The sequence below is a fragment of the Micromonospora sp. AMSO12t genome, from assembly GCF_008806585.1.
GTDB classification, from domain to species: domain Bacteria; phylum Actinomycetota; class Actinomycetes; order Mycobacteriales; family Micromonosporaceae; genus Micromonospora; species Micromonospora reichwaldensis.
Genome location: NZ_WAAS01000027.1, coordinates 1 through 43,890, shown reverse-complemented (window position 1 = coordinate 43,890; position 43,890 = coordinate 1). Strand labels below are relative to the sequence as shown.

General features: G+C 70.8%; 40 protein-coding genes. 14 read left to right on the top strand and 26 right to left on the bottom strand.

What is annotated here, in order from left to right:
- Nucleotides 1-7 precede the first annotated feature (7 nt).
- From F6X68_RS06835 to tmk, 6 genes are all read right to left on the bottom strand, one after another.
- Complete coding sequence (locus F6X68_RS06835) at nucleotides 8-847, bottom strand: regulatory iron-sulfur-containing complex subunit RicT (protein WP_151453437.1); 840 nt, start codon at nucleotides 845-847, stop codon at nucleotides 8-10.
- A gap of 81 nt (nucleotides 848-928) precedes the next feature.
- Nucleotides 929-1,615 carry a hypothetical protein gene (locus F6X68_RS06830; protein ID WP_151453436.1) on the bottom strand — a complete coding sequence of 229 codons (687 nt, stop codon included), beginning with the start codon at nucleotides 1,613-1,615 and terminating at the stop codon, nucleotides 929-931.
- Nucleotides 1,615-1,920 carry a hypothetical protein gene (locus tag F6X68_RS06825; RefSeq protein ID WP_132232038.1) on the bottom strand — a complete coding sequence of 102 codons (306 nt, stop codon included), beginning with the start codon at nucleotides 1,918-1,920 and terminating at the stop codon, nucleotides 1,615-1,617. Before F6X68_RS06825 ends, F6X68_RS06830 begins: the two co-directional genes overlap by 1 nt.
- Before the next feature lies 1 nt (nucleotide 1,921).
- On the bottom strand, nucleotides 1,922-2,251 hold the full coding sequence (locus F6X68_RS06820) for a YbaB/EbfC family nucleoid-associated protein (RefSeq protein ID WP_121397041.1): 330 nt from the start codon (nucleotides 2,249-2,251) through the stop codon (nucleotides 1,922-1,924).
- Between the two features lie 181 nt (nucleotides 2,252-2,432).
- Nucleotides 2,433-3,704, bottom strand: a complete 1,272-nt coding sequence (locus tag F6X68_RS06815) for a DNA polymerase III subunit delta' (RefSeq protein ID WP_151453435.1) — start codon at nucleotides 3,702-3,704, stop codon at nucleotides 2,433-2,435.
- Nucleotides 3,704-5,767: a dTMP kinase gene (tmk, locus tag F6X68_RS06810; RefSeq protein ID WP_370518917.1), complete on the bottom strand. Its 2,064-nt coding sequence runs from the start codon at nucleotides 5,765-5,767 to the stop codon at nucleotides 3,704-3,706. Before tmk ends, F6X68_RS06815 begins: the two co-directional genes overlap by 1 nt.
- 334 nt (nucleotides 5,768-6,101) lie before the next feature.
- On the opposite strand from tmk, the gene F6X68_RS06805 reads away from it, so the two are divergent.
- A complete protein-coding gene (locus F6X68_RS06805) occupies nucleotides 6,102-7,310 on the top strand; it encodes an amino acid deaminase/aldolase (protein ID WP_151453434.1) in 1,209 nt (402 codons plus the stop codon).
- A gap of 145 nt (nucleotides 7,311-7,455) precedes the next feature.
- On the opposite strand, the gene F6X68_RS06800 is transcribed toward F6X68_RS06805, so the two are convergent.
- Nucleotides 7,456-8,028 (bottom strand): TetR/AcrR family transcriptional regulator, encoded by a 573-nt coding sequence (locus F6X68_RS06800; RefSeq protein WP_151453433.1) that lies wholly within the window; start codon nucleotides 8,026-8,028, stop codon nucleotides 7,456-7,458.
- A gap of 222 nt (nucleotides 8,029-8,250) precedes the next feature.
- Here F6X68_RS06800 and F6X68_RS06795 point away from each other — a divergent pair, with 222 nt between their 5' ends.
- Both F6X68_RS06795 and F6X68_RS06790 read left to right on the top strand, forming a co-directional pair.
- A complete protein-coding gene (locus F6X68_RS06795) occupies nucleotides 8,251-9,567 on the top strand; it encodes a D-arabinono-1,4-lactone oxidase (protein ID WP_151453432.1) in 1,317 nt (438 codons plus the stop codon).
- 207 nt (nucleotides 9,568-9,774) lie between these two features.
- A complete protein-coding gene (locus F6X68_RS06790) occupies nucleotides 9,775-10,701 on the top strand; it encodes a DUF559 domain-containing protein (protein ID WP_151453431.1) in 927 nt (308 codons plus the stop codon).
- A 182-nt stretch (nucleotides 10,702-10,883) separates the two neighbouring features.
- Here the strand turns inward: F6X68_RS06790 and topA are convergent, their stop codons facing one another.
- The 6 genes from topA to F6X68_RS06760 form a co-directional block, all read right to left on the bottom strand.
- A complete protein-coding gene (gene topA, locus F6X68_RS06785) occupies nucleotides 10,884-13,715 on the bottom strand; it encodes a type I DNA topoisomerase (protein ID WP_151453430.1) in 2,832 nt (943 codons plus the stop codon).
- A gap of 343 nt (nucleotides 13,716-14,058) precedes the next feature.
- Nucleotides 14,059-14,769, bottom strand: coding sequence for a hypothetical protein (locus tag F6X68_RS06780; RefSeq protein WP_370518914.1), 711 nt, complete (start codon nucleotides 14,767-14,769; stop codon nucleotides 14,059-14,061).
- Nucleotides 14,760-15,302: a hypothetical protein gene (locus tag F6X68_RS06775; protein WP_151453429.1), complete on the bottom strand. Its 543-nt coding sequence runs from the start codon at nucleotides 15,300-15,302 to the stop codon at nucleotides 14,760-14,762. Before F6X68_RS06775 ends, F6X68_RS06780 begins: the two co-directional genes overlap by 10 nt.
- A 114-nt stretch (nucleotides 15,303-15,416) precedes the next feature.
- Complete coding sequence (locus F6X68_RS06770; RefSeq protein WP_151453428.1) at nucleotides 15,417-17,771, bottom strand: sodium-translocating pyrophosphatase; 2,355 nt, start codon at nucleotides 17,769-17,771, stop codon at nucleotides 15,417-15,419.
- A gap of 345 nt (nucleotides 17,772-18,116) precedes the next feature.
- Nucleotides 18,117-18,551, bottom strand: a complete 435-nt coding sequence (locus F6X68_RS06765; RefSeq protein ID WP_151453427.1) for an ATP-binding protein — start codon at nucleotides 18,549-18,551, stop codon at nucleotides 18,117-18,119.
- Nucleotides 18,551-18,907 carry an STAS domain-containing protein gene (locus tag F6X68_RS06760; protein ID WP_151453426.1) on the bottom strand — a complete coding sequence of 119 codons (357 nt, stop codon included), beginning with the start codon at nucleotides 18,905-18,907 and terminating at the stop codon, nucleotides 18,551-18,553. The genes F6X68_RS06765 and F6X68_RS06760 overlap by 1 nt, the downstream gene beginning before the upstream one ends.
- A gap of 189 nt (nucleotides 18,908-19,096) precedes the next feature.
- On the opposite strand from F6X68_RS06760, the gene F6X68_RS06755 reads away from it, so the two are divergent.
- From F6X68_RS06755 to F6X68_RS06740, 4 genes are all read left to right on the top strand, one after another.
- Nucleotides 19,097-21,607 carry a DEAD/DEAH box helicase gene (locus F6X68_RS06755; RefSeq protein WP_370518916.1) on the top strand — a complete coding sequence of 837 codons (2,511 nt, stop codon included), beginning with the start codon at nucleotides 19,097-19,099 and terminating at the stop codon, nucleotides 21,605-21,607.
- Between the two features lie 90 nt (nucleotides 21,608-21,697).
- Entirely contained in the window at nucleotides 21,698-21,904 is a 207-nt protein-coding gene (locus F6X68_RS06750; RefSeq protein WP_151453425.1) for a hypothetical protein, read from the top strand.
- A gap of 242 nt (nucleotides 21,905-22,146) precedes the next feature.
- The gene (locus F6X68_RS06745; RefSeq protein WP_151453424.1) at nucleotides 22,147-22,725 is read left to right on the top strand and encodes a hypothetical protein; all 579 of its coding nucleotides are present in this window, start codon (nucleotides 22,147-22,149) and stop codon (nucleotides 22,723-22,725) included.
- Nucleotides 22,726-22,812: 87 nt separating this feature from the next.
- Nucleotides 22,813-23,367 (top strand): hypothetical protein, encoded by a 555-nt coding sequence (locus F6X68_RS06740; protein WP_151453423.1) that lies wholly within the window; start codon nucleotides 22,813-22,815, stop codon nucleotides 23,365-23,367.
- Nucleotides 23,368-23,404: 37 nt separating this feature from the next.
- On the opposite strand, the gene F6X68_RS06735 is transcribed toward F6X68_RS06740, so the two are convergent.
- From F6X68_RS06735 to ssd, 8 genes are all read right to left on the bottom strand, one after another.
- Nucleotides 23,405-23,860, bottom strand: coding sequence for a DivIVA domain-containing protein (locus F6X68_RS06735; RefSeq protein WP_151453422.1), 456 nt, complete (start codon nucleotides 23,858-23,860; stop codon nucleotides 23,405-23,407).
- 324 nt (nucleotides 23,861-24,184) lie between these two features.
- Nucleotides 24,185-24,583, bottom strand: a complete 399-nt coding sequence (locus F6X68_RS06730; RefSeq protein ID WP_151453421.1) for an Rv3654c family TadE-like protein — start codon at nucleotides 24,581-24,583, stop codon at nucleotides 24,185-24,187.
- Nucleotides 24,580-24,978, bottom strand: coding sequence for a TadE family type IV pilus minor pilin (locus tag F6X68_RS06725; RefSeq protein WP_151453420.1), 399 nt, complete (start codon nucleotides 24,976-24,978; stop codon nucleotides 24,580-24,582). Before F6X68_RS06725 ends, F6X68_RS06730 begins: the two co-directional genes overlap by 4 nt.
- Nucleotides 24,975-25,103: a DUF4244 domain-containing protein gene (locus F6X68_RS06720; protein WP_208418639.1), complete on the bottom strand. Its 129-nt coding sequence runs from the start codon at nucleotides 25,101-25,103 to the stop codon at nucleotides 24,975-24,977. Before F6X68_RS06720 ends, F6X68_RS06725 begins: the two co-directional genes overlap by 4 nt.
- Before the next feature lie 63 nt (nucleotides 25,104-25,166).
- On the bottom strand, nucleotides 25,167-25,913 hold the full coding sequence (locus F6X68_RS06715; protein WP_151453443.1) for a type II secretion system F family protein: 747 nt from the start codon (nucleotides 25,911-25,913) through the stop codon (nucleotides 25,167-25,169).
- 56 nt (nucleotides 25,914-25,969) lie between these two features.
- A complete protein-coding gene (locus tag F6X68_RS06710; protein ID WP_370518915.1) occupies nucleotides 25,970-26,935 on the bottom strand; it encodes a hypothetical protein in 966 nt (321 codons plus the stop codon).
- A 431-nt stretch (nucleotides 26,936-27,366) separates the two neighbouring features.
- A complete protein-coding gene (locus F6X68_RS06705; protein ID WP_151453419.1) occupies nucleotides 27,367-28,578 on the bottom strand; it encodes a TadA family conjugal transfer-associated ATPase in 1,212 nt (403 codons plus the stop codon).
- Complete coding sequence (ssd, locus tag F6X68_RS06700) at nucleotides 28,575-29,678, bottom strand: septum site-determining protein Ssd (protein WP_151453418.1); 1,104 nt, start codon at nucleotides 29,676-29,678, stop codon at nucleotides 28,575-28,577. Before ssd ends, F6X68_RS06705 begins: the two co-directional genes overlap by 4 nt.
- A gap of 528 nt (nucleotides 29,679-30,206) precedes the next feature.
- Here ssd and F6X68_RS06695 point away from each other — a divergent pair.
- Entirely contained in the window at nucleotides 30,207-31,505 is a 1,299-nt protein-coding gene (locus tag F6X68_RS06695) for an MFS transporter (protein WP_225852024.1), read from the top strand.
- Between the two features lie 103 nt (nucleotides 31,506-31,608).
- Here F6X68_RS06695 and F6X68_RS06690 read toward each other — a convergent pair whose 3' ends face one another.
- The gene (locus F6X68_RS06690; RefSeq protein ID WP_225852023.1) at nucleotides 31,609-31,866 is read right to left on the bottom strand and encodes a hypothetical protein; all 258 of its coding nucleotides are present in this window, start codon (nucleotides 31,864-31,866) and stop codon (nucleotides 31,609-31,611) included.
- A 148-nt stretch (nucleotides 31,867-32,014) separates the two neighbouring features.
- Between F6X68_RS06690 and F6X68_RS06685 the strand changes: the two genes are divergently transcribed.
- The 5 genes from F6X68_RS06685 (at nucleotide 32,015) to F6X68_RS06665 (ending at nucleotide 35,506) form a co-directional block, all read left to right on the top strand.
- Nucleotides 32,015-32,587 carry a hypothetical protein gene (locus F6X68_RS06685; protein ID WP_151453417.1) on the top strand — a complete coding sequence of 191 codons (573 nt, stop codon included), beginning with the start codon at nucleotides 32,015-32,017 and terminating at the stop codon, nucleotides 32,585-32,587.
- Nucleotides 32,588-32,929: 342 nt separating this feature from the next.
- Nucleotides 32,930-33,334, top strand: coding sequence for a hypothetical protein (locus F6X68_RS06680; RefSeq protein ID WP_192581303.1), 405 nt, complete (start codon nucleotides 32,930-32,932; stop codon nucleotides 33,332-33,334).
- A gap of 41 nt (nucleotides 33,335-33,375) precedes the next feature.
- Nucleotides 33,376-33,603 (top strand): hypothetical protein, encoded by a 228-nt coding sequence (locus F6X68_RS06675; RefSeq protein ID WP_370518913.1) that lies wholly within the window; start codon nucleotides 33,376-33,378, stop codon nucleotides 33,601-33,603.
- A 590-nt stretch (nucleotides 33,604-34,193) separates the two neighbouring features.
- A complete protein-coding gene (locus F6X68_RS06670; protein ID WP_225852022.1) occupies nucleotides 34,194-34,961 on the top strand; it encodes a DUF6338 family protein in 768 nt (255 codons plus the stop codon).
- A gap of 2 nt (nucleotides 34,962-34,963) precedes the next feature.
- Nucleotides 34,964-35,506 (top strand): hypothetical protein, encoded by a 543-nt coding sequence (locus F6X68_RS06665; protein ID WP_151453415.1) that lies wholly within the window; start codon nucleotides 34,964-34,966, stop codon nucleotides 35,504-35,506.
- Nucleotides 35,507-35,958: 452 nt separating this feature from the next.
- On the opposite strand, the gene F6X68_RS06660 is transcribed toward F6X68_RS06665, so the two are convergent.
- Together F6X68_RS06660 and F6X68_RS06655 are read right to left on the bottom strand one after the other, a co-directional pair.
- A complete protein-coding gene (locus F6X68_RS06660; protein ID WP_151453414.1) occupies nucleotides 35,959-36,357 on the bottom strand; it encodes a DUF3883 domain-containing protein in 399 nt (132 codons plus the stop codon).
- 3 nt (nucleotides 36,358-36,360) lie between these two features.
- Nucleotides 36,361-37,437 (bottom strand): hypothetical protein, encoded by a 1,077-nt coding sequence (locus F6X68_RS06655; protein WP_151453413.1) that lies wholly within the window; start codon nucleotides 37,435-37,437, stop codon nucleotides 36,361-36,363.
- 415 nt (nucleotides 37,438-37,852) lie between these two features.
- On the opposite strand from F6X68_RS06655, the gene F6X68_RS06650 reads away from it, so the two are divergent.
- Complete coding sequence (locus F6X68_RS06650; protein ID WP_151453412.1) at nucleotides 37,853-38,671, top strand: hypothetical protein; 819 nt, start codon at nucleotides 37,853-37,855, stop codon at nucleotides 38,669-38,671.
- Nucleotides 38,672-38,902: 231 nt separating this feature from the next.
- On the opposite strand, the gene F6X68_RS06645 is transcribed toward F6X68_RS06650, so the two are convergent.
- Both F6X68_RS06645 and F6X68_RS06640 read right to left on the bottom strand, forming a co-directional pair.
- Nucleotides 38,903-41,506 carry a DEAD/DEAH box helicase gene (locus F6X68_RS06645; RefSeq protein ID WP_151453411.1) on the bottom strand — a complete coding sequence of 868 codons (2,604 nt, stop codon included), beginning with the start codon at nucleotides 41,504-41,506 and terminating at the stop codon, nucleotides 38,903-38,905.
- Between the two features lie 8 nt (nucleotides 41,507-41,514).
- Nucleotides 41,515-43,545, bottom strand: a complete 2,031-nt coding sequence (locus F6X68_RS06640; RefSeq protein ID WP_225852021.1) for a site-specific DNA-methyltransferase — start codon at nucleotides 43,543-43,545, stop codon at nucleotides 41,515-41,517.
- Nucleotides 43,546-43,890 lie beyond the last annotated feature (345 nt).

Genomic DNA, 43,890 nt, shown 5'->3' with positions numbered 1-43,890 from the left:
GGGTGGGCTAGGAGGTGTAGTGCTGGTCGTGGGCCTGGCGGGGGCCGCAGACCGAGGCGCGGGAGCAGGAACAGCGGGAGCCGTCAGCGTCGAGACGTACCGTGACGGAGTCCCGGGGAACGCTGTGGCCGACGACCCGGCCGTCGCCCTCCGGCGTCGACACGCGCGTGCCGATCGCCGGGGCCGACTCCTGGAACCGTTGGTAGAGCGGGTGCTCGTACTTGAGGCAGCACATGAGCCGGCCGCACGCGCCGGAGATGCGCAGCGGGTTGAGCGGCAGGTCCTGGTCCTTCGCCATCCGGATGGTGACCGGCTCGAAGTCGTTGAGGAAGGTGGCGCAGCAGAGGTCCCGGCCGCAGGAGCCGATGCCGCCCTGCACCCGCGCCGAGTCCCGGGCGGAGAGCTGCCGCAGCTCGACCCGGCAGTGCAGGGTGGCGCCGAGGTCCCGGACCAGCGCGCGGAAGTCCACCCGGTGCGGGGCCGTGAAGTAGATGGTGCTCCGCTCGCCACCACCCTCGGCGGCGCCCAGCACGTGGTCGATCGCCACCACCTTCATCGGCAGAGCGTGCTCCCGGATCAGCCGCTTCGCCGCGACCTTGGCCTCGGCCTTGCGGCGGCGCACCGTCTCGTCGCGACGCAGGTCCTCCTCGCCGGCCAGGCCGGCCAGCCGGGGGAAGCCCTCGGTCTCCTCGGTGACCCACTGCGCCGCCCAGACGCACTCGGCCACCTCGGGCCCGTCGTCGGTGGGCACCAGCACCTTGTCGCCGACCTGGGGACGCAGCTCGCCCGGGTCCAGATAGTAGAGGCGCCCGTACCGCTGGAAGCTGACCGCGCAGAGCATGCCCATGCCTCACACCCTACGACGCGCGGGCCGGGGCGGCCGGGCCGGCAGTCGCCATCCGGCTACCGCGCGTGCACCCGGGGTCCGTCACCAGCCGACGCGGGTGGGGGTGTCGTAGCGGGGGCGGTCGACCACGGGCGCCCGCCAGCGGGACTCGGCGAGGCTCGGCGCCCACTGGCGCAGCAGGGTCTCGGCCCCGTCGTACGCGACGCAGAGCACCGCCAGCACCCGCGCGGCGATCTCGGCGGCCTCGGTCGCGCCCGGACCCGCGGCTGCCCGGTGCCCCGGTGCGCCGCCCGGCGTCGACGTCGCGGCGACCACGGTCACCGCCTCGGCACACCGGAGGACGTCGGCGAGCGCCCGGGCCAGTGCGAGCCGGCTGCCCTCCACCCAGTCGGCGAGCGCGTCGGCGTAGCCGGCCGTCGACTCCAGCCGGCCGACCAGGCTCTCCGGCCCCTCGTCGAGGTGGCGCAGCAGGGCCGCCCGGGCCTGCCCGTAGGACGACGCGGCCGGGCCGGACCAGAGCACCGGGTCGGTCAGCGCGGCGCAGGCGTCGTCGTAGCCCCGCATCAGGCGGCGCGCGGTGTGGCCGGCGGCGGCCAGCGGTGCCGGATGCAGGTCGAGGAAGTTGCGGACGGCCTCGCCGGGGAGCACCTGCATCCGGCGCAGCAGCGGCCACACGCGATGCCCCTCGGGGGCCCCCGCGGCGAGCAGCGTGTCGACCCGGCGGAGCAGGTCGAGGCCGGGCTCGGCGAGCCGGTCCAGCGCGTCCATCACGCCTCCCCGGTCAGCCGGTGGCGAGCGGCGCGGTCGACGTCCGCGTAGTGGTCGGCGGCGGCCCGCACCGCCGCTGCGGCGGCGGCCAGCCGCTGGGCGGCGACGTGCGCCTCCCGGGCCCGGTCGCCGGTGGCGGCGGTCCACTGCCGGTGCAGGGCCCGCCCGATCTCCCCGGGCCGGCCGGGGGCGTCGACGCCGAACGCGGCCTGCGCCGGGTCGCCGGCGGTGACCGTGCGGGACACGGCGGTCATGGTCTCGCTCGCCTCGTCGAGCCGGGCGGCGAGGGCGCGCAGGCTCTCCATCTCAGGCTCCCGCCAGCGGCCGGTAGGCGGCGAAGGTCTCGTTGTGCAGCTTCTCCCGGGCCCACTGGGCGGCGTCGGCCGCCGCGGTGACCGCCGCCTGCACCGAGCCGGCGACGTCGCGGGGGTTGCGGGTGTGCAGCGGGCCCAGGAAGCGCACGTCGGTGATCCGCCCGCCGGCGGTGACCACCACCTCGACCAGCCCGTCGGGCGACCGCACGGTGACCTCGACGGTCGACACCGCCTGGTCGAACTCGGTCTGGAGGGACTCGATCCGGCGGTAGCGCCGCACCGCCTCCTCGATCCAGGCCTCGTCGATCTCCCCCCGCGGCATCGGCGGACCCCTCCCGGAACAGGAAAATCACTGTGCGTGCCGCCACCGTCACGGCGGCACACCGGACCGTACCGCACAGCAATTGCGCCTGTCGATGCCTGTGGACAACCGGTCCGGCCGCCGGGACTCCGGGGGCGGGTCGGCCGCTGAAGCCCCGGCTCGGGCGGTCCGGTCGGCGGGCTCAGCCCTTCCAGAGCGAGAGCATCATCGCCTCGACGGCGATCCGGGGCTTGACGTTCGCCTCGATCGCCGCCCGGCACTCCAGCACCGCTTCCAGGCGGCGCAGCGCCCCCTCGGCGTCCCATTTCTGCGCGCCCGCCCCGGCCAGCGCGGCGGTGTCGGTGTGCACCGGCGCGACGGGGGCGCGCAGCGCCATGGTGAGCGCGTCGCGGTAGAAGCCGGCCAGGTCGACCAGCGCCCGGTCCAGCGCGTCCCGCTGGGCCCGGGTGGCCCGGGACTTCTGCCGCTTCTCCAGGTCCTTCAGTTGCCCGGCGGCGCCCCGGATGGCGCCGGCCGCGCCCCGCCCGGTGCCACCGGCGCCGAGCGCGGTCTCCAGCGCCGCCCGCTCGGCCGCGGCGGTCTCCGCAACGGATGCCTCGGCCTCCGCCTCGGCCGCCTCGATCAGCGCCGACGCCGCGTCGAAGGCGGCACCCACGCCGGTCAGCCGGCGCGGTACCGCGAGCACCGCCTCCCGGCGCGTGCGCGCCTCCGGGTCGCGGGCCAGCCGGCGGGCCCGTCCCACGTGCCCCTGCGCCGCCGCCGCGGCCCAGCGCGCCACGTCGGGCGCGACGCCGTCCCGGCGGGCCAGCACCTCGGCCACCGCCTCCGGCGCGGGCTGCACCAGCGGTACGACCCGGCAGCGCGACCGGATGGTCACCGAGATGTCGTCCGGGTGGGTCGACGGGGCGCAGAGCAGGAAGACCGTCCGCGGCGGCGGCTCCTCGATGGCCTTGAGCAGCGCGTTGCCGGCCGCCTCGGTGAGCCGGTCCGCGTCCTCGATGACCACCACCTGCCAGCGCCCGCCGGACGGGGTGCTGGCGGCGCGCAGCACCAGCGCCCGCATCTCGTTGACGCCGATGGAGAGCCCCTCCGGCACCACCATCCGGACGTCGGCGTGGGTGCCGGTCATCGTGGTGTGGCAGCCGGGGCACCCGCCGCAGCCGGTGCCGTACGCGCACTGGAGGGCGGCGGCGAAGGCCCGCGCCGCCACCGACCGGCCCGACCCGGGCGGCCCGGTGAAGATCCAGGCGTGCGTCATCCCCGCCCCCGCGTCGACGGCGGGCGCCGGCTGGCCGCCGTCGGCCTCGTCGGCGAGCGCGTCGAACTCGTCCCCGGCGGCGTCGGTCGTGGGCGGGGCGGCGGCGCGCAGCACGGCGGACGCCGCGGCGGCGGCCCGGCGCAGCGTGTCGACCGCCTCGTCCTGCCCGACCAGGTCGGCGAAGACGTCGGGCATCAGGTCCGGCGCTCCATCGGTACCAGCTCCGATTCGGATAACTCCGGCTGCACCGAGGTGTCCGGTCCCTGCGCGGGGCGCGGGTGCACGATGCCGCCGGGGCTGCCGAACATCTCCTCGACCCGCCGGGCCACCTGCCCGGTGATCTCCTCGACCGGGCGGGACGCGTCGAGCACCAGGTAGCGCTTCGGGTCGGCGGCGGCGAGGTCGAGGAAGGCATAGCGGACCCGCTCGTGGAAGGCGACGGACTCGGCCTCCAGGTGGTCGGCCGCCTCGGCACGCGCCGCCACCCGGGCCAGGCCGGTGTGCGGTTCGACGTCCAGCAGCACCACCAGGTCGGGCTTGAGCCCGCCGGTGGCCCACGACGAGAGCCAGGAGACCTCGTCGACGGGGAGCGTCCGCCCCGCCCCCTGGTACGCCAGGGACGAGTCGACGTACCGGTCGCTGATCACGACCGCGCCCCGGACGAGCGCCGGCCGGACGACGGTGGCCACGTGGTGCGCCCGGTCGGCGGCGTAGAGCAGCGCCTCGGCGCGCGGCGACGGCACGTCGGAGCCGGGCGCGCCGAGCAGCAGCGACCGGATCCGCTCGCCGACGGCGGTGGCCCCCGGCTCGCGGGTCACCACCACGTCGCGCCCCTGCCCACGCAGCCGCTCGGCGAGCGCGGCGAGCTGCGTGGACTTGCCGGCGCCCTCGCCGCCCTCGAAGACCACGAAGAGGCCGGCGGAGACGAACGGCTCGGCCGGCATCAGCGGGCGTCCCCGGATCGAGCCCCAGAGGTCGGCCAGGACGGGAACGCCCTTCTTGTCGTCCATCTGCCCGAACGCGCTGATCCCGGCGAAGATGCCGGCGGCGCCGGCGGCGAGCAGCAGCAGTCGGGTGGACGAGATCGACACGCCCAGGTCGGCCAGTTCCAGCCGGCGCGAGCCGCCGACGCCGGCGAGCAGGCTGCTGAGGCCGATCGCGAGGATCAGCACCAGCCGGGTGCCGATCTGCACCACCGCGAAGACCCGGCCGCGCACCTCGTCGGCGATCTCGCCGCCGAGCAGGGTGGTGCCGGAGAGGAAGGCCATGCCGGCGCCCGCGCCGACCAGGACCGCGCCGACCATCGCCATGGAGAGGTGGATGGCGAACGCCAGGGCCATCACCGATGCGCTGGCCAGCACGATGCTCATGCCGAACCAGCGCCGCCGGGACATCTCCTTGACGATCATCGGGCCGAGCCCGATGCCGAGCGCGAGGCCGACGAAGATGGCGCCGAAGAGCAGGTAGAAGGCGGCGTCACCGGCGCCGAGCGAGGTGGCGAAGAACTTGGCGGTGCCGATCACGATGCCGCCGCCGGCGAACGCGCCGAAGATGCCGAGCACCAGGCCGCGGACCAGCGGGGTCTGGCCGATGTAGCGCCAGCCCTCCTTGAACTGGCGCATCATGCTCTGCTCGGTGCGGTCCGTCTCGGCGGACTGCCCCTGGCTGATCTCCTTGATGCCGTACGCCACCACCAGCGCGGTGGCCAGCCGGGAGAACGCGTTGAACCAGAGCGCCAGGTCGGCCGGCGCGGCCCAGTCCGGCGTCGAGCCCCCGGTGGCCCCCCGCACGATGCCGTCGAGCGCGGCGAGGATCAGCGCGGCGAGGATGGGGGTGAGGCCGTACGTGGTGATCAGCGTGAGCTGGTTGGCGGCCTCCAGCCGGGCGCGCGGGATCAGGTTGGGGACCGCGGCCTCCTTGGCCGGGATCCACAGCAGCGTGATCGACTCGATCAGGAAGGTGGCGATCGCCGCCCAGCCGACCACGACCGGCCCGCTCGCCCCGAGCAACGCGACCAGCGGGATCGAGGCGAAGAGCAGGAAGCGCAGCACGTCGCAGATGACCATGGTCCAGCGCCGGTCGAACCGGTCGGCGAACACGCCGGCGACCGGGCCGAGCACCAGCGCCGGCAGCAGCCGGATGGCGATCACGCCACCGAACGCGGCGCCCTGGGCGGTGCTGCCCTCGACCTGGGAGGCGGCGAAGACGCTGGTGGCGAGCAGGCCGAACCAGTCGCCGAAGGAGGCCGCGCCGAGCACGATCCAGAGCCGGCGGAACGGGGTGATCCGCAGCACCGAGCGGATGGCGGCGTAACCGGAGTGGTCCGGGCCGGGCTTCTCGGTGGCGCCGCTGGGCTTGGACGAGGACGACGACACGCCGGGCGACTCGCCGTTGAACTGGCTTTCGATGGCCGTACCTCCACGTGCCGGCCCATCGCTGGGCAGTCCCGGTGGAACACTCTAGACCCGGCGGGGACCCACCCCGCCGCGACATTCTCCTGTTCGTCGAGCCTAGGCCGCCGCAGCCACCGCCCGCAGCCCGGACAGACGCGAGGGTATTTCGCATTGGCTCCCAGACAGTTAGCGTGCACACGTGGCCATCGAAAGCGACAAACTTCGTGACCGCCTCGACCGGGCGACCGCGCACCTCGACCCGCCGTACGCCGTCGTGGACCTCGCGGCCTTCGACGACAACGCCGCCGCGCTGGCAGAACGGGCCGACGGCAAGCCGGTCCGGATCGCCAGCAAGTCGGTCCGCGCCCGGGACCTGATCGGCCGGGCGCTGGGGCGTCCCGGCTGGCGGGGCGTGATGGCCTTCACCCTGCCCGAGGCGCTCTGGCTGGTCCGCGCCGGCGTGACCGACGACGCGCTGGTGGCGTACCCCACGGCCGACCGGGGGGCACTCGCCGTGCTCGCCGCCGACCCGGCGCTCGCCGCGGCCGTCACGCTGATGATCGACGGCACCGACCAGCTCGACCTCGTCGACGCCGTGTGCCCGCCCGGGCGCCGCCCTGAGCTGCGGGTCTGCCTCGACCTGGACGCCTCCTGGCGACCGCTGGGCGGGCGGGTGCACGTCGGGGTGCGCCGCTCGCCGGTGCACAGTGCCCGGGCCGCCGGCACGCTCGCCGCCACCGTCGCCGACCGCGCCGGCTTCCGGCTGGTCGGGCTGATGGCGTACGAGGCGCAGATCGCCGGCCTCGGCGACGCGCCGCCCGGGCGGGCGGTGCTCGGCTCCGCGATCCGGCTGGCCCAGCGCGGGTCGTACCGCGAGTTGCTGGCCCGCCGGGGCGCGGCGGTGGCCGCCGTACGCGAACACGCCGACCTGGAGTTCGTCAACGGCGGCGGCACCGGCAGCGTGGCCGCGACCAGCGCCGATCCCGCGGTCACCGAGGTCACCGCGGGATCGGGCCTGTACGGACCGACGCTGTTCGACGCGTACCGCGCCTGGTGCCCCACCCCGGCGGCGGCCTTCGCCTGCGCGGTGGTCCGCCGCCCGGGGCCCGGCCTGGCCACCGTGCTCGGCGGCGGCTGGATCGCCTCCGGCCCGGCCGAGGACAGCCGGCTGCCCCGGCCGTGGCTGCCGGAGGGCCTCAAGCTGATCGGCACCGAGGGGGCCGGCGAGGTGCAGACCCCGCTGGCCGGCACGGCGGCCGGCGCGCTGCGGGTCGGTGACCGGGTCTGGTTCCGGCACGCCAAGGCCGGCGAGCTGTGCGAGCGCGTCAACGAGCTGCACCTGATCGAGGGGGACGCGGTCGTGGCCACCGTGCCCACCTACCGGGGCGAGGGCCACGCCTTCCTCTGATCCGGCCGACCAGCGCGGCACCGCCAGCTTGCGCCCGCGTCGGCGAGACCCTCCGTCGGGTTGGTCAGCCGTCGGCCGGGTTGATCGCCGTCGCCCGCCGGCCAGGCTGGTCGACCGCGGCCCGGCTGGTCGGCCGTCGGCCGGGTCAGCCGGACTGGTTGGCGTCGGCCGGGGCGTCGACCTGGCGGTGCAGGTACTCCCTGATCAGCGCCTTCGCCTCGGCCAGGACCCGGTCGTCGCCCTCGGGCAGCCGGCGGAACGCCAACTTGATCAGCGCGTCGGCCGCCTCCACGGCGATCTCCAGGTGGAACCGGAGGTCGGGGACGTCGAGCCCGAAGCGCTCGGCCAGTACGCGGGCCAACTGGTCCGCGATCACGCCGTTGTTGTCCCGCTGCTCGTCGAGCAGGTGCAGGTCGACCACGTCGCCGAAGTGCAGGGTACGGAATCCCGGAACGGTGCGGTGCATCGTGATGTACTCGTCGATGCCCGCGTCGACCCCGTCCCACCAGTGGGTCAGGTCGTCGGAGGCGAACCGCTCGTCGAGCCGCTGGAGGTAGGACTCCATCGTGCGCAGGGTCAGCGCCTGCACGATCGCCCGCTTGTCCGGGAAGAACTGGTAGACCGACCCGATCGCCACCTCGGCACGCTCGGCGAGCAGGGTCGTGGTCAGACCCTCGTACCCCACCTCGTCGACGAGTTCTGCACAGGCGTCCAGCATCCGCTGGACCCGTGCGACACTTCGACCCTGCACCGGTACGCGGCGCAGCGGCCCGGCTGTGGCGGCTGGTGTGGACACTCGCCACCCCCCTTCGACGGATGAACATATCTGCACGTCACGGGTTCGTGACTACCGGTACAACGAGCAAACCTCGATTGCGGTATTTACCTGCGACAACGTTGCTGATATGAAGTCAGTTCACATTCATGTGGAGGAGTGCGCATGGCCGGTACCACACCGCCCACCCTGGCAGCCTGGTCCAACTGGGCCGGCAACCAACGCGCCACCGCCACCACCATCCTGCGCCCCGCCTCCCTCGCCGACGTCACCGAGGCCGTCCGCGCCGCCGCAGCGGCCGGGGACCGGATCCGGGCGGTGGGCAGCGGCCACTCCTTCACCGGCGTCGCGATCACCGACGGACGACGCATGGAACTGACCCACCTGGACACCGAGGTACGCGTCGACGCCGACCGCCGACTGGTCACCGTACCGGCCGGGATCACCCTGCGCGCACTCAACGAACTGCTCACCGCACACGGCCTGGCCCTACCCAACCTGGGCGACATCGACGCACAGACGATCGCCGGCGCGATCTCCACCGGCACCCACGGCACCGGCGCCGCCTACGGCTGCCTGTCGACGTTCGTCGAGGCGCTCACCCTCGTCACCGGCACCGGCGAGGTGCTGCGCTGCTCCGCCGACGAGCACCCCGACGTCTTCGCCGCCGCCCGGGTGTCGCTGGGCGCGCTCGGGGTGCTCGTCGAGGTGACCCTGCGCTGCGTGGACGCCTTCGTGCTGCGCGCCCACGAGCGGCCGGCGCCGCTGGCGGCCGTGCTCGACGAACTGCCCGCGCTGATCGACAGGCACGACCACGTCGAGTTCTACTGGTTCCCGTACACCGCCCGAGTGCAGGTCAAGGCCAACGACCGGGTGCCCGAAGACGACCGGCCACTGCCCCGGTGGCGCGGCTGGCTGGACGACGAGTTCCTCTCCAACACCGTCTTCGCCGGGGCCTGCCGGCTCGGCCGCGCCGTGCCGGCGCTCGCCCCCGGCATCAGCGCCGTCTCCGCCCGCGCACTCACCGAACGCCGCTACACCGGCCGCTCCGACCAGGTCTTCTGCACCCCGCGCCGGGTCCGCTTCATGGAGATGGAGTACGCCCTGCCGCGCGACGCCCTGCCCGAGGCGCTCGACGCGCTGCGGCGCATCGTCGACGGGCTGCCGTTCAAGGTGCTCTTCCCGGTCGAGGTGCGGTTCACCGCCGCCGACGACATCTGGCTCTCCCACGGCTTCGGGCGCGAGTCGGCGTACGTGGCCGTCCACCAGTACGTCGGCATGCCGTACGAGCCGTACTTCCGGGCCTTCGAGCAGGTCGCCGCGAGCCTCGGCGGCCGGCCCCACTGGGGCAAGCTGCACTGGCGCGACGCGGAGTCGCTCGCGACGGCCTACCCCCGCTGGGCGGACTTCCAGGCGCTACGCGCCCGCCTGGACCCACACCACCTCTTCACCAACCCCCACCTGACCCGAACCCTCGGCTGACACACCGCCCCCGCCCTGGCGCGCGGCGCCGCTCGCTCGCCGCTCGCGAGAGCGAGCGCCGCGATCTTGGTACGAACACGCCCTCCGAGGGGCGCGCTGGTACCAAGATCTGTCCGCCGTCCACAGGGGCGGACACGGGCGGCACCGGGTGGGCAGAGTGCGGGTGTGGCGAGGTCTCCGAGTTCACTGGCAGGGCTACGGCGGGCGTTGCCGCGTGACGACGCCGACGAGCTGACCTGGTTGCTGTTCCATCAGGAAGACGTGATCAGCCTCGACCAGGCCCGGCGCCATCTGTCGTCGAAGGCGATCCGGCACCGGGTCGCCACCCGTCGTTGGCGCCAGGTGCACCGTGCCGTCTTCGTCGCGCACAACGGTCCGGTCGGTCCCGCCCAGCATCGATGGATCGCCGTGCTCGCCGCCGGGCCGGCCGCGATGCTCGGCGGACTCACAGCGGCCCAGGCCTGGGGCCTACGCTGTCACGACAGCCGGATCGTGGACGTGCTCCTGCCGGCCGCGCACCAGAGCCGCGCCCTGCCACCCGGCGTACGCCTGCACCGGACCACCCTGCTCGGCGAGGAGGACGTGCTGCACGTCGGGCAGCCGCCCCGCACCATGCCCGCCCGGTCGCTGGTCGACGCGGCGCAGTGGGCGGCGACCGACGAGCAGGCTCGGGCGATCATCGCCGCCGGTTTCCAGCAACGCCTCGTCGGCGGCGACGACCTGCACCTGGTCCTGGACGCCATGCCCCGGATCCGGCGCCGGAACCTGATCCGGCAGACCGCCGCGGACGCCGCCGGAGGCGCGCATTCCCTGGCCGAGTTGGACTTCCTCGACCTGGTCCGACGAGCCGGGTTGCCCGACCCGTCCCGGCAGGCTGTCCGATACGACTCTGCGGGCCGCCAGCGTTACCTCGACGCATGGTTCGAGCAGTGGCGGGTGCACGTGGAGATCGACGGCGGGCAGCACCTCGACCCCGCCACCGCCTGGACGGACATGCGCCGGCAGAACGACCTGTGGATCGACGGTGACCGGGTGCTCCGCTTCCCCGCCTGGGCGGTCCGCAACGACTCGCGCACCGTCGTCGCCCAGCTCCGAGCAGCCCTGCGAGCCGCGGGCTGGATGGACTCGTACTGACCAGCACCGTCGACTGACGGCGCCATCAACCGGCCGCCGGGCGCCCCGGCTGCATTGTTCACCGGGCTACTGGGCGTGTTGTTCACCCTGCTACGTCGGATCTTGGTACGAACACGCCCTCCAAGGGGCACGCTCGTACCAAGATCTCCAGCCCAGCCGGCCTGGGTCAGTCCGGGATCGGGTCAGTCGGGGCTGGGGGTGGTGGCCTTTCTCGGGGCCGCCTTCTTTGCCGGGGTCTTCCTGGCGGTGGTGGCCTTGGCCGTCGTGGTCTTCTTCGCCGCCGTCGACTTGGTCGCCGCAGCCGTCTTCTTCGCCGCCGTGGCCTTCTTCGCGGGCGCCTTCTTCGCGGCGGCCTTCTTCTTCGGCGCCGGCCCCTTCGCCCGCTTCTCGGCGAGCATCTCGGAGGCTTCCTCGATGCTCAGTGCCTCCGGGGTCTGGCCGCGCCGCAGCGACGCGTTCGTCTCGCCGTCGGTGACGTACGGGCCGAACCGGCCGTCCTTGATGACCAGCGGCTTTTCCGTCAGCGGGTCGACGCCCATCTCCCGCAGCGGCGGCGCGGCGGCGCGGCGCTGGCGGGCCTTCGGGGCGGACAGCAGGGCCAGCGCCTCGTCCAGCGTGACGGTGAACATCTTCTCTTCGGAGTCCAGCGAGCGGAACTCGTCGCCCTGCTTGACGTACGGGCCGTAGCGGCCGTTGTTCGCCAGGACCTCAGCGCCGTCCGGGGCCACCCCGATCAGCCGGGGCAGGCTCAGCAGCTTCAGCGCCTCGTCGAAGGTCAGCGAGTCCGGCGACTGCGAGCGCAGCAGCGACGACTTGCGCTCGCCACTGGCCACGTACGGGCCGAAGCGGCCCGACTTGAGCAGGATCGGCTCACCGGTGGCCGGGTCGTCGCCGAGCTTGCGCTCGCCCCCGCCGCCGAGGAACAGCTCGTGCACCTTCTCCGGGGTCAGCTCGTCCGGCGCCAGCCCCTCGGGGATCGGGGCCCGGTCGCCCTGGCCACCGCCCTCCTCACCCTCGGCGGCCGGCGCCTGCTGCTCGCCCGGCACCGCCCGCTGGAGGTACGGCCCGTAGCGGCCCACCCGCACGACGACCTCGCGGCCCTCGTCGTCGGTGAACAGCGGGATGGAGTTGACGCTGCGCGCGTCGATCTCGTTGATGTTCTCGGTGACCAGCTTCTTCAGCCCGCCCGAGCGGGCGATGTCCCGGTCGCCGGCGCCGTTGGCGCCGCCGAAGTAGAACGCGGTGAGGAAGTCGACGGCGGCGTGGTCGCCGCCGGCGATCTCGTCCAGCTCGTTCTCCATGCTGGCGGTGAAGTCGTAGTCGATCAGGCGCGGGTAGTGCCGCTCCAGCAGGCCGATCACGGCGAAGGCCAGGAAGGTCGGGATCATCGCCTGGCCGCGCTTGGTCACGTAGCCGCGGTCCTGGATCGTCTGCATGATCGACGCGTACGTCGACGGGCGGCCGATGCCCAGCTCCTCGAGGGCCTTCACCAGCGACGCCTCGGTGTAGCGCGACGGCGGCTGGGTGTGGTGGCCCTGCGCGGCCAGTTCGTCGGCGGTGAGCGGCTGGCCCTTGACCAGGTTGGGCAGGCGACGCTCGGCGTCCTCGGCCTCGGCGTTCTCGTCGTCGCTGGACTCGACGTACGCCCGCAGGAAGCCCGGGTCGGTGATGGTCTTGCCGGTGGCACCGAAGTCGGCCTCCTCCTGGGCGGAGGAGACGGCGCGGATGCGCACCGAGACGCTCGAGCCGACGGCGTCGGTCATCTGCGAGGCGATGGTGCGCCGCCAGATCAGCTCGTAGAGCTTGAACTCCTCGGCGGAGAGCTCCTTGGCCACGTCACCCGGGGTGCGGAAGTTGTCCCCCGCCGGGCGGATCGCCTCGTGCGCCTCCTGCGCGTTCTTCACCTTGCCGGTGTAGCGGCGCGGCTCCGGCGGCACGCTGCGCTCGCCGTACAGCTCGACGATCTGCCGGCGGGCCGCCGTGATGGCGGTTTCCGACAGGTTCACCGAGTCGGTACGCATGTAGGTGATGTAGCCGTTCTCGTAGAGGCGCTGCGCGGTGCGCATCGTCTGCTGCGACGAGAACCGCAGCTTGCGGGCCGCCTCCTGCTGGAGGGTGGAGGTGATGAACGGCGCGTACGGGCGGCGGCGGTAGGGCTTCTCCTCGACCCGGGTGACGGTGAACGGCCGGCCCTCCAGGCGGGCCGCGAGGCCCCGGGCGCCCCCGGCGTCGAGGTGGACCACGCCCGCGCCGGCCTTCACCCGGCCGGTGGTCGGCTCGAAGTCCTTGCCGGTGGCGATCCGGTCGCCGTTCAGCGCGACCAGGGTGGCGTTGAAGTTGCGGGGCCCCTCGCTGGCGTCCGTCACGGCCAGGGTGGCCAGGATGTCCCAGTACTCCGCCGTGCGGAAGGCCATCCGCTGCCGCTCGCGCTCCACCACGATCCGCGTCGCCACGGACTGCACCCGGCCCGCCGAGAGCTTCGGCATGACCTTCTTCCACAGCACGGGCGAGACCTCGTAGCCGTAGAGGCGGTCGAGGATGCGCCGGGCCTCCTGGGCGTCGACCAGGTCCCGGTCGATCTCGCGGGGGTTGGCCACCGCGGCCTGGATGGCCGGCTTGGTGATCTCGTGGAAGACCATCCGCTTGACCGGCACCTTGGGCTTGAGCGTCTCCACCAGGTGCCAGGCGATCGCCTCGCCCTCGCGGTCCTCATCCGTCGCCAGGAAGATCTCGTCGACCTCCTTGGCCAGCTTCACCAGCTTGCTGATCTGCTGCTTGCGGTCGGCGGAGACCACGTAGAGGGCGTGGAAGCCGTTGTCGACGTCCACCCCGAGCCGGGCCCACGACTCGCCCTTGTACTTGGCCGGCACGTCGGCGGCGTTGCGCGGGAGGTCCCGGACGTGGCCGAAGCTGGCCTCCACGACGTACCCCGGGCCGAGATAGCCCGAGATCGTCTTGGCCTTCGCCGGTGACTCGACGATGACCAGACGGGTGGTTCCAGCGTTGCTCGGCACGTCTCTCCCCGACCTCACTCCTGCTCGCAGCCACCGGCGCCCGGTTCGGGCCACTCTCGGCCCGCCGACCCCCGGCGGCCCGGATGTCCAACGTAACGCGCCGTCCGCGTTTCGGGTTTCGCGGGCGGCAAACCGTCCCGGCGGGGCGGCCTCTTTCTCCGCCGGCGGCGGGGCGTGCCGGACGGCGCCACCGTACACCGTGCGTGTGCCGCTGGGCGGGACACTGTGACGATGGCGGACCCTCGGTCGAGGCGCCACCCGGCTGTTTTCCGCGAAATTGCGCACTTGTTGTCCCTCATCGGACAGGCCCGACCGGCGCGACGAGGCGGGCGCCGACGGGCGGTCAGGAGCGGGCCGGCCAGTCGGTCGCGGGGGCGGCGGGCGGCGGGTCGCCCACCAGCTCGGCCAGGCGGGCGAGCCGCCGCCGGCCGGTGATCCGGTACGCCGGCCCGCCCTCGCCGGGCCCGAGCAGCGCCCCGGACAGGCCGACCGCGTCGAGGGCCCCGGCGACCGGCCCCCAGCACTCCTCGTCGGCGGCGCCGAGCCGGAGCAGGAAGCCGGACGGCTCGGCGGCTCCCGCCGCGGCGAGCCAGAGCCGCAGCCGCCGCCCGTTGAGGTGGAAGCCGGCGGGCGGTCGCTTGCCCGTACCGCGCAGCCAGGCCGCCGCGAGCGGCTTCAGCGTGCGGGCGTACGAGGTGCGCACCGCGTGCCGCCCGTCGGTGGTCGCCTCCCAGGTGGCCGCCACCCCGCGCAGCGCCAGCTCGGCGACGAGGACGTGCACCCGCCAGGCCGCGTCGACCACGATCGAGAGCCGGGCCGTGCCGCCCATCCGGACCGCCTCGCCCGGGCCGGCCAGCAGCCCGGCGAGATCGGCGATGGACGGGTCCGCCGCCTCCGCGCCGAAGAAGGTCAGCTGCCGGGCGGACTCGTCGGCGTCGGCCGGCGGGGGCGGTACGGGTCGGCGGGCGACCGGCGCGACCCGGTCCGTGGGGGCCGGGAAGAGCACCGGCAGCGCTTCGCCGCCCGACGGGTCACCGGTCCCGCTCAGCGACACTCCGGCACCTCGTCGAAGGCGCGTTTCAACTCCTCGGAGTTGAGCTGGCTGGTGTCGAGCGCGCTGGCGTCGTACTCCTTGTTCAGGGTCTCCACGGCGGCCCGGACGCCGTCGTAGAAGACGGTGGGCTGGCCGGTGCCCAGCCCGTCGATGGTGTCGCGGGCCCTGCCGTACGCGTCGCGCACCTTCGCCAGCGAGGCCTGGAAGCCCGCCGAGACCTCCTCGCCGCGCTCGGCGTCCGGTACGCCGGCCTCCTCGACCTTGCGTCGGGCGGTCTCGCTGGCCTGCTCCGCGCCGCCGAAGAGCCGCACCAGGTTCTCCTTCGCCTGCGCCGGGGTGGTCTGGGCGGTCATCTGCTGGTCGGTGCTGCTGGTCAGCTTGCTGATCTCGGCCCGCCACGGGGTGAGCGCGGTGCAGACCGACGCCGCCCACGCCCGGGAGTTGGTGCCGCCGCCGCATCCGGCCAGCACGAGAACGAGCGTGGCCAGGACCACCGTGAGCTTTCCGGCGGCTGCCGCCCGGCACGTGCGCATGCGTTGCAGCGTACGGCCTCTGTCGAGTCCGGGCACCGGACAGGTTTGCCGGGTGGCACGGGCGGTCCCCAGCCGGCCGCGCGGGCCGACCGGGGACCTCCGATGTCGGACGGATCAGGCGTTGACCGTCTCCGGCCGCTGGTCCGGACTGCCCGCACCCGTGCCGGAGTCGGCGTCGGACATGGCCACGCCCTTGCGCTTGCTGAACACCACCGCCGCGGCGATGATCAGCGTCGCCACCACGGCGATCCCCACCCGCAGGGCGGTGTTCCGCTCGTCGCCCACGCTCCAGGCCACCACGGCCGGCGCGATCAGCAGTGAGACCAGGTTCATCACCTTGATCAGCGGGTTGATCGCCGGGCCGGCGGTGTCCTTGAACGGGTCGCCGACGGTGTCGCCGATGACCGTGGCGGCGTGCGACTCGGAGCCCTTGCCGCCGTACGCGCCGTCCTCGACGAGCTTCTTGGCGTTGTCCCAGGCGCCACCGGAGTTGGACAGGAAGACCGCCATCAGCGTGCCGGCGCCGATCGCACCGGCCAGGTACGCCGCCAGCGCGCCGGGCCCGAGGCCGAAGCCCACCGCGATCGGCGCGAGGATGGCGAGCAGACCGGGGGTCATCAGCTCGCGCTGCGCGTCCCGGGTGCAGATGTCGACGACCTTGCCGTACTCGGGGCGCTGGGTGCCGTCCATGATGCCGGGCAGCTCGCGGAACTGCCGGCGTACCTCCATCACGACCGCGCCCGCCGAGCGGGAGACCGCGTTGATGGCCAGGCCGGAGAAGAGGAACACCACCGCGGCGCCGATGATCAGGCCGACCAGGTTGCGCGGGTTCGCCACGTTCAGCGAGTTGAGGATCTCGGTGCCGACGTCGCCCACTCCGGCGTCCGAGTACGCGGTGCGCAGCGTGTCGGTGTACGAGCCGAACAGCGCCGTCGCGGCGAGCACCGCCGTGGCGATCGCGATGCCCTTGGTGATCGCCTTGGTGGTGTTGCCGACCGCGTCCAGCTCGGTGAGCGTCCGGGCGCCGTGCTCGTCGATGTCGCCGGACATCTCCGCCACGCCCTGGGCGTTGTCGGAGATCGGGCCGAAGGTGTCCATCGCGACGATCACGCCGACCGTGGTGAGCAGGCCGGTGCCGGCCATCGCCACGGCGAACAGCGAGAGCGTGATGGAGCTGCCGCCGAGCAGGAACGCGCCGAACACGCCGGCGCCGATCAGCAGCGCCGAGTAGACCGCCGACTCCAGGCCGATGCTGATGCCGGCGAGGATGACGGTGGCGGCGCCCGTCTGCGAGCTCTTGCCGATGTCCTGCACCGGGCGCCGGTTGGTCTCGGTGAAGTAGCCGGTCAGCGCCTGGATCGCCGCCGCCAGCACGATGCCGATGACGACCGCGCCGATGGCGACCGTCCGCGGGTTCTCGCTGACGTCGGTCAGCCCGCCCTCCAGCTCGGCGAAGGTGGCCGGCAGGTACGCGTACGTGGCGATCGCCACCAGCACCGCGGAGAGCACCGCCGAGATGTAGAAGGCCCGGTTGATCGCGGTCAGGCCGTTGCGGTCCGAGGCGCGCAGCCGGGTGATGAAGACGCCGACGATCGCGACGAGCACACCGATGGTGGAGACGATCAGCGGGAAGACCAGGCCCTCCTCGCCGAAGGCGGCGCGGCCGAGGATCAGCGCGGCGACCAGGGTGACCGCGTACGACTCGAAGAGGTCGGCGGCCATGCCGGCGCAGTCACCCACGTTGTCGCCCACGTTGTCGGCGATGGTGGCGGCGTTGCGCGGGTCGTCCTCGGGGATGCCCTGCTCGACCTTGCCGACCAGGTCGGCGCCGACGTCGGCGGCCTTGGTGAAGATGCCGCCGCCGACCCGCATGAACATGGCGAGCAGCGCGGCGCCGAAGCCGAAGCCCTCCAGCACGGTCGGCGCGTCGCTGCGGTAGAACAGCACGACCAGCGCGGCGCCGAAGAGGCCGAGGCCGACGGTGAGGAAGCCGACCACGCCACCGGTGCGGAAGGCGATCTTCATCGCGGCCTCCCGGCCGCCTTCGCGCTCCCGGGCGGCGGCGGCGACCCGCAGGTTGGCCCGGGTGGCCAGCCACATGCCGGCGCCGCCGATGAACGCGCTGAACAGCGCGCCCACGACGAAGAAGACGGATCGGCCGATCTTCACCGCCACTTCGCTGCCGTCGGTGCCGTGCACCGGCAGCAGGAAGAGCAGCACCACGGCGATGACCACGAAGATCGCCAGGGTCCGGAACTGCCGGAGCAGGTAGGCCGAGGCGCCCTCCTGGACCGCGCCGGAGATCTCCTGCATTTTGTTGGTGCCCTTGCCGGCGGCCAGTACGGCCTTCGTCAGCGCGCCGGCGAAGGCGAGCGCCACCAGCGCGATGACCGCGGCGATGACGACGTACGTGACGTTGTTTCCGGTGAGGGAGATCCCGCCGCCATCGGCGGCCAAGGTGTCGGACATCTGTGTCCTCCTGTACCGAACGCTCGCGCCGGCCGGTGGAGACGCACCGACCCGGCGCCTGGATGCGGAGTCGCAAGCGCGCGCCACTCCACCCCGGTCGGACCAGCGATGAACAACCGTTCCCGCTGGCCGCGGGATGGATCACTTGCTGACAACTCGCGTACTCTAGCCCTCCACAGTGTTGGAGGTCACACCGAGGGGGCACCGCGCCGCGATGATCTTCGTCGCTGTGTTATGAGGAAAAATCTGATATAGGAGCCCATCCATGCCAAAGAGGCCGCGCCCCGGCGGGACACGGCCTCTCACGGCGTACGACGCCCTCGGCGAGGGCGGTGGAAGATCAGCTCACCGGCCGACGGGCCAGACCATCCGCACCTCGGTGCCGACGCCCTCGTCGACCGGGCGCACCTGGAGATCCTCGACGAAACCGGCCAGCAGCGCGAAGCCCACGCCGGTGGTGAGGTCGTCCTCGTCGAGCGACTCGTTGGCGAGCTGGTCGGCGTTGAGCGCCGCCAGGCCGAGACCGGCCTCGATCGGCGCGCGGTCGACTACGCGCACCGCGTACGCGCCCGTGTCGGACATCTCGACGAGCACGGGCTCGGACACGCCGTACTGGCGGTGCAGGGCGACCGCGCGGGTGCACGCCTCGCCGATGGCCAGCCGTACCTCGTCCAGCAGCTCCTCGCGGACCCCGGCCCGCCGGGCGACCGCCACGCCAACCAGGCGCGCGGTGCGCACGTGCACCGGGGCCGGCGAGAAGGAGAGCTTGACCGTGGCCATCAGACGCCGGTGCCGGCCGGGTCGGTGCCGACCGCCGCGTCGACCGTGGGATGCAGCGGGAAGACCTGGTCGAGCGCGGTGATCCGGAAGATCTTGAGCAGCGGCTCCTTGTCGCAGACCAGGGCGAACGAGCCGCCGGCCGCGCGCAGCCGCTTGAGCGCGCCGACCAGCACGCCCAGCCCGGTGGAGTCGAGGAAGTCCACCCGACCCAGGTCGACCACGACGTGACGGGCCCCACCGTCGATCAGCTCGAGGAGCCGCTCCCGTAGCCGGGGCGCGGTGTAGACGTCCACCTCACCGCCGACTTCGAGCACCGTGTGCTCGCCCACGGTGCGGGTCGCCAGCGACAGCTCCATCGGTCCTCCCTCGCAAGAGCCGTAAACTCTCCTGGGCATCTAACCATCCCCGCCGGAGACCGGCTCTGCTCACCGGCGGAGCCTCCCCTTACCCCGGCCCCCCGCTTTCCATCTCCGAACACCAGTGCGAGAGTGCAGGACGTGACCACCGACGGCCCCAGCTCGGCGCAGCCAGCGCCGCGCCACGACCTGAAGCCGTCGTCCGACCGCTCCGGCCCGACGCACCCGGCGCCGGCCGACCTGCTGGGTCGGCTGCGCGCCCGCGCCGGCGCCGACCCGGTCACCCACGTCGAGCGGGTGCCGGCACGGGCCGGCGAGCCCGCCCCGTGGCCGGACTGGGCACCGGAGGAACTGCGCGCGGCGTTCGCCCGACGCGGCGTGGTCGCGCCCTGGCGGCACCAGGCGGAGGCGGCCACCCTGGCGTACGACGGCCGGCACGTCGTCGTGGCCACGGGCACCGCGTCCGGCAAGTCCCTGGCCTACCAGCTTCCCGCGCTGGCCACCCTGCTCGCCGACCCCCGGGCCACCGTGCTCTACCTGGCGCCGACGAAGGCGCTCGCCGCCGACCAGTTGCGCGCCGTCGCCGCGCTCGAACTGGAGGGGGTACGCCCCGCCTGCTACGACGGGGACACGCCGCGCGCCGAACGGGAGTGGATCCGCAAGCACTCCCGGTTCGTGCTGACCAACCCCGACATGCTGCACCACGGCATCCTGCCCGGGCACGCCCAGTGGTCCGGTTTCCTGCGCCGGCTCACGTACGTGGTGATCGACGAGTGCCACACCTACCGGGGGGTCTTCGGCTCGCACGTCGCGCACGTGCTGCGCCGGCTGCGGCGGCAGTGCGCCCGGTTCCGCAGCACGCCCGTCTTCGTACTGGCCTCGGCCACGTCCGGCGACCCGGCGACGGCGGCGGGCCGGCTCACCGGGGTGCCCGTGACCGCCGTCACCGAGGACACCTCGCCCCGCGGCGGGGTGACGTTCGCGCTCTGGGAGCCGCCGCTGCTGCCACGGGACTCCGCCGCCGACCAGCAGGCGGACCTCACCCAGGTCCGCCGGTCGGCGCTGCGGGAGACGGCCGACCTGCTCGCCGACACGGTCGCCGAGGGGGTACGCACGCTGGCCTTCGTACGCTCCCGGCGCGGCGCCGAGGTGGTCGCGGCGAACGCCCGCCGGTCCCTCGACGAGGCGGTGCCCGGGCTCGGCGACCGGGTGGCCGCCTACCGGGCCGGCTACCTGCGCGAGGAGCGACGCGAACTGGAGCGGGCGCTGCTGCACGGCGACCTGCTCGGGCTGGCCTCGACCAACGCGCTGGAGCTGGGCGTCGACCTGGTCGGCCTCGACGCGGTGCTGATCTGCGGCTACCCGGGCACCCGCGCCTCCCTGTGGCAGCAGGCCGGCCGGGCGGGGCGCTCCGGGCAGGAGGCGCTCGCCGTGCTGGTCGCCCGGGACGACCCGCTCGACACCTATCTCGTGCACCATCCCGAGGCGGTGTTCGGGCGGCCGGTGGAGGCGACCGTGCTCGACCCGGCCAACCCGTACGTGCTGGCACCGCAGCTCGCCTGCGCCGCGGCCGAGGCGCCACTGACCCCCGACGACCTGGCACTCTTCGGCGACGGGGCGAAGGAGGCGGTGGACCAACTGGTGGCGGCGGGGGCGCTGCGGCAGCGGCCGACCGGCTGGTACTGGCGGCACCGGGAGCGGCCGGAGGTGGACCTGCGCGGCGAGGGCGGCGCACCGGTCTGCGTGGTGGAGGCGGCGACCGGGCGACTGCTCGGCACCGTCGACGGCGGCTCGTCGCACTTCCTGCTCCACCCCGGCGCGGTCTACCTGCACCAGGGCGTCTCCTACGTGGTCGACTCGCTCGACCTGGCCGACGGGTGCGCGCTGGTGCACCCCGAGGAGCCGGACTGGTCCACCCACGCCCGCGACGTCACCTCGCTGTCGGTGGTGTCGGTCCGCTCGTACGTGGACGCCGGCCCCGTCGGGCTCTTCCTCGGCGAGGTCGACGTGACCAGCCAGGTGGTGTCGTACCAGCGGCGACGGATCGCCACCGGCGAGGTCATCGACACCCGCCCGCTGGACCTGCCGGCCCGGGAACTGCGTACCGTCGCGGTCTGGTTCACCTTGTCGCCGCAGTCCCTGACGGCCGCCGGCGTGGAGCCCGCCGACGTGCCGGGCGCGCTGCACGCCGCCGAGCACGCCGCGATCGGCCTGCTGCCGCTCACCGCGACCTGCGACCGCTGGGACATCGGCGGACTGTCGACGGCGGCGCACCCGGACACCGAGGCCCCGACGGTCTTCGTCTACGACGGGCACCCGGGTGGGGCGGGCTTCGCCGAGCGCGCGTACGGGACGGCGGCAGCCTGGCTGCGGGCCACCCGCGACGCGATCGCGGAGTGCGGCTGCGAGGCGGGCTGCCCGTCCTGCGTGCAGTCCCCGAAGTGCGGCAACGGCAACAACCCGCTCTCCAAGCCGGACGCCGTCAAGGTGCTGGACGTGGTGCTCACCAACCTGCCCGACGCCGTGCCGGCACCCCGCCAGTCCGACGGCCCCTCCCACTTTCCCATTCCGGGGGAACGCGCCGCTGCGGACGATGCCGCCACCGGCGGCCCCGAGGGCTCGGGCGGCTTCCGCTCCCCGGTGGTGGCGAAACCGCCTGCCGGGGACGCCCCCGTCCCGGGTCGCGGGAAGCAGGCATAGAACCTCTTCCCCCCGGGCATCAAGGGTGTGGGAGCGCTTCCATGCAAGCTCGCGGATCCCCAGCTGCCCTTCCCGCCCGAAGGAGGAGTCGTGGCCGACACCATCGCCGAGACCGTCGACCTGCTCTACACGATCGACCAGGAGAAACTCACCCTCGACCAGCAGATCGCCCTGGGCTCCGCGCTCGCCGGGCTGGCGCAGGCCGAGCGCCTGGAGCAGATCAACGAGCGGCTGCGCAGCATCCACCAGGTCCTCAACGCGTGGGCGCTGAAGGCGACCGTCGACGGCGGGCGCTGAGACCGGTGCACGCGGGCCGACCGTTGCGGCTGCCGGTGCGTGGCTGGCCGGGTTGCGGTGCCGGTGCGTGACTGACCGGGTGCCGGTGCCGGTGCCTGACTGACCGGGTTGCGGTGCCGGTGCGTGACTGACCGGGTTGCGAGTGGCGGAGCCGGGCGGGCTGCGGGTGGGGCCGCGTGACCTGTGGGCGGCAGCGCGGTTGAAGCTGTGCGACACTCCGGCGACCCCTCGAAGGAGAACCCATGCAGCCCGACAACTTGCAGGCCCAGCAGCAGTTCCACATCCGGCAGCGAATCCGGATGATGGTCAACCAGTACGAGGTGCACTCCGTCGCACCGGACGGCTCGGAAGGTGGGCTGCTGGCGTTCGCCCAGCAGAAGCGGCTCGCCTTCAAGGAGCAGGTGACGATCTACACCGACGACTCGAAGCAGCAGCCCCTGCTCGGCTTCAAGGCCCGCCAGCGTCTCGACCTCGGCGCCACGTACGACGTGACCGACCACGCCGGCAGCCCGATCGGCCTGTTCCGCAAGGACTTCGCCCAGTCCCTGCTGCGGTCCACCTGGCACGTCGAGCAGCCCGGCCTGCCGCAGGTCACCGGCCAGGAACGCAGCATGCCGGTGGCCCTGCTCCGCCGGTTCGTCGACTCGCTGTCCTGGCTGCCCTACCACTTCGACTTCGTCGCTGGCGGTCAGCCGGTCTTCTCCGTCATCAAGAAGTGGGGCCTGCGCGACCGGTACATCGTCCAGATCCACCAGCCGCAGGTCGACCGCCGCCTCGTGATCGCGATGGCCATCGCCCTCGACGCACTCCAGGGACGCTGATCCGTCCGGGCCGAGGTGTCGACTTCCGGCACCCGGCCCGGGCACGGCCCGAGCCCGGCATAGCGAGAGGTTATTAGGCTTGCTCGCATGTCAGATCCGATGCCCGACACTCGTTCGGCTCGTCAGTTGGTGCGAGCCTCCGACGACGTGATCGACGGCATCACGCAACAGGTGCAGTCACCGCCAGGCCTGCCAAACCCGAACCGGAACCCGATCACGACAGCGGTATGGGCCTTCCTTTTCACCTGGCCGCCGACCCTCGTCGTGCTTGTGGCCGCGACAGTCGCCGTGCCTTCGCAGACCAACGACGCTGGCGTCGGTACGGCAGCGATCTGGGCGCTGGACATCGCCCTGCTGATCGCGATCGCGGCGTCGGTCAGCACGATCTGGCAGCGCGACCCCAAGCCCGGCCCGGACGGCACGGCACAGCCAATTCAGCGGGTTCTGCTGCGCGTGGCGGCCCAGGCGCTGCTCACCGGCGCCTGCGCCTGGCTGGTGCTGGCGCTGCACGGGCTCGCCACCGGCCAGATCGTCTCGTTGGTGGTCGCGCTCATTGTCGTGCTGAACCTGCTGCCCGTGATCGCCGCCCGGCTGCTGCGCCGGGGTCGCGGGCGCAGCGGGACGCCGCCCACCCGGGCCTGAAACACTCGCCGCCGCGCTACCCGCCCTCGCCGCCGCGCTACCCGCCCTCGGCGCCAGCGATCCGGGCCGCCTCTTCGCGCGCCCGGTTCACGATCGTCTCCGCCTCCCGCCGCGCGGTGTCGACGAGTTCCTCGGACTCACGCCGCGCCGCGTTGCGGTGGTCTTCCCCCTGTTTCTCGGCGAGCCTGAGGATCTGTTCCACCCGGTTGCCGAGACCACTGAGCGTGGGCCGCGTCTGATCCTGCCACCGTTGCTCCGCGGCAGCCGCTCTCTCCGCGGCCGTCATGGAAGTGGTCAACCAGGCGTCCCCGTCAGGGTCGACCAGGTTGTCCCCCGTTGGAGCGGATCCCGCTGTGCCGACCAGGGACAGGCCGACACCGAGCACGGCGACCGCGACGCCGGGCCAGGCGGCGTCCGCGCCGAGGGACGAGCCGACGGCGACGCCGGCACCCAGCCCGAAAAGGATCCCAGCGGTCCTGACCGGCTTTCTCATGGAGCCTCCTCCAGCGGTGCGGTCGGAGCTGAGCTTCCTGTTCCCAGCATGGCGAGCGACGTCCACCCCGAACGACACCCCTCCGCACGAGCCAGCGAGTGAGGTAGGGGCCATCCCGAGGCAGGTGAGAGCCAATTTCCGTGCCGTCTGTGCGACCGTCCCTCCGGTTGGCGGGTTGATCACCAACCCCGCTGGTCGTACGAAGATCGCCCGTCGTGCCGTTGCCGCCCCCTTGGCATCCACGATCAACGAAGCTCGGCTGCCGGGACGGTAAGCCTCCGCTCTGCCCAGCCCGGCGGCCTGGGCCTGATACGCAGCAGGGGTTCAGCCGCGCACCGGGCCGGCACGGGCACTGGCCGTCGCCACCCGCGCCACCCTCGACAGTGGTTTGACGGCAACCTCCACGGTCACCAGGACATCGAGACCGTCGAGCCGACAGGCGAGCAGCCGGCCACCGTTGGCGGCGGCGATGTCGGCCGCCCGCCCGCAGGCGCCCGCCTCGCCCCACAGCCCGCGGCCCGCACCGGCCAGCGCGGCGAAATCCGCCGCCACCCGGGCCTGTTGCCGGGCGACCCGGGCCGCGCCAACGGCGGCACCGAGCGACCCGACCAGGACGAACACCAGCCCCACCGCGAGCAGACAGACGGTCGCCCCACCACGCTCCCCCGCGCTGCCGCCTGAGCCTCGGGCCGACCGGTCTCCGAAGCACCGGCGCCCGCTCACCGTCCACCCGCCGGGGCACCCGGGGCAGGTATGGCAGCTCCCGCGACCCCGGGTTCGAGGGCCGCGACCGCCGTGGCGGTCACGGCGATCCGGGGCAGTCGGGAGCCGAGCGCGCGTACGGGCGCCCGGACGGTGGCGACGACCCGCTGACCGTCGACGATGACGGTCACCTCCGCTCCCGGCGGCGCCGCCCCGCTGGCAGCGGCCGCCCCGTCGGCGCCCCGGGAGGCAGCCAGTGCCGCCTCCCGGGCCGCGTGCAGGCAACCCGCCCTCGTACCGACGGCGTTGACCGCCGACAGCCCGGCGAGCAGGAGCAGCAGGAGCGCCGGCAGGCCGGCCGCCAGTTCGGCGGTGAAGGAACCCCGGTCACGGCCGGCCGGCCGGCGCCCGGTCACTTGAGCGCCCGGTCGATGACGGCGGTCAACGCGGACTGCACGTTGCCGGAGGTCAGCACCTTCAGCAGGATCCCGGCGAAGGCGACCGCGGCGAGGGTGCCGACGGCGTACTCGGCGGTGTTCATTCCGGCGTCCCCGCGCAGGCGGGCGAGCAGTTTGCGCACGTTCCTGTCCTTTCTCGACGATGGTCAGAGCACGTCACCGAGGACGGCGACGATCACCGGCACCAGGCCGGCGAGAATGAAGGCCGGCAGGAAGCAGAGCCCCAACGGCAGGACGATGAGCACGCCGGCGCGGCGGGCGGCCGCCTCCGCGGCCGTGGAGCGGTCGGCGCGGAGGTCGTCGGCGAGCCGGGTCAGCGCGCCGGCCAGCGCGGCTCCGCTGTTCGCGCTGCGAAGCACGGCGGCGGTCAGCCGCTCGGCCCCCGGCACCGCCGCGAGCGGAGCCCACGCCTCCTCGGGGCCACCGCCGAGTCGCAGCAACCGGCCGACCCGGGCGAGCCGGTCGGCGAGCGGCCCGTCGAGCGCCCCGGCCACGGCCAATATCGACCTGTCCACGGGCGCTCCCGCCCGCATGGCCGCCGCCAGCAGGTCGGCGGCGAGCGGAAGATCGGCCGCCTCGCGCAGCCGCCGGTTCCGCACGGCCGGGGGCTCGATCCGACGAAGCAGCCGGTCGAGCAGCAGCGTCGTCGGCACGGCCGCCACCACCCCGGGCCAGCCGCCGACGATGACGGCCACGGCCACGCCGGCCAGACCGGCGGCGACGCGGATGGCGTCCGGCCGCCGCCGAGGCGGGACGTCACCGGTCGGGACGTCACCGGTCGGGTCGTCGTCGGGACCGAGCGGTCGGCGGAGCGAGGCGGCCGGGTGCACGCCGACCGGCGCCCGGCGCAGCGCGCGCAGCCGGCGCAGGGGCCGCCGCCCCGCCGCGAGCATCGCGGCGAGCAGGACCGCCGCCGCCACGAAGCCCACTGCCAGCGCCATCCGGGGCATCAGCTCACCCGTCCCGGCGACGCGCCGAGCCGCTCGGCCCAGAACAGTCCCGCGACCTGGAGCGCGATGGCGACGACCGCGCACGCACCTCCGACGGGGGTGTGCAGCAGCACCGCCACCGGATCGACGCCGATGCCGTAGCCGAGCCCGATACCGCCGAGCGGCAGGGCGGCGAGCAGCAGAGCGGTGGCCCGCGCCCCGGCCGCCTGGGCCTCCGCCGCAGCCAGTCCACGGTCGGTCGAGCGGGCGTCCGCCTCGATCCGCTCCAGCAACTCCGCCAGCGGCGCGCCCGTCTGGTCGGCGAGGCGTACGGCTGCGCGGGCCAGTCGATCCAGGCGTCGTGCCCCGCCCCGCTCGTCGCGGGCCGCCGCGGCGCCGCCCGGGGATCCGCGATCGGTTCCCGCCGGGCCAGGGGTGAGCCGCTCGGCGGCGACCGGTACCGGCAGGCCGGCCCGGAGGTCCGCAGCCAGCCCGCAGAGCTGATCCAGCCGGCGCCGCCGGGCCCGGACGGCGTTCCGGCCGTCCTTGCGTCGAAGCAGCGCGCGAGCGGCCAGCGTGCCGTAGGCGCCGACGGCCACCGCCGCGACCGGACCGGCCAGCAGCAGCCCGGCTCCGGTGCCGGCCGACGCGGCGAGCAACAGGGTGCGCCTGGGGGACGCCGCCAGCGCGTCCGGCCGGAGCCACCCCGGTCGCCGGCCCTCGCCGGGCGGATCGGTCATCGCACCGGGACCGCGCGGCGGGGTGGCCGCCGGGGCGGGTGTTCCGCCGGGTCGCCGGGCGTCCCGCCGACCGGGTGGCCGGAGCCGTCCGGGGTCTCCGCCACCGCGCGGCGTGTCCCGGTGGTCGAGGTGGCGCACGGGTCGGGTCGGGCCCGCGGGTCGTGTCAGCCGAGGACCGCCATCCCCTCCTCGCCCCGGGCCACGGTCGTCTCCGGCCGGCCAGGGCCAGGGCGACCGGTCGGCCACGTCCCGCGACGCCCACCGATTACCGCCGAACGCGTCGGCGCTCGGGTGGTCGTCAAGGCGCAGGTCAAGGTCGGTGGCCGAGGCCTCCGGCTCGCGCCCACTTCCGGGAGCGCCGCTGGCCGGGACGTCCGGGCCTGCCGGCGACTGCCGGAGACGAACCCGAGACTCGTCACGCGGGTCGCGACGACCGACGGCCGGCGGGCGAGGAACACCCTCGCCGGTGCGCGCCGCCGTACCGTCCACCTCCCGACCGGGTGTCTGGCGCAGCTCGGTGACCCAGGCGACGAGCGGGTCCTCCCCGCCGGCACGCGCGCTCCCGCCGACGCCGGCGGCCAGCACGCCCCGCCGCATCCGGCCACCACGCACCGCCCCCGCCACCAGCACCGCCGTCACCAGGACCGAGAGCAGCGCCACCAGCGCGTACGGGGCGGTCACCTCGGGCCCGCCGATCCGGGCCACGGCTCGGTCAGGACCGGCGGAACCGGTACGGCCCGCTCCCGCAGCAGGTCGGCGAGCGCCCGGGCGGCGCGGTCCGGCCCTCGCCCGCGTACCCAGGCGGGAACTGCCGTGACCAGCCGGTCCGGGCCCTCCGGCAGGAGCAGGCAGACCGATTCCAGTACGCGCCCCTCGGTGTTCCGGCGCACCTGGAGCAGTACCTGGAGTGCGGCGGCCACCTGGGCGTGGAGCGCGGGACGGGGCAGCCCGCCGAGCATCCCGAGCGCCTCCAGCCGCGCCGGCACGTCCGACGGAGCGTTGGCGTGCAGGGTGCCGGCTCCGCCGTCGTGGCCGGTGTTCAGGGCAGCGAGCAGGTCGACCACCTCCCCGCCCCGGCACTCGCCGACCACCAGTCGGTCGGGCCGCATCCGCAGGGCCTGCCGCACGAGGTCGGTCAGCCCGACCGCGCCGGAGCCCTCCACGTTGGCCGTCCTCGCCTGCAACCCGACGACGTGCGGGTGCCGGGGATGCAACTCGGCCGCGTCCTCCACCAACACGATCCGTTCGGTGGCGGGAACCAGTCCGAGCAGCGTGTTGAGCAGCGTCGTCTTGCCGGAGCCGGTGCCACCGGTCACCAGGTACGCCAGCCGGGCCGCCACCACGGCGGAGAGCACCGGCGCCACCGGTCGGGGAACCGTCCCCCGGCTCACCAGCTCGTCGAGGGTGAAGGGCCGCTGCCGGAAGGTCCGCAGGGACAGGTAGGGCCCGTCGGTCGCCACCGGCGGCAGCACGGCGTGCAACCGGGTGCCGTCGGGAAGCCGGGCGTCCGCGTACGGGGAACCGTCGTCGAGCCGCCGACCGGCGCTGGCGGCGAGCCGCTGCGCGAGCCGGCGTACGTCGTCCACCGTGCCGATCGGCACCGCGACCTGGTGCAGGCCCCGCCCCCGGTCGACCCAGACCCGGACGCCGTTGACCAGCACGTCGGTGACCTCCGGATCGGCCAGCAACGGGGCGAGCGGACCGGCTCCCACCAGATCGTCGTGCACCTGGTCGGCCATCCGCAGCACGGCGGTGTCGCCGAGGACGGCGGCGGTGGGCTCCGCCCGTACGGCTGACACGATCGCGGCGGCGGTGACCGGCGTCGCCGCGGCGGCCATGCGCTGCCGCACCCGCGCGGCGAGGGTGTCGCCCTCGGACGGCCCGGTCATGCCGCACCCGCCGCCGGCGCGCCGGTCAGTTCGGCGACGATCCGCTGGCAGAGCGCCGCCAGCGGGCCTCGGCCGTGCGCGGCTGGCGCCTCGCCCCGCTCCAACCCGCGAGCCAGCGCCGGTTCCGGGCGCAGCGTGCCGGCCAGCGGCAGCCCGAGCGCCCGGGCCACCTCCGCCGCTCCCAGGCGGCCCGGTGCCGGGCCGCGCACGATCACCGACATCGCGGTGCAGTGCGGGGCGGCGGCGGCCACCACCCGGGCCGCCGCGGCGGTGGCCCGCAGCTCGGCCGGGACCACCACGTAGACCTGGTCCGCCGCCTGCAGCGCCGTCACGGCCGCGTCGTCCAGTTGCCGGGGCAGATCGACCACCACGAGGTCCCGGCCCCGCCGGGCGGCGTCGACGGTCGCCGCCATCGCCTGGGCGGGGAGGGCGAGCAGGTCGCCGCGGTCCCAGGACAGCACCACCAGGTCGCCCCGGCTCGGCAGGGCCCGTACCAGCGCCGGCGCGTCCACCCGGCCGTCGGCGCCGGTCAGCGCCGGCCAGCGCAGCCCTTCCAACTGCTCCCAGCCGAGCACCAGATCGAGCCCGCCGCCGAGCGGGTCGGCGTCGACGAGCAGAGTGCGCAGCCGGGCCCGGGCGCCGGTGACGGCGAGCCCGCCCGCCAGGACGCTCGCCCCGGCGCCGCCCCGCCCGCCCAGGACCGCGACGATCCGGGCGCCGCCACGCTCGGCGCCCTCCGGCCCGCACTCGGCGAACCGGTCGACCAGCCAGGGCTCGGCGGCGGGCAGCGTCGCCACGTGCTCCGCGCCGATCAGTTCGGCGACCTGCCAGCCGGGATCGAGCTCCCCGGACCGCCCGACCAGCACCATCCGTGGCCGCTGCGGCAGCCGCGCCCGCAGGCAGGGCTGGGCCTGGTCGGCGCCGACCAGCACGAGCGGGGCCGGCAGCCAGCGGGTGCGGGCCGCGGCGGGGTCGGCGGCGAGTTCCACCTCGACTCCGCCCGCCGCGGCGAGCCGCAACAGGTCGTCGAGCAGGTCGCCGTCCGAAGTGACGAGCAGCGGCCGGGGCCGGTGCGGCGGGACGGAGGTACGGGGTGGCATCGCGGCCTCCAGCGGTCGGGCTCGGGGTTGCTGACCCGAGACCCTGCTCCGACGCCACCCCGAACGCCGCCCCGTCCCCACAGCCTGTGGACAACCGCGCGCCCTGTGGACAACGCCCGCCGGACGAGTCGATCTGCTATGGCCCGGGTGGACCACCTTCCGCTTCGGCCATGCGGGTACGGGCAACCCGGATCGCCTGGTCGAGACCGTCACCGCCGGGGCGCTTCGCCTGTCCCGGGGACGAGTTGGCCAGCCTCGAATAGCGCCACACCGGGCAGGCGAGGGTCTCGTTTCTGTGCGGTATACGGCGGCCGAGCCAGGTCAACGGAGGCTGCTGGTCTTCACTCGGGCCGCTACGGGTGCTGCCGCGCATCGAGCGCCTGGGGCGGCGCTCACACGCCCTCTTGCCGACGCCAATAAACCTAGCACGCGCTGATAGTCCTCGGAATCGGGTGAAAAAGCGATAACGAGTTCCGGGGCATTCTCGCTAGGTTGACCGAGCCAACAAAAGGGAAGGATCCCAATTCCGTGCATGTTCTGCAGAATCAGCAGACCAGTAAACTTCCCAAGCGCCACGCGGTCGACGATGACGGGCGAGAACGGTCGAGGCTGATCCGACGCGGGCTGATTCCTGAAACGCGTCCTCAGCAGATTCTCGCGTTGGCGACGTTCGTCAACATGCTTGGCAGCGGCGTCTTCATGGTCAGCGCCGCGCTCTACTTCACTCGGGTCGTCGGGCTCCCATTGGCCCAGGTCGGCCTGGGAATGGGCGTCGCGGCTGGCGTCGGCCTTTTCGCTGGCGTGCCAGTGGGGCATCTGGCCGACCGGCGAGGGCCGCGAGGGGTCTACCTGTCGATGCTCGTCGTTCAGGGTGTGGCGATGGCGGCGCTGGTACTGGTTCAGTCGTTCTGGCTGGTCCTGGTGGCGCTGTGCATCGGGGAACTTGCCCGTTCAGCGGGCGGAGCGGCGCGCGGTCCGTTGGTTCGCGGGATCGGCGGTGCGCACCTCACCAGCTACCGCGCATACCTACGCTCGGTCGCCAATCTCGCGGGAAGCTGTGCCGCCGTGGCTGCCGGCTTCGCCGTGCAACTTGACACGCGTCCGGCCTACCTGACCCTGGTGCTGGCCAATGCGCTCAGCTTCGTGGCCAGTGCCGCCATCATCGCCACGCTGCCGCCGCTACCACCCGTGCCCGCGCTGCCGACGGCCAACCGCTGGGAGGTGTTGAAGGACCGAGGGTACGTCGCCATAACCGTGCTCGACGGCATCCTGTCGATCCATCACCAGGTCCTGCTCTTCGCCCTGCCACTCTGGATCATCGGGCACACCAGCGCACCTCGGTGGCTGGTTGGCGCAGCAGCGCTGACAAATACCGCCCTGGTGGTACTGCTCCAGGTCAAGGCCAGCCGAGGGGTCGATGACAGCGCCGCCGCCGGGAAAGCCATACGCCGTTCCGGAGTGGCGTTCTTCATCGGCATGGCCCTGATCGCCGCAGCGGCAGGACTTCCCTCGTGGCTTGCGCTCACCGGCATCGTCGCTGGCATCTTCGTCCACACGATCGGTGAACTCTGGCACACAGCGGGCTCGCTGGAACTGCGATTCAACCTCGCTCCCGCCCATGCCCAGGGGCAGTACATAGGGCTGTTCGGGTTCGGAGCCGGCCTGGCGAACATGGCGGCTCCCACCGTACTGGCGCTGTTCTGCATCACCTGGGGAGTGCCTGGCTGGCTTGTGCTCGGCGGGGTGTTCATCCTGGCAGGCCTCGTGATGCCGTACGTGGTGCGGTGGGCGGAGCGGACCCGCCCCAACGTTGAACAACCCGCCTAGCGGACCTGTCCATCCGTGACGGACGGAAGCGACCTGCGACCCGTGGGGAAGCGCTCCCGCCGGAAAGGGACGTCGGCTTGGCCGTACGAATGCCGTACAGCTGTCAGCCTCGATCGGTCCCGGCGTGCCTGCTTCGCTCCTGGAGGCGCCGCAGCCTGCGGAGGTACTGCCCGGCGTGGGAGCGCTGCGCATCGTCCAGCGCCTGCGCGTCCGGGTCGGCAAACTCTTCGTAGTAGGAGATCTCGGCCGGGTCGTGGTCGTGCTCAATCAGTTCGCCGAGCGCCTGGGCGTCATGCGCCAGCGGCGACCTCCTCGCCGCCTCATCCCGCCAGATGTGCCCACTGATGTCGTCCTCCTGCACGCGGGCGATGGTAGAGCCAACGAGGCTCGGCACCCGCGGCGTACGGCCTCGGGACCTTCGGGACAGATCGGCATCAGGACGGGCGTTGCACTCCGCCTGTTCGTGTAATGCGAAGGACGACCGTGGGAAGGCCTGGCAGTGTGAGCTGGTGCCGGATATCGACCCCAGTGAGGCGGAGTACCTCCGCGAGATAGAGCTCCTTGCCAACGACGTCGTCAATCAGGCACTGGACGAGGGCTGGCTCAGCTTTGATCCCGATCCTGACGATGCGACGCCCTTGCAGCGCGCCGTCAACGCGCTGGGACGCCAACTCCAGGACCACCACTTCGAGCATGACGGCTGCGTCGATCCGGACGCCCCGCTCGTCGGCCTGGCCGGGGCCCTCCTGGTCCGTCCCACGACCATCATGAGCGAGCAGGAGTACATCGACGTCTGCGAACGGCTGGGCGTTGAGGCCCGGCCGCAGGGGTGGGCGTTGTGGCACACCTGGGATCAGAAGGGCCGACGAATCACCATGGTCACCACCAGGATCAGCACCACTGAAGGAATGCTGCTGGTCTGGTCGAAGGGCCGCCACCTGGTCCCGGTCAAACCGCCACGGGCCGCGGTGGCCGCCACCGTCAGGGGCTGGATCGGACCAGCGGTCCGATCCCCCGGATACGTTGCCGAGACGGGAGTGAAGGAAGCGGCCGGCGCTGCCACGCGGTACGGCGTTCGCTGACGATCCGCTGACTCTCGGATGACGCGCTGCCTGCGTAGGTCAACCAACCGGTCCTGCCACTATGAGCTGATGGACCCTGCAAGCCTCGGCCCGTACACATGCGACGACCTCCTGGCCGCCGCCGTGTTGCGGACCATGCGGAGCCACGGCGTTCCCACAGTGGGCTGCGGTGTCGTGCTGCCCGATCATGACCGCTGCGGACCGTCTGAGATACCGGCTACTGACACGTGTCCGGCAAGGCTGCGCAGCGGTGCGACAGCGATTGCCCGAACCACGACGGTGGCGGAGTGCCCTCGCAATCGATGCCCGGACTCCGTCGTATGGCTCTGTCAAGCTCTCGTCATGCCTGAGCGACCGACAGCCCGGTGGCTGCGCTATGTCGAGGAGCAGACCGCCCAACTCCAGGCGGGAACTTTGCAGGAGCCAGAGGAGGCCTGGGCCTTGTCCGACTTCCCAAGGCCGCTTATCACGGCGACAGATGCAGCGTTGTCCGACTTCGAGCGGCGACTGGTGCAGATTGACCCGGAGTCTGATGCCGTCGTCCTCGCTGTGGTGCAGCAAGTCGTCCTCGCTCTCAACGCGGTCAACGAGGATCCGGCGAGCCCCACCTATGACACCGATGGGCGTGAGGATCTCTGCGGGTACATCGACGAGGCACTCACGAGCGCTGGCGTCGACCTACCAGCACTGGCCGCCAGACACGGCCTACAGCCATGGGGGATTACTGATCGGTGGCGTGACTGGTAGCCAACGCGCTGCGGCGGCGGCACTCGTACATCACCTGGCTGGTGACCGACGGGGTGCCGGTCAACGTGGTGCGGCGGGTCGTGGGGCACGAGAAGGCGTCAACGACGCTCAATCGTTATACGCACACCCCGGACGACTACGTCGACCGGGTCCGGCTGACGTTCGCTGACTTTCCGCCCGGCACCCCGCCCGACCGACCTCGGAGAAGTGCTTCCACCTGGTCGGGAGCGCTTCCGGGAAAGGGACGACCCCCGTCGGGGGGAAAGTGACCTGACATAGCGGCGAGTGTGATCAAGTGCCGTACCGCGTGGTCAAAGGCATCGGTCGTGCCGTCGAACATGATCGAGTCGGACCACGCGGTACGGCGTTCGCTGACGATCCGCTGACTTCCGGATGATGCGCTCCGGGCGCCCGAGGACGGCCGGAGGCCGCCCGCAGGGCGGGCCGCGAGCGCGACGACACTGATGTACGGTGCTCAGGCGGATAGGGCCGAGCTGTAAATCCGTCGCGAAAGCTACAGAGGTTCGAATCCTCTACCCGCCACCAGGGAACGGCAAGGCCTCTGACCTGCGGAAACCCTGGTTAGGGGCTTTCGCTGTTTCTTACTGTTGTTGACCTTGGTTGTCCTTGACTGCCCGGTCCATCGGGCACGCAACGGGCACGCCGTTCTCTCGGAGGGCACATGGCTGAGGACCGCGAAATCATCCGGCTCGTGCAGACGCGCGACGACCGCACGCAGGAATACAGCGAGCGAGGCGGAAGCAAGATGGCTGTTTCCGCTGAGATGCCGCCGCGGCCGTCGTCCCCGCCACCGCCTCCGCCGCCCTCTGGTGGTCAGCAAGACGACTAGGGCTAGCGGGTGTTGCCGTCCTCGCTGATCGGTCTCGTGCTATTCCTGGTCCTGCTCGCCCCAGGATTCGTGTACGTGCTGCGGCACGAGAAGCACGTGGCCGGCCGGCCTTTCTCCGCGTTCCGCGAGACCCTGCGGGTCGTCTTCGTCAGCGTCGCTTGCCTCTTACTTACTGGGCTGATCTTCACGTGGATGCGGTGGGTGTGGCCCGAACGGACTCTGAACGTACGGGGGTTGGTGCGGGACCCAGCAGAGTTCGCCCGTGGGCATCACGTCCAACTCGCCTGGTGGTCTCTCGCCTTCATCTCAGCCGCGATCTTCCTGGCGGCCGTTGCTGCGGATCGTCGCGTGGTAGCGGGTGTTCGCTGGCTGGCAGCGCTACCTCCCGTCCGTTGGCTTTCGGGATCAACCAGCACTCAGATCCGTCCCGCCTCGCAGTGGGCCAGGGTGTTCGACCTCTATGAGAAGGACGACCCAGGCCCGGTGCTGGTCGGGCTCCAGCTAGACGACGGGAGCTACCTACGGGGCCGGCTCTGGGTGTTCAACCCTGCCTTTGAAGAGAACGAGGACCGGGAGTTGGTTCTCTCCCAGCCCTTAACCTTGACGACGGCGAAGGGTCGCGAGCATGCCTACCAGTCGCAGTTCGCGATTATCTCGGCTCGTCACATAGTCAGGATGGACGTGGACCACCTACCCAGAGGCTTCCAGTTCGATGGGGGTCCTGCCGGCGAGCTGGAGGCGGAGGCCGCCAAGCCAACTGTCGAGAGCGACGGTTAGACGTGGCGCTTGAGATCCCTTGGGACAAGCTGGAGTGGGGCACTGTACCCGCCGGGGTTGGCTCGATCCTGACCAGCGTGTCTCTGCTAATCGCTGCTTTGGCGTACCGCCATAGTCGGATCGACGCACGGAAGGGGCAGGCCAAGCAGATCGCCGCCTGGCTCGAAGGCCTCGATAGGCGCGGGGCGAAGGTGCGACTAGCTGCGAAGAATGCGAGTGATCTGCCCATCTACCAAGTGACCATCAGGTGTAAGGGCATAGAGGTCATCAAGCCTGAATACCTCGCCGTCATGGCGCCCGACGGTGACTGGGACCTGACTCGTGACTTTATTCATCTCGCCGTGGTGCAGGCGATTAAGAAGGCTGGGCCGGTTCCACACGAAGTCCAGCCATCCATCTCCTTCCGCGATGCTGCGGGCCGTTGCTGGGAGCGCAGGAGCGATGGTCGCCTCAGGAGCCGATGGTCGTGGCTGCACCAACGTCGGTGGAGCAAGGGATTCACGCAGCAGGTGGCTCCGGTGACAGAAGTTGAAGAGGACGATTGAGCGGATCTCCTCGTCGGGCAGTCGTAGACCGTCCAGCCTCCCCGGACGGGGACAAGGTGGAGCGCCCTACCGGACGAACGACCTTGGCCCCGTCCGGGGAGGCTGGTAGCCCTTGTGGTGCCCGGCGAGGTGATCCGCGGCGGCATCTCTGAGGAGGGCCGGGGTTCGGGGCAGAGCCCCGAGGTCTTCAAGGTCTTGTCGTCCCTCAGCGTGGCCGGCCGGCGCGGCCCGCTTGCGGGCCGCCTTGATCCTGAAGAGAGTGTTTCGGCAACGCTGAGACTTGAGCCTGGCCCTCTCCGGGCTGCTCCTGATCAACTCGAACCGGGCGGATCAGCTGCCTGGCCTGGGCCGGCTCTGCTGTTGCCTTACAGCGGTTGACCACCCATGTCAGTGTCAGTTGTGCCGGATCTGTGCCTGTGAATCATGGGCACAGCTGGCTCCGCATTCGTTTGCTAGATCGGCCCGAGCTGCTCGGCGTCGTCGTACTCCTGCGCACGCAACGTCGGCCAGTAGGTGATCTGCGGCCTCGTACGGTCGAGCATCTTGGTCAGGACGTCACCGTGGATGACCCGTACGCGCATCAATCCCTCGCCAGCTCGCGCAACGTTGTCCACAACGTAGAGGTAAAAATTTTGGGGCTCCTGACGGGCCGCCTGAACCTGTCGGTCCTCCAGCGGCACTGAGGCGCTCCGAGCCGACCCGCCGAAGGCCTTCACTTCAATCTGCCGCGGTGGACTACTGACGTCGTACGGAGCGCCGGTGAGATGGACGTCTTCCGGTACCCGACCGTCGCGGCGTTCGAGCTCCATCACGTACTCGATGGCAATACGCTCGATCTCACTATTGCCCATCGCCTAGCCCTCTATGCAATCGACCATCGAGACCGAATACCGTCCCAACACGAAGCGGTCGCCGGGCCGCCGACTGAATGCCGGGTGGCTGAGCATGCCGCGCCTGAGTTCAGCACCAGAGGCTGTGAAGCCGGACCATGACAGCTCGTCGCGCAGCTCGCGAGGGGTCAGCGCGGCACGTCGGCGGGCGAGATGCCGAGCGGCGGCCTGTTCGACCGTTGGCAGTCCTGCGGGTTCAATGACGCGAAGTGCCCCGCGAGCTGCTTGGTGTTCCTCAAGGGCAACCGTCAGCCCTTCCCGCCAGGGCCCGATCGCCTCGCGGAAACGATGCCAGCCCTCACGCCACCGAGCTAGGTCGAGATAGCCCAAGCGGCCGGCTAGTACTACAGCACCAGCAAGCAGTCCGATGGCAGGCACTGGGTAGCTACGGATGGCGCGGACGGCGGCTCCGCCGGCTGCGGCGCCCGTACGAGCAGCCAGCTCCGCGAGCAAGGCAGCATCACCCAACCGCGCTTCGAAACCGGCCACCCGTAACAGGCCGTAGGCCAATCCGACCCAGGTCGCGGCGTCAGTATTGGCGAACCCAAGTCGCGTGAAGACACTGTCGCTGCTGAGGATCACCGCCGGAGCAAGCAACTCAGCGAGCGCAGTGGTCCCGATGTCGTCCGGGTCCCCCCGTAGCCGACGCGGCAACTCCCGGTCGGTACAGAGCATCGTGCGCACGCGTGGGCTGAGGTAGTCGCGAACCGCCAGGTCGACGACCGGGATCGCCGGCATGATTTCGTTCCACAGGACCCCTGATGCCTCCGACACCGGGACGTCACTTGACGCGGCGATTGCCGGCAGGTGCTCGACAAGTTCCTCAGGCACGTGCGCAGAGACATAGATGTTCGACCGGCCGTTTCCCGCCAGCCCGCTGAGGAGTTCCTCGTCGCGGCCCCTGCGGACCGCATTGCAGGCACGCGAAGCCAGGACGTTGGTGTCGGCAATCACAACCAATGCCGGCCATGGCGCTGCTAGAGGACGCAGCGTAGGGCCGACGCGAGAAAGCACCGATGCCTGCAGTGCCTGACTGTGCATCCGTCTAGTCTGCGCGCCGGCCCGGTGGGATTACCAACATGTATCCGCGGCTGGCGCGCCTCCGTGACCTAGGGCGGCCGTCGCCCTCGCAGCTGGGTATGACCCTCGTCGGGGGCACGGCTTCGAGCTATCGGCCGTTCCCAGCCGGTGGCTGCTCACGTCGTCGATCAGGGGCCGGGCGTCATCGACTCACGTTCGCGGTCGGCCCGAATCAACGCTCACGCTGCCTTCTCTTGCTGCCCGCTGCCGGAGGCGTCGCCTACACGCTCTGTGCGTCGCGTACACATATGTCTGACGACGGTTGCACGCTCCGGAGTTTCCTCCGGCGTATCCGGGGCCTGGTTGACGGTCGCTCGGCAGTCTGGGTCTCAGCCCTGCTGAGTCCGTGTCATACAGCCGTCGTACTGTCGACCTCGTGCCCAACGCGTGCCGGTTCTGCGGGACCACGAACCGCCAGATCACCAAAGAGCACGTCTGGCCCGACTGGCTGCGGGAGTACCTGCCCGCGCTAAGGCAGTACGGCCACATCGAACGCTGGAACAGCGCCGGGGGCCGCCAGCAATGGCAACAGCCCGTACTCACCGCGACGGTGCGCGTCTTCTGCGGCGCTTGCAACAACGGATGGATGAGTCAGCTGGAGGACGCAGCGAAGCGAATCGTCGGCCCCATGGTCGTCGGCAACGCCGTGAAACTCGACGCCAACGCTCAGCAGACCGTGGCCAACTGGGTCGCGCTCAAGGGCCTCGTGGCGGCACAAACCAGCAGCGTGGAGCAGCCCATCCCAGAGTCGCACTACCGCCGGGTCTACCACCTAAAAGGGGCGCCACCGAACACGATGCGGGTCTGGATCGGACGGCGACTAAATCTCGCCGACCCGAACTGGCCCCGCAGGGCACAGCTCTTCGGCGCCCACTTCATACCGGTGACGGACAAGCTCCCGGTCTTCCCGGTGCCGCCGGACTTCGAGAGGTACCGCAGCGAGGGCGGCGTGTTCAACGCCACCATCTTTCAGGTCGGGCACTTCTTCGCCTTGGCCCTGCAGCACGATTGGCCTGGACTACGGGCACGCCCCAACCCCGGGTCTGCCGCAGCCGGAGCCTTACGGCCCATCTGGCCAACTGCCCGCACCGTCGAATGGCCGCCACCGCGGCCGGTCGACGATCTTGGCAACCCGCATAAGGTGACACGGTTTCTCCAGATCGCCCCGCCACTCGTCCCCGTCTTCGACCCGTAGCACCCCACAAAGCCGCAAGGCGCGCTCGAGTGCCCATGGTGCCCGGTTCGGCCTGGAAGGCCCGGTCAGCGCGTCGGCCGATTCGGACGGCTGAACACGAAGCCCGCCTGCGCTGACCTCGACTTCGAGGGCCTCCCGCGTACGGGTTCAGTTTCGTGTGGGTCAGCTCGGCGCGGCCAGCGCTGTCTACACCGCACTGGCCGCTATGGCCTTACCCCCTCGCAGTACCGGTCAGTAGTTGCTTGCGTGCGCTCCTGCGTAGAGGGATTCCGCGTCCTGTGCCTCTCGCACAGCCGTCCGGACTGACGGACTCGTCAGGTCAAGGACACGCAGCCTGCCGTCCAGCTCGGCCACCGACTCGATGCGAGAGAAGGCGGCACCCTGGGTCTCGGCAAACGCAGCCAGTCCCTTCAGCTTTGGTAGCGCGTCGCTGAACTGGTGTCCGTGCGGGTCGACGATGCTCGCGCTAATCGATCCGTCGGCCAGCGTGTTGAAGATGATGAAATCTGGCCGCATCAACTTCCATCGGCCGCCGTCCTCGTACGCAATGGCTAAAGAGTCCTGTGAGGAGCGAGGCGGATTCCGATACCAGGCGACGAAGTCATTTCGCTCCTCCTCTTGGTCGAGAACCCTCGTCTCCCATCCTGAGTCGCTCTTGAACGGAAAGTTGCCATCTTGATCGCATAGCAAATGGCGGGTCCGAGTGGGTAGCGGCCGCTCGCTGCCGTCAGCCTCACGAACCTTGGTGTTCTCCATTCGGCTCGTTGGCCTCACCACACCCAAGTCTTGTGGCTCCGTGCTCATCTCTTTGATTTCGCGGTATACGCCCTGGCGCTCGTGAGAGAGCATCTTTATGGAGACACGGTGCTCGTTCAACCATGCCTTAGCGATCTTCTCTGCCTCCGCTTCGAGGTACTCCTTCACTTCCGCAACAAGGCCGAGCGCAGCCACCTGGGCATGGGCGTCCAGGAGGGCATCCTCCTCGCTGTCGTCGTCATCTTCGTTCTCGAACCTGGCCGCTAGTGCTTCAGCGTACGTGCGTGCGATGTCGGGACTAAGAACTCGTGCCGCACGACGGTAGGCGTCCTCAATCACCTCCGCGTCCGCCTCCTCAACGAACTGCTCGAATGTCGTCTTCCCCCTGTTCATATCTGCCAGCAGGGTCCGCCCCTCGACCTCGTACACCGACTTGAATGCTGCGGCGATTTCGTCCGAATACCGGGCGCGAGCAGCGTCCAGCACCTTGTGGAGCTCGCTGTGTGCGAGCTTCCCTGCCTCGGGCAATAGCCCGTCGAATGCAAGCTCCTGCGCCAGTGCGGTGAGCCGCTTGACGGGTTTTGCGCCCTTCCGCGGCAACGATTGCGAGGGCAGTAAGTCGAATCGCTCCCACACCGCTTCCGGCACCATCGGGTTTGGCGTCATCTCCGCTGGGTCAATGAGCACTCGGCGACCGGGCACCGGTTCGGTATCGTCATCGCCATTCATGAGCGCGGAGGCGACAGCGGTCACAGCTTTCGCGTCGAAGAACGGTAGCAGGCAATCAACGCTATTGAGCCGATCATTGCCAGGGATTCGACGAGCCAGCGGGGTGCGCACCATCCGTCCTAGCAGCTGAGTGATATGTGTCCTATCGCGAGCCGGCCGGAACGAGACCATTACCTCCGCCCGGGGGCAATCCCACCCTGTGGAAATAGCATCCTTGGCGATAAGCACGCGCACCCAGGTTGACTCCTGCACGCGCTCGGGGGAGATATACGGCACGTCATGGGATCCGAACCGTTGGGTGCTGTGGTCTCCGAAGACATGCGCCACGGCGTCGAAGCCGAGTTCCGGCCATTCCGCGAAGACGACATCCAGCACCTTTCCAACCTCTTTCGGATCGGGAGTGTTGGGAACCTGGAGCACCATTAGCGGTTTTACGAAGAGCGTCGAATCATCTTGCTCAGTGGAGTACTCCTCCCAGGCCAGGGAGGACTCCCGAATCTTTGCCGTGGCCCTACGGACAAGGACCGTGTCAAAAACCCCCACCTCGTCGGGCACGTCTAGGACGATCACATCCTTCAACAGGCCGGAGTCCTGGACTTTCGCCGTGTCAACGACGACGTTGGGCAGGGTTATGCGATCGCTGGAACCCTTCATTGCCTGATCAAAGCGTTCTACGGTTGCCGAGATGCCGAGGACAATCGGAATTGCAGGGACCGACCCTTGCCCGTTAATTAGGCGTTTGACGATCGTCTGCTTTTCTTCCGTGGCTGCCCTTGCACTCCCCATTCCTCGGTGCGCCTCATCTAGCACCAGATAGAGGGTTAGCCGCGGATCTTCGATGGTGTTCTGGATTGTGTCCCAGATAGTGTGCGAGCGCGAATCTGGGCGGAGGTTGATCAGAGGTTCGCCGTATTTCGCCTCGTCACTGTCAAAGTCGTGTCCACGCACGAGAAGGCTGTTCTTCCCGAGTTTCTGCGTGTTCAGGAAGTAAACCTTGCCGGGCTGTAACTTTTCCCGGCTGAAGGTGTTTTGGACGACCACAAGATCGGAATAGTCGAGGCGATCAGAGGCTTGCCAGAGGCGGAATCTGCTTTGCTCATTGAGTGCAGGGTCGTCCGAGAACCATACGACAACTGCGCCTTCGTCCGCTTCGAAGTTGAAGGTGTCGTCGCCCTGAAACAGCGCCTCGAGAACGGCTGCGGCCATTACTGTTTTGCCCGCCCCCGTCAAGGCGGTCAAGGAGAAGGCAACCCGGTCCTGCTCGCTGGTCCAGTAGGACCGCGCCTTGCGTAGCCGGGCCAGAACATCGCCAACGGCCTCGACTTGGTAGTCCTTCAAGGTGAACTTCATGACGGCCCCTACTCACCGAGGTGGATTCGGAAGTTGGACATGTATGACTCATAGAGACGCACCGGCTCAACGCCTTCAGGTAGGTTCCTGGTGACACTCTGGTACCGCCGGTCGTCGTTGGTCACGATGAAGGCGACGGCCAGCCGCTCGGCCTTGGCGACTGCCTCGCAGAAGAGGCTGGCCCGGTCAAGGTCGAATAGGACGCCGTACGATTCAGTAACGTCCCACCCCGCATCACAGGTCGCATCAATCCGCCGACCCGTCGAGCCAGCCTTCATCCAGAGCAGCGGCGCGATTCGCGTGAAGGCACGATTGTGCGCCACATGAAGCGGAGTCTCGTAGGTCAGGTCGAAGAATTCAACGTTGGCCGGAACGCTGTCCTTGTAAACCGAGCCATCGGGACGCACCCCTGTAACCACAGTAGTAATTCGGGGCCGCGTAACCCATTGGTATACACCTTTGGCCTCCCACTCCGGGTCGCCATCCCGAAGGCCGGCCTTACGTAGAGCCCGAATCTCCTTGGCTCCGACCTCGTTGTTGGTAACGAGTATGCACTGCCGGCTACCGCCATCCTGGGAGTTGAGTCTCACCACAGCCTCAAGGGTGCTGCCGGAGCCTCCAAAGAAGTCGAGGATTATTGCGTTTGGTCCGCAAACCAGACCGATCCAGCGCATGAGGACTTCATGGTCCTTGGGGTTTGGAAAGCGCTTCTCACCCAGCAGGTCCTTCAGCCGAATTCCGGAGGGATTCCGGTCGCGCTCAAAGAAGGAGGATGCCACTTGCTGGACTTGCTCGTCCAAGAAGTCGATTCCCCCCGCGCCGGCGGTCTCATCGGGACCGAACTTGACTCGGCCCTGGTTAACGAGTTCAAGCATCACCTCTTGCGAGTATCGCCAGCCGTTGGGGTGCATCTTCACCGGCTTTTTAGTCACGGGATGCAGGAGGTCGTACTGTAGGTTGGGGCGGGGATTAGGGCTCCGGAGATCCCTATCGCCTCGCATCGGCCGACCGTCGTAACTCAGTGAAGCAAACCGGGTTACAGCGTCTGAAGCTCCCCCGAGGCGTTTAAACTCCTTTAGCCACTCTCTCCAATGCCTGGTTGCCCTCGCATGGTCTCCGCCGCTTTCTTCCCAAATAGACTTGGCCACTTCCAACGCCTCACGAACGCCGGGCTTTTCCTCGCGCCAACGAATGCCTCTAGCCTGTAGCGCTGGCTCGCTTTTTGCATATACGAGCATGTAGTCCGCACCGTTTGAGACGTACCGGGAGTCATTCTTGCGGCCGCCTTGCCAGACGACGTTTGAGATGAAATTTTGCTCGCCGAATATCTGGTCCATTAGCATCCGCAACCGGTGGTGCTCATCATCGCCGATTGCGACGATGATGACGCCGGTCTCGGCGAGAAGGTCGAGCGCCAGGAGGAGTCGCCGCTCCATAAAGGCAAGCCATTTCGAGTGCCGGAACATGTCGTTCGCATCCACGTGCCGGTCGTTGTAAATCCACTCGTCCTGACCGGTATTATAGGGGGGATCGATATATATGCAATCGATCTTCCCTTTATGGGTGTATGTCAGAACTTCCAGCACATGGTAGTTCTCACCGTTGATGACTGTGTGGAAAGGCTGATTGTCGCCTAACTGAATCTTGCCGGTTGAAGTTAGGCCGGGGTAGATCGGGTCACGGAACTCGGCCACCACTACGAGGTCGTCTACGAGCACTGACTGGACTTCCGGCTCCGCAGCGCCAATGAGGGAGAGTTCGGCTACACGCTGCCCATCCACCCGCACAACGCGGTTAACTCGCCATAGCCGCTCGTCCCCGCGCTTTGTGCTTCCGCGCTTCGGCAGTACGCGCACCTTTTCGCCCTTTCGGATCGGGCGCTGCGGAAGTTCGACGCTCTCCGGGCGGTGTCGTTCAAAGTTCAACCCGAAATGCCGGCGGCCGGATAGCGCTTTAAACTCCCGCTCCAAGTCGGCTCCGAGCTGGGGGTTCATGAGCTTGGTCTGTGCGATGAGGTCGGTTAGCTGCGACAACGCCATGGTCTCCTGTTTGGGGGATCGCGCAAGTCTAGTACTCCCACGTCACTTCGACTGTCCGCTGATCTCTTGGCGGAGTAGCTCCGCTGGTGGGATCGGCCGAGAGTGCTGAGGATGACGGTGCCAGGCGGGCTTGTCTAGGGCGTGCCCTGGTGGTGGTTGGGCGGAGACGAAGAGGCTGAAGAGCCGTCGCTGACGCATTCCGAACACGGGAGGGCTTCGCCATCCCGATGCTCCTATGGAGGTCAAGGGGTGAGGGCGGCGAAGTCTGCGCGTAGGGCGGTGTAGACGTCGCGGACGATGTAGCGCTTGAGGCAGCGGAGGATCTCTTGCTTGCTGAGGCCTTCG

Excerpts from the sequence above, each read along its gene's own strand:
- F6X68_RS06835 (WP_151453437.1), bottom strand. The coding sequence starts at position 847 with ATGGGCATGCTCTGCGCGGTCAGCTTCCAGCGGTACGGGCGCCTCTAC.
- F6X68_RS06830 (WP_151453436.1), bottom strand. The coding sequence starts at position 1,615 with ATGGACGCGCTGGACCGGCTCGCCGAGCCCGGCCTCGACCTGCTCCGC.
- F6X68_RS06825 (WP_132232038.1), bottom strand. The coding sequence starts at position 1,920 with ATGGAGAGCCTGCGCGCCCTCGCCGCCCGGCTCGACGAGGCGAGCGAG.
- F6X68_RS06820 (WP_121397041.1), bottom strand. The coding sequence starts at position 2,251 with ATGCCGCGGGGGGAGATCGACGAGGCCTGGATCGAGGAGGCGGTGCGG.
- F6X68_RS06815 (WP_151453435.1), bottom strand. The coding sequence starts at position 3,704 with ATGCCCGACGTCTTCGCCGACCTGGTCGGGCAGGACGAGGCGGTCGAC.
- F6X68_RS06800 (WP_151453433.1), bottom strand. The coding sequence starts at position 8,028 with ATGCTGGACGCCTGTGCAGAACTCGTCGACGAGGTGGGGTACGAGGGT.
- F6X68_RS06795 (WP_151453432.1), top strand. The coding sequence starts at position 8,251 with ATGGCCGGTACCACACCGCCCACCCTGGCAGCCTGGTCCAACTGGGCC.
- F6X68_RS06775 (WP_151453429.1), bottom strand. The coding sequence starts at position 15,302 with ATGCGCACGTGCCGGGCGGCAGCCGCCGGAAAGCTCACGGTGGTCCTG.
- F6X68_RS06770 (WP_151453428.1), bottom strand. The coding sequence starts at position 17,771 with ATGTCCGACACCTTGGCCGCCGATGGCGGCGGGATCTCCCTCACCGGA.
- F6X68_RS06765 (WP_151453427.1), bottom strand. The coding sequence starts at position 18,551 with ATGGCCACGGTCAAGCTCTCCTTCTCGCCGGCCCCGGTGCACGTGCGC.
- F6X68_RS06760 (WP_151453426.1), bottom strand. The coding sequence starts at position 18,907 with ATGGAGCTGTCGCTGGCGACCCGCACCGTGGGCGAGCACACGGTGCTC.
- F6X68_RS06745 (WP_151453424.1), top strand. The coding sequence starts at position 22,147 with ATGCAGCCCGACAACTTGCAGGCCCAGCAGCAGTTCCACATCCGGCAG.
- F6X68_RS06740 (WP_151453423.1), top strand. The coding sequence starts at position 22,813 with ATGTCAGATCCGATGCCCGACACTCGTTCGGCTCGTCAGTTGGTGCGA.
- F6X68_RS06735 (WP_151453422.1), bottom strand. The coding sequence starts at position 23,860 with ATGAGAAAGCCGGTCAGGACCGCTGGGATCCTTTTCGGGCTGGGTGCC.
- F6X68_RS06720 (WP_208418639.1), bottom strand. The coding sequence starts at position 25,103 with ATGAACACCGCCGAGTACGCCGTCGGCACCCTCGCCGCGGTCGCCTTC.
- F6X68_RS06715 (WP_151453443.1), bottom strand. The coding sequence starts at position 25,913 with ATGCTCGCGGCGGGGCGGCGGCCCCTGCGCCGGCTGCGCGCGCTGCGC.
- F6X68_RS06705 (WP_151453419.1), bottom strand. The coding sequence starts at position 28,578 with ATGACCGGGCCGTCCGAGGGCGACACCCTCGCCGCGCGGGTGCGGCAG.
- ssd (WP_151453418.1), bottom strand. The coding sequence starts at position 29,678 with ATGCCACCCCGTACCTCCGTCCCGCCGCACCGGCCCCGGCCGCTGCTC.
- F6X68_RS06680 (WP_192581303.1), top strand. The coding sequence starts at position 32,930 with ATGCCTGAGCGACCGACAGCCCGGTGGCTGCGCTATGTCGAGGAGCAG.
- F6X68_RS06660 (WP_151453414.1), bottom strand. The coding sequence starts at position 36,357 with ATGGGCAATAGTGAGATCGAGCGTATTGCCATCGAGTACGTGATGGAG.
- F6X68_RS06655 (WP_151453413.1), bottom strand. The coding sequence starts at position 37,437 with ATGCACAGTCAGGCACTGCAGGCATCGGTGCTTTCTCGCGTCGGCCCT.
- F6X68_RS06645 (WP_151453411.1), bottom strand. The coding sequence starts at position 41,506 with ATGAAGTTCACCTTGAAGGACTACCAAGTCGAGGCCGTTGGCGATGTT.
- F6X68_RS06640 (WP_225852021.1), bottom strand. The coding sequence starts at position 43,545 with ATGGCGTTGTCGCAGCTAACCGACCTCATCGCACAGACCAAGCTCATG.